The 57,386-nt window shown below is 71.1% G+C and carries 50 protein-coding genes and 1 tRNA gene (1 of these 51 only partly in view); 34 read left to right on the plus strand and 17 right to left on the minus strand.

What is annotated here, in order from left to right; genetic code table 11:
• From pcaD to ACIOD2_RS24990, 18 genes are all read left to right on the plus strand, one after another.
• On the plus strand, positions 1-349 hold the final stretch of the coding sequence (pcaD, locus tag ACIOD2_RS24905; RefSeq protein WP_400542351.1) for a 3-oxoadipate enol-lactonase. The gene continues 428 nt to the left of window position 1, outside the view; only the last 349 of its 777 coding nucleotides appear in the window; the start codon falls outside the window, past its left edge; the stop codon is at positions 347-349.
• A gap of 11 nt (positions 350-360) precedes the next feature.
• The gene (gene pcaC / locus ACIOD2_RS24910; RefSeq protein ID WP_400543241.1) at positions 361-765 is read left to right on the plus strand and encodes a 4-carboxymuconolactone decarboxylase; all 405 of its coding nucleotides are present in this window, start codon (positions 361-363) and stop codon (positions 763-765) included.
• Positions 766-775: 10 nt separating this feature from the next.
• Positions 776-1,606: an IclR family transcriptional regulator C-terminal domain-containing protein gene (locus ACIOD2_RS24915; protein ID WP_400542354.1), complete on the plus strand. Its 831-nt coding sequence runs from the start codon at positions 776-778 to the stop codon at positions 1,604-1,606.
• Positions 1,599-2,204 carry an NTP transferase domain-containing protein gene (locus tag ACIOD2_RS24920; protein ID WP_400542357.1) on the plus strand — a complete coding sequence of 202 codons (606 nt, stop codon included), beginning with the start codon at positions 1,599-1,601 and terminating at the stop codon, positions 2,202-2,204. Before ACIOD2_RS24915 ends, ACIOD2_RS24920 begins: the two co-directional genes overlap by 8 nt.
• Positions 2,205-2,692: 488 nt before the next feature.
• The gene (locus ACIOD2_RS24925) at positions 2,693-3,571 is read left to right on the plus strand and encodes an AAA family ATPase (protein WP_400542360.1); all 879 of its coding nucleotides are present in this window, start codon (positions 2,693-2,695) and stop codon (positions 3,569-3,571) included.
• Between the two features lie 46 nt (positions 3,572-3,617).
• Positions 3,618-5,384: a hypothetical protein gene (locus ACIOD2_RS24930; RefSeq protein WP_400542363.1), complete on the plus strand. Its 1,767-nt coding sequence runs from the start codon at positions 3,618-3,620 to the stop codon at positions 5,382-5,384.
• A gap of 301 nt (positions 5,385-5,685) precedes the next feature.
• A tRNA-Arg gene (locus ACIOD2_RS24935) sits at positions 5,686-5,759 on the plus strand.
• Between the two features lie 23 nt (positions 5,760-5,782).
• Positions 5,783-6,895 (plus strand): VWA domain-containing protein, encoded by a 1,113-nt coding sequence (locus ACIOD2_RS24940; protein WP_400542366.1) that lies wholly within the window; start codon positions 5,783-5,785, stop codon positions 6,893-6,895.
• The gene (locus tag ACIOD2_RS24945; RefSeq protein WP_400542369.1) at positions 6,888-8,000 is read left to right on the plus strand and encodes an XdhC family protein; all 1,113 of its coding nucleotides are present in this window, start codon (positions 6,888-6,890) and stop codon (positions 7,998-8,000) included. The genes ACIOD2_RS24940 and ACIOD2_RS24945 overlap by 8 nt, the downstream gene beginning before the upstream one ends.
• Before the next feature lie 188 nt (positions 8,001-8,188).
• Positions 8,189-8,713: a (2Fe-2S)-binding protein gene (locus tag ACIOD2_RS24950; RefSeq protein ID WP_392763514.1), complete on the plus strand. Its 525-nt coding sequence runs from the start codon at positions 8,189-8,191 to the stop codon at positions 8,711-8,713.
• Positions 8,713-11,151, plus strand: coding sequence for a xanthine dehydrogenase family protein molybdopterin-binding subunit (locus ACIOD2_RS24955; RefSeq protein ID WP_400542372.1), 2,439 nt, complete (start codon positions 8,713-8,715; stop codon positions 11,149-11,151). The genes ACIOD2_RS24950 and ACIOD2_RS24955 overlap by 1 nt, the downstream gene beginning before the upstream one ends.
• The gene (locus ACIOD2_RS24960) at positions 11,148-12,002 is read left to right on the plus strand and encodes an FAD binding domain-containing protein (RefSeq protein WP_400542375.1); all 855 of its coding nucleotides are present in this window, start codon (positions 11,148-11,150) and stop codon (positions 12,000-12,002) included. The genes ACIOD2_RS24955 and ACIOD2_RS24960 overlap by 4 nt, the downstream gene beginning before the upstream one ends.
• A 115-nt stretch (positions 12,003-12,117) precedes the next feature.
• Entirely contained in the window at positions 12,118-13,131 is a 1,014-nt protein-coding gene (locus ACIOD2_RS24965; protein ID WP_400542378.1) for an SRPBCC family protein, read from the plus strand.
• A 751-nt stretch (positions 13,132-13,882) separates the two neighbouring features.
• Complete coding sequence (locus tag ACIOD2_RS24970) at positions 13,883-15,106, plus strand: diguanylate cyclase (RefSeq protein ID WP_400543244.1); 1,224 nt, start codon at positions 13,883-13,885, stop codon at positions 15,104-15,106.
• A gap of 44 nt (positions 15,107-15,150) precedes the next feature.
• Positions 15,151-16,218: an NAD(P)-binding domain-containing protein gene (locus tag ACIOD2_RS24975; protein WP_400542381.1), complete on the plus strand. Its 1,068-nt coding sequence runs from the start codon at positions 15,151-15,153 to the stop codon at positions 16,216-16,218.
• A gap of 473 nt (positions 16,219-16,691) precedes the next feature.
• On the plus strand, positions 16,692-18,290 hold the full coding sequence (locus ACIOD2_RS24980; protein WP_400542384.1) for a discoidin domain-containing protein: 1,599 nt from the start codon (positions 16,692-16,694) through the stop codon (positions 18,288-18,290).
• Between the two features lie 13 nt (positions 18,291-18,303).
• On the plus strand, positions 18,304-19,533 hold the full coding sequence (locus ACIOD2_RS24985; protein ID WP_400542387.1) for an MFS transporter: 1,230 nt from the start codon (positions 18,304-18,306) through the stop codon (positions 19,531-19,533).
• Positions 19,530-20,471: a hypothetical protein gene (locus tag ACIOD2_RS24990; RefSeq protein ID WP_400542390.1), complete on the plus strand. Its 942-nt coding sequence runs from the start codon at positions 19,530-19,532 to the stop codon at positions 20,469-20,471. The genes ACIOD2_RS24985 and ACIOD2_RS24990 overlap by 4 nt, the downstream gene beginning before the upstream one ends.
• Here ACIOD2_RS24990 and ACIOD2_RS24995 read toward each other — a convergent pair.
• Positions 20,461-21,033 carry a TetR/AcrR family transcriptional regulator gene (locus ACIOD2_RS24995; RefSeq protein ID WP_400542393.1) on the minus strand — a complete coding sequence of 191 codons (573 nt, stop codon included), beginning with the start codon at positions 21,031-21,033 and terminating at the stop codon, positions 20,461-20,463. The genes ACIOD2_RS24990 and ACIOD2_RS24995 overlap by 11 nt on opposite strands.
• 76 nt (positions 21,034-21,109) lie before the next feature.
• Here ACIOD2_RS24995 and ACIOD2_RS25000 point away from each other — a divergent pair, with 76 nt between their 5' ends.
• On the plus strand, positions 21,110-22,492 hold the full coding sequence (locus tag ACIOD2_RS25000; protein ID WP_400542396.1) for a cytochrome P450: 1,383 nt from the start codon (positions 21,110-21,112) through the stop codon (positions 22,490-22,492).
• Between the two features lie 13 nt (positions 22,493-22,505).
• Here the strand turns inward: ACIOD2_RS25000 and iolD are convergent, their stop codons facing one another.
• From iolD to ACIOD2_RS25040, 8 genes are read right to left on the minus strand one after another with little or no spacing between them, the layout of a single operon-like run.
• On the minus strand, positions 22,506-24,341 hold the full coding sequence (gene iolD, locus ACIOD2_RS25005) for a 3D-(3,5/4)-trihydroxycyclohexane-1,2-dione acylhydrolase (decyclizing) (protein WP_400542399.1): 1,836 nt from the start codon (positions 24,339-24,341) through the stop codon (positions 22,506-22,508).
• Complete coding sequence (gene iolB, locus ACIOD2_RS25010) at positions 24,338-25,228, minus strand: 5-deoxy-glucuronate isomerase (protein WP_400542402.1); 891 nt, start codon at positions 25,226-25,228, stop codon at positions 24,338-24,340. Before iolB ends, iolD begins: the two co-directional genes overlap by 4 nt.
• A complete protein-coding gene (locus ACIOD2_RS25015; protein WP_400542405.1) occupies positions 25,225-26,121 on the minus strand; it encodes an aldolase in 897 nt (298 codons plus the stop codon). The genes iolB and ACIOD2_RS25015 overlap by 4 nt, the downstream gene beginning before the upstream one ends.
• Positions 26,118-27,047, minus strand: coding sequence for a 5-dehydro-2-deoxygluconokinase (gene iolC / locus ACIOD2_RS25020; RefSeq protein ID WP_400542408.1), 930 nt, complete (start codon positions 27,045-27,047; stop codon positions 26,118-26,120). The genes ACIOD2_RS25015 and iolC overlap by 4 nt, the downstream gene beginning before the upstream one ends.
• The gene (locus tag ACIOD2_RS25025; RefSeq protein WP_400542411.1) at positions 27,044-27,829 is read right to left on the minus strand and encodes an ATP-binding cassette domain-containing protein; all 786 of its coding nucleotides are present in this window, start codon (positions 27,827-27,829) and stop codon (positions 27,044-27,046) included. Before ACIOD2_RS25025 ends, iolC begins: the two co-directional genes overlap by 4 nt.
• Positions 27,826-28,869: an ABC transporter permease gene (locus ACIOD2_RS25030; RefSeq protein WP_323331694.1), complete on the minus strand. Its 1,044-nt coding sequence runs from the start codon at positions 28,867-28,869 to the stop codon at positions 27,826-27,828. Before ACIOD2_RS25030 ends, ACIOD2_RS25025 begins: the two co-directional genes overlap by 4 nt.
• A 10-nt stretch (positions 28,870-28,879) precedes the next feature.
• Positions 28,880-29,884, minus strand: coding sequence for a sugar ABC transporter substrate-binding protein (locus ACIOD2_RS25035; RefSeq protein WP_400542415.1), 1,005 nt, complete (start codon positions 29,882-29,884; stop codon positions 28,880-28,882).
• Between the two features lie 20 nt (positions 29,885-29,904).
• Complete coding sequence (locus tag ACIOD2_RS25040; protein ID WP_400542418.1) at positions 29,905-30,783, minus strand: TIM barrel protein; 879 nt, start codon at positions 30,781-30,783, stop codon at positions 29,905-29,907.
• A 114-nt stretch (positions 30,784-30,897) separates the two neighbouring features.
• Between ACIOD2_RS25040 and ACIOD2_RS25045 the strand changes: the two genes are divergently transcribed.
• From ACIOD2_RS25045 to ACIOD2_RS25055, 3 genes are read left to right on the plus strand one after another with little or no spacing between them, the layout of a single operon-like run.
• Positions 30,898-31,893, plus strand: a complete 996-nt coding sequence (locus tag ACIOD2_RS25045; RefSeq protein WP_400542421.1) for a LacI family DNA-binding transcriptional regulator — start codon at positions 30,898-30,900, stop codon at positions 31,891-31,893.
• A gap of 8 nt (positions 31,894-31,901) precedes the next feature.
• Positions 31,902-33,389, plus strand: a complete 1,488-nt coding sequence (locus ACIOD2_RS25050) for a CoA-acylating methylmalonate-semialdehyde dehydrogenase (RefSeq protein ID WP_400542424.1) — start codon at positions 31,902-31,904, stop codon at positions 33,387-33,389.
• A 28-nt stretch (positions 33,390-33,417) separates the two neighbouring features.
• Positions 33,418-34,419, plus strand: a complete 1,002-nt coding sequence (locus tag ACIOD2_RS25055; protein WP_400542427.1) for a Gfo/Idh/MocA family oxidoreductase — start codon at positions 33,418-33,420, stop codon at positions 34,417-34,419.
• Between the two features lie 136 nt (positions 34,420-34,555).
• Here ACIOD2_RS25055 and ACIOD2_RS25060 read toward each other — a convergent pair whose 3' ends face one another.
• Positions 34,556-35,137 carry a TetR/AcrR family transcriptional regulator gene (locus tag ACIOD2_RS25060; RefSeq protein ID WP_400542430.1) on the minus strand — a complete coding sequence of 194 codons (582 nt, stop codon included), beginning with the start codon at positions 35,135-35,137 and terminating at the stop codon, positions 34,556-34,558.
• A gap of 62 nt (positions 35,138-35,199) precedes the next feature.
• Here ACIOD2_RS25060 and ACIOD2_RS25065 point away from each other — a divergent pair, with 62 nt between their 5' ends.
• Positions 35,200-35,691: an SRPBCC family protein gene (locus tag ACIOD2_RS25065; protein WP_400542433.1), complete on the plus strand. Its 492-nt coding sequence runs from the start codon at positions 35,200-35,202 to the stop codon at positions 35,689-35,691.
• Between the two features lie 16 nt (positions 35,692-35,707).
• On the opposite strand, the gene ACIOD2_RS25070 is transcribed toward ACIOD2_RS25065, so the two are convergent.
• Positions 35,708-37,162 (minus strand): alpha/beta hydrolase, encoded by a 1,455-nt coding sequence (locus ACIOD2_RS25070; protein ID WP_400543247.1) that lies wholly within the window; start codon positions 37,160-37,162, stop codon positions 35,708-35,710.
• A 366-nt stretch (positions 37,163-37,528) separates the two neighbouring features.
• Between ACIOD2_RS25070 and ACIOD2_RS25075 the strand changes: the two genes are divergently transcribed.
• Entirely contained in the window at positions 37,529-39,112 is a 1,584-nt protein-coding gene (locus ACIOD2_RS25075) for an RICIN domain-containing protein (RefSeq protein WP_400542436.1), read from the plus strand.
• Between the two features lie 64 nt (positions 39,113-39,176).
• On the opposite strand, the gene ACIOD2_RS25080 is transcribed toward ACIOD2_RS25075, so the two are convergent.
• Positions 39,177-39,473, minus strand: a complete 297-nt coding sequence (locus ACIOD2_RS25080; RefSeq protein WP_400542439.1) for a hypothetical protein — start codon at positions 39,471-39,473, stop codon at positions 39,177-39,179.
• Positions 39,474-39,507: 34 nt separating this feature from the next.
• On the minus strand, positions 39,508-41,349 hold the full coding sequence (gene asnB, locus ACIOD2_RS25085; RefSeq protein WP_400542442.1) for an asparagine synthase (glutamine-hydrolyzing): 1,842 nt from the start codon (positions 41,347-41,349) through the stop codon (positions 39,508-39,510).
• A 404-nt stretch (positions 41,350-41,753) separates the two neighbouring features.
• Here asnB and kdpF point away from each other — a divergent pair, with 404 nt between their 5' ends.
• From kdpF to ACIOD2_RS25125, 8 genes are read left to right on the plus strand one after another with little or no spacing between them, the layout of a single operon-like run.
• Complete coding sequence (kdpF, locus tag ACIOD2_RS25090; RefSeq protein ID WP_247062298.1) at positions 41,754-41,855, plus strand: K(+)-transporting ATPase subunit F; 102 nt, start codon at positions 41,754-41,756, stop codon at positions 41,853-41,855.
• 37 nt (positions 41,856-41,892) lie between these two features.
• Positions 41,893-43,554, plus strand: a complete 1,662-nt coding sequence (kdpA, locus tag ACIOD2_RS25095; RefSeq protein WP_400542447.1) for a potassium-transporting ATPase subunit KdpA — start codon at positions 41,893-41,895, stop codon at positions 43,552-43,554.
• Positions 43,551-45,596 (plus strand): potassium-transporting ATPase subunit KdpB, encoded by a 2,046-nt coding sequence (gene kdpB, locus ACIOD2_RS25100; RefSeq protein WP_400542449.1) that lies wholly within the window; start codon positions 43,551-43,553, stop codon positions 45,594-45,596. Before kdpA ends, kdpB begins: the two co-directional genes overlap by 4 nt.
• 5 nt (positions 45,597-45,601) lie before the next feature.
• Positions 45,602-46,213: a potassium-transporting ATPase subunit C gene (locus ACIOD2_RS25105; protein ID WP_400542452.1), complete on the plus strand. Its 612-nt coding sequence runs from the start codon at positions 45,602-45,604 to the stop codon at positions 46,211-46,213.
• 4 nt (positions 46,214-46,217) lie between these two features.
• Positions 46,218-48,752, plus strand: a complete 2,535-nt coding sequence (locus ACIOD2_RS25110; RefSeq protein ID WP_400542455.1) for a DUF4118 domain-containing protein — start codon at positions 46,218-46,220, stop codon at positions 48,750-48,752.
• On the plus strand, positions 48,749-49,444 hold the full coding sequence (locus tag ACIOD2_RS25115) for a response regulator (RefSeq protein WP_400542458.1): 696 nt from the start codon (positions 48,749-48,751) through the stop codon (positions 49,442-49,444). Before ACIOD2_RS25110 ends, ACIOD2_RS25115 begins: the two co-directional genes overlap by 4 nt.
• 21 nt (positions 49,445-49,465) lie before the next feature.
• A complete protein-coding gene (locus ACIOD2_RS25120; protein WP_400542461.1) occupies positions 49,466-49,696 on the plus strand; it encodes a hypothetical protein in 231 nt (76 codons plus the stop codon).
• Positions 49,693-49,860, plus strand: a complete 168-nt coding sequence (locus ACIOD2_RS25125) for a hypothetical protein (protein WP_400542464.1) — start codon at positions 49,693-49,695, stop codon at positions 49,858-49,860. The genes ACIOD2_RS25120 and ACIOD2_RS25125 overlap by 4 nt, the downstream gene beginning before the upstream one ends.
• A gap of 46 nt (positions 49,861-49,906) precedes the next feature.
• Here the strand turns inward: ACIOD2_RS25125 and ACIOD2_RS25130 are convergent, their stop codons facing one another.
• Positions 49,907-50,524, minus strand: a complete 618-nt coding sequence (locus tag ACIOD2_RS25130) for a hypothetical protein (protein ID WP_400542467.1) — start codon at positions 50,522-50,524, stop codon at positions 49,907-49,909.
• Positions 50,525-50,707: 183 nt separating this feature from the next.
• Here ACIOD2_RS25130 and ACIOD2_RS25135 point away from each other — a divergent pair, with 183 nt between their 5' ends.
• Together ACIOD2_RS25135 and smc are read left to right on the plus strand one after the other, a co-directional pair.
• Positions 50,708-50,995, plus strand: a complete 288-nt coding sequence (locus ACIOD2_RS25135; RefSeq protein ID WP_400542470.1) for an acylphosphatase — start codon at positions 50,708-50,710, stop codon at positions 50,993-50,995.
• A 168-nt stretch (positions 50,996-51,163) separates the two neighbouring features.
• Entirely contained in the window at positions 51,164-54,766 is a 3,603-nt protein-coding gene (smc, locus tag ACIOD2_RS25140) for a chromosome segregation protein SMC (RefSeq protein WP_400542473.1), read from the plus strand.
• 161 nt (positions 54,767-54,927) lie between these two features.
• On the opposite strand, the gene ACIOD2_RS25145 is transcribed toward smc, so the two are convergent.
• From ACIOD2_RS25145 to ACIOD2_RS25155, 3 genes are all read right to left on the minus strand, one after another.
• Positions 54,928-55,155, minus strand: coding sequence for a hypothetical protein (locus ACIOD2_RS25145; protein ID WP_400542475.1), 228 nt, complete (start codon positions 55,153-55,155; stop codon positions 54,928-54,930).
• Positions 55,156-55,226: 71 nt separating this feature from the next.
• Positions 55,227-55,727 carry a DUF3455 domain-containing protein gene (locus tag ACIOD2_RS25150; RefSeq protein ID WP_400542478.1) on the minus strand — a complete coding sequence of 167 codons (501 nt, stop codon included), beginning with the start codon at positions 55,725-55,727 and terminating at the stop codon, positions 55,227-55,229.
• 84 nt (positions 55,728-55,811) lie between these two features.
• Entirely contained in the window at positions 55,812-57,380 is a 1,569-nt protein-coding gene (locus ACIOD2_RS25155) for a sodium:solute symporter (protein WP_400542481.1), read from the minus strand.
• Positions 57,381-57,386 lie beyond the last annotated feature (6 nt).

Genomic DNA, 57,386 nt, shown 5'->3' on the forward strand with positions numbered 1-57,386 from the left:
CCCGGGTGTCGGCCGGTGGGTGACCCCCGCGTACCTCGCGCGGCACCCCGACCGGGCCGCGTTCCTGCGTTCGATGATCTCCGAGGTCCCGGCCGAGGGGTACGCGTCCTGCTGCGGCGCGATCGAGCGGATGGACCTGCTCGACGTGCTGCCGAAGATCACCGCCCCCACCCTGGTCATCGCCGGTGCCGACGACCCGGCGACGCCGCCGGAGGAGCACTCCCGCCCGATCGCCGACGGCATCCCCGGCGCGCGGCTGGAGATCGTGGCGGACGCCGCGCACCTGGGCAACTACGAGCAGCCCGAGGAGTTCACCAGGCTGATCCTCGGGCACCTGGAGGCACTGTGACCGACAACCGCGTGACCACGCCCCGCCACGAGCAAGGCATGAAGGTGCGCCGCGAGGTGCTGGGCGACGAGCACGTCGACCGCGCGGTCGCGGGCACGACCGAGTTCAGCCGCCCGTTCCAGGACTACATCACCGAGGGCGCGTGGGGCTCGGTCTGGTCCCGCGACGGCCTGGACCGGCGGACCCGCAGCTGCGTCACGCTGGCGGCGCTCACGGCGTTGCAGGCGCACAACGAGCTGCCGATGCACGTGCGGGCGGCGGTCCGTCACGGCCTCACGGCGGCGGAGATCGGCGAAGTCCTGCTGCACACGGCCGTCTACGCGGGCGCGCCGGCGGCGAACGCGGCGTTCGCGATCGCCCAGCGCACCCTGGCCGAGCTCGGCGAGCCGAGCGCCCTGCCCGCCGACGCCGGATAAGGTTGCCGGAATGGACGCGGGTCAGCCCTTCGAAGCCGAGCTGGACAGCGAGCCGGCCCACCGCGGTGCCCACCACGTGCAGTCGCTGGAGCGCGGGCTGGCCGTCATCAAGGCGTTCCACGCGGGCGCGGCCGAGCTGACCCTGAGCGACGTCGCCCGCGCCACCGGCCTCACGCGCGCCGCGGCGCGGCGCTTCCTGCTCACGCTGGCCGACCTCGGCTACGTCCGCACGGACGGCAAGTACTTCTCGCTCACCGCCCGCGTCCTCGAGCTGGGTTACTCGTACCTGTCGAGCATGACGCTGCCCGAGGTGGCGCAGCCCCACCTCGAGCACCTGTCGGCCGACGTGCACGAGTCCAGTTCGGTCTCGGTGCTGGAGGGGACCGACATCGTCTACGTGGCGCGCGTGGCGGTCTCGCGCATCATGACGGTGAGCATCAACGTGGGAACCCGTTTCCCGGCGTACGCGACGTCGATGGGGCACGTCCTCCTGGCCGGCCTCGGCCAGGCGGAGCTGGAGGCGTACTTCGCGGTCGCGAGGCTGGATCGCCTGACGGATCGCACGGTCACCGCACCCGACCGCCTGCGCGCCGAGCTGGCGAAGGTCCGGGAGCAGGGCTGGGCCATGGTCGACCAGGAACTCGAGGAGGGCCTCCGCTCGGTGGCGGCCCCGATCCACGACCGCCGCGGCAAGGTGGCCGCCGCGGTGAACCTGTCCACGCACGCGAGCCGCACCACGGCCGAGTCGGTGGAGCGGGACCTCGTCCCCCCGCTGCTCGCCGCGGCGCGCACGATCGAGGCGGACCTGGCGGTCGGCGCCCCGGGCCGCGCCCATGGCTGAGCCGGTCGCCGGTCTGCTGCTGGCCGCCGGAGCGGGCCGCCGCTTCGGCGGCCCGAAGGCCCTCGTCGACCTCGACGGTGAACCCCTGGTCCGCCGCGCCCTGCGGACCTTGGAGGCGGCAGGCTGCACCCCGATCCGAGTGGTCCTGGGCGCGTCGGCCGACGAGGTCCGCGCGCTCCTGCCCGACCCCACCCTGGCCGTGGTGGCCGACGACTGGGCCACGGGCATGGGCGCCTCCCTGCGAGCGGGCCTGGCCGCGCTCACCAAGCTGGACGGGCCGGCCGCGGCCTTGGTCCACCTGGTCGACCTCCCCTGGGTAGGCCCCGAAATCCTCACCCGGATAGCGGCCCACGCAAGCCCGGACGCGGTCGCCCGAGCGGCATACGACGGAGTCCCGGGCCACCCTGTCCTGCTGGGCCGCGACTGGTGGCCGGAGATAGCGCAGACAGCCCAGGGCGACCGCGGCGCCCGAGACTGGCTGGCCACCCGCGAAGACCTGAAGCTGATCGAGTGCGCAGACCTGGGCAGCGGCCGCGACGTGGACCGCCCCGCAGACCTGCCAGGCACCCCCACCCCACCCCGCGAGACCCGCCGCTGAAACCTGGCGCCGGTCCCGTACGCGTGCTCGGCCGCGACCCGCGCCGCGCCCGCCTCGGGATCATGTCCCAGGGCAGCGGCGCCTACCCGAGTTTCCGCGCCGACGAGATGCTCAGCTTTCATGACGAAAGATGCGCCTCCGAAGCCTAGAGCGGCACTTTCCCGAGGAAAGATGCGCCTCCGAAGCTCTGGAGCGGCGCTTTCGCTAGGAAAGATGCGGGGTTGTGGAGGGATTTCGGGGGATGTGGACAAGCAGGAGAGGCGATCCGGGGTGGCGCCCGGTTCGTTGGGACCTCGCCCCCCGGGACCTGCCGAGCGCACGGCCCTCGCCGATGCCTGGCCGGCTCGTCCCGCGGATCCCGGACCAGCTCGTCGGCCGCGCTCGCAGCGGCGAACCCGGCCGCCGATCACCGCGCGCAACCCCGCCGACCTGGCCAGCCGTCGTCACCGTGGGCCGCGGCCTGCTCCGTTGCCCCCTACGATCGAGCTGTGACCGACTCGCTCGCCTCGCCCGAAGAGCTCGCCGCCGCGCTCGACAAGACCGGGTACCTCGCCGACGACGGCCTGGCCACCGCCGGGTTCCTCGCCCTGCGGATGGGGCGGCCGCTCTTCTGCGAAGGCGAACCCGGCACCGGCAAGACCTCGCTCGCCCTCGCGCTGGCCGCCGCCCTCGACCGGCCGCTCGTGCGGCTCCAGTGCCACGAAGGCATCGATGCCGCCCAGGCGCTCTACGAGTGGGACTTCCCGCGGCAGCTCCTGCACCTGCGGGCCCTCGAAGCGGCGAACGACGGTGTCGTCGACGTCGAGACCGCCGAACGCTCCCTCTACACCGAGCGGTTCCTGCTGGCCCGGCCGCTGCTGCAGGCCCTCATCAGCGCTCCGTGCGTGCTGCTGATCGACGAGATCGACCGCGCCGACGACGAGTTCGAAGCCTTCCTCCTGCAGCTGCTCGACGAGTACGCCGTGACCATCCCCGAGTACGGCGAAGTCCGCGCGGCGACGCCGCCGCTGGTGGTGCTGACCTCCAACCGGACCCGCGAGGTGCACGACGCGCTCAAACGGCGCTGTCTCTACCACTGGCTGGAACATCCGGACCTGGTGCGAGAGGTCACGATCCTGCGCCGTAGGATCCCTCGAATAGGTGACGTTCTGGCTCGGCAGGTCGCTGAAGCGGTGCATCGGCTTCGGGAAATGGACCTACTGAAACCACCTGGTGTAGCGGAGTCACTCGACTGGGCGAATGCCCTGATGACACTGCAGCGTGACGAGCTGGACGCGGCATCGGCGGCGCGCACGCTCGGTGCGGTTCTTAAATACAGCGAAGACCTCGACCGGGTCAGGGCCAAACTCGACGCCCTGTTCGCCTGACCGGCCGGTTCCGGGGGATGACCGAAGGCGTGGGAGGACCTGCGGCATGAGCTTGGCGGAGACGACCGAGGCGAGACCACTGGCCGAGCCGGAGCCGGATCGGCCCCAGCCGGCCGATCCGATCGTGACCCGGCGGGGGTGGCGGGCCAAGCTCGCCGCCGTCGCGGCGATCCTCGGAGGCACCGCGCTGATCGCGGTGCACGCCTCGTTCTACGGCCACTGGCTGATCGACGACTCGGCCATCACGTTCGCCTACTCGCGCAACGTCGCCGACGGCTTCGGCCCGGTGCTGCAGCCCGGCGCCTCGCCGGTCGAGGGGTACTCCAACCCGACCTGGATGATCCTGCTCGCCCTCGGCAAGCTCGTCGGGCTGTTCGACCACGGCACGATCTTCGGCGTCAACGACCAGATCCTGTTCCCGAAGGGCCTCGCCCTGGCCTGCTGCCTCGGCGTCCTGGTCCTGTTCTACTTCGGAGCGAAGACGCTCAGCCGCCGCCCGGCCCTGATCACCTTCGTGGCCGGCGCCGCGCTCGCCGCGATCCCGTCGTTCGTGATCTGGTGCTTCTCCGGCCTGGAGAACTCGTTCTACGCGCTGACCGTCGCCGCGGTCGCGGTGCTGTGCCTGCGCGCCGTCCAGAGCGGCAAGCTCCTGAACCACCAGGTCGCCGCCGGTGCCGGGCTGATCGCCGTGACCGCCGCCCTGACCCGGCCCGACGGGATCATCTACGCCGGTGTCTACCCGATCGTCGTCGCGCTGTTCCTCAAGCGGGAGCTGCTGGCCCGCAGCATCCGCGCCGTCGTCGTCTCGGTGGCCGCCTTCGTCGTGCCCTACGGCGCCTACGTGGTCTTCCGCTGGTTCGAGTTCGGCCGGCTGGTGCCCAACACCGCCGTCGCGAAGGGGCAGGAACCGCCCACTCTCGACGACCTCGCCCGGCCCGGCCAGATCGTCGACTACGTGGGCTGGCTGATCGTCGCGGTCGCCGTCGCGTGCCTGGTGATGCTGCTGGTCCGGCCGTCGCGGCTGTGCACCGGCCTGATCGCCCTGCTGGCGCCGTTCGGGCTGAGCGTGGTCGCCTTCATCGTGCTCGAGTCCGACTGGATGGGGCAGCTGCGGTTCGCCACGCCGGTGTGGACGCTCGGTGCGTTCGGCGGCGCGATCGTGGTGGTCGAGGCCCTGGCCGCGGCCCGCCCGCGCGGCCGGATCGTGCTGGCTTGCCTGCTTGTGATCGCCCTGGTCAGCTCGGTGAGCTCGTTCTACACACAGGGCACGAGCTACCGTGCCAACACGAAGACCGCGATGTGCATCGTCGCCGAGCGCGACGCCCAGGCCATCAACGGCTTCGCGGACATCCTGAAGCTGCCCGACACGGCCCAGGTCGGCCTCATCGACCTCGGCGCGACGTCGCTGGGCAGCCGCATCCGGGTGCTCGACCTGGCCGGCCTCGGCGACAAGCCGATCGCCGACTACCTGCACGACAACAACCTGGCCGGGCTGCGCGACTACGTCTTCGGCACCGCGAAGCCGGAGATGATCACCTTCATCGGCTCGTGGATCACGACGCTGCAGTTCGACAAGGACCCGAGGTTCGACAGCCAGTACGAGACGATCTTCGTGAACCGCCCGATCGGCGACATGACCGCCGACTCGCGCAACTGGGTGAGCTACCACGTCCGCCGCGACCTGGCCGACCCGGCGAAGCTCGCGGAACTCCAGGCGTACGCGCAGAAGACGTTGCCGCCGGTCCTGGAGCGCAACAAGACCGAAGGCAACCGCGGCTGCGCCCCCATCACGCCCGGCATCAAGGCCTCCTGACCCGCCGCACACGACACGCCCGCTCCGCAGTCCACAAAGGACTCGCGGGGCGGGCGTTCGTCGTGCTCGGTAAATGCGTTGCCGCGCCGGGACGGGTCCGGCATTCTTTACCCAGCACCGAGAAACCCGAGAGGAGGAGATCGTGACCGAAGCCCGGATGTACCACTGCGGCATGATCTCCCGTGCCGTTCGCTGAATTCTTTCCGAAGGCTCTTCGCGCCCGCCCCGCCGCTACCGGGGCCGGCCGCGGCGAAGAGCGCGGTCTGCGTCTGCCCGGGGAGGGGCGTGCGCAGGCCGCCCCGTCCCGGTAGCTCAGCAGGACAGAGCGCGGCGCTACGAACGCCGAGGTCCGAGGTTCGACCCCTCGCCGGGACACCGAACTAGCGCACAATGGGGACATGACCACGGTCTCCGATCCGGTCGCCGGTTACGCCGGGTTCGCCGCCGCGCTGCGGGAAGCCGGTGTCGCCTGCGACGCGCACCGCGTGCAGGCCTACCTGGGCGCCGTCGCCGAGGTCGACGTCGCCGAGCCCACCCAGCTGTACTGGGCGGGGCGGCTCACCCTGTGCTCCAGCCCGGACGACCTCCCGTGTTACGAAGAGGCGTTCAGCCAGTGGTTCTCCCTCGAACCGCCGGGCCCGCGGCGGACGATGTCGCCCGTGCCGAAGCAGGCGCGGATCGCGCCGCTGGTGGAGACCGCCGGCGGGGACGCCGAGGGCGGCGACGGTCCTGACCAGCTGAAAGTCGCCGCGAGCGCCCAGGAGGTGCTTCGCCACCGGGATCTCGCCGCGCTGACCACCGCCGAGCGGGAGCACCTGCGCGAGCTGCTGGCCACCCTCCGTCCCGTGCCGCCCCGGCGGCCCGCGGCCCGGCGGACGCCGTCGCGCCGCGGGCGGCTCGATCCGGCCCGCACGCTGCGCGCGATGCTCGCCAGCGGCGGTGAACCCGTCCGGCTCGCCTACACCCGCCGAGGCTCGCGGCCGCGCCGGGTCGTGCTGCTGATCGACGTCTCCGGCTCGATGAGCCCCTACGCCGACGCGCTGCTGCGGTTCGCGCACGTCCTCACGCGGTCCGCGCCGCAGTCCGTCGAGGTGTTCACCCTCGGCACCCGGCTGACCCGGGTTTCGCGCCAGCTGCGCCAGCGCGACCCGGAGCGCGCGATGCTCGCGGCGGGCTCGGCGGTGCCGGACTTCGCCGGCGGCACGCGCCTCGGCGAGACGATGCGGGCCTTCCTCGACCGCTGGGGGCAGCGCGGCGTGGCCCGGCGCGCGGTCGTCACGGTGTTCTCCGACGGCTGGGAGCGCGGCGACACCAGCCTGCTCGGTGAGCAGCTCGCCAGGCTGCGCCGGCTCGCGCACGCCGTATTCTGGGTGAATCCGCACGCCGGCCGCGCGGGGTACGCTCCGGTCCAGTCGGGCATCGTGGCCGCACTGCCCCACATCGACCGGCTGCTGGCCGGGCACACCCTGGCCACCTTGGAACGACTGCTCGGGGAGATTTCCGATGCGTGACGTACTGGACGACGTGTTCCGCCGCTGGTCGGCGGGGGAGACCGTGGGGCTGGGCACCGTGGTCGCCACCTTCTCGTCCGCCCCGCGGGCGCCCGGCGCCGCGATGGTCGTCGCCCCGGACGGCACCGTCGCGGGCAGCGTCTCCGGCGGCTGCGTCGAAGGCGCGGTCTACGAGCTGGCGCAGGAGGTGGTCGCCGAGCGCAAGCCGGTGCTGCAGCGCTACGGCGTCACCGACGACGACGCGTTCGCCGTCGGCCTGACCTGCGGCGGGATCATCGACATCTACGTCGAGCACGTCGACCGCGAGTCGATGCCGGAGCTCGGTGACGTCGTCGCCTCGGTCCGCAGCGGTGAGCCGGTCGCGGTCGTCACGGTCGTCGAGCACGAGCACACCGGCCTGGTCGGCGAGCACATGATCGTCTGGCCGGACCGGGTCGAGGGTTCGCTGGGGTCGTCGCGGATGGACGACGCGGTGGCCGACGACGCGCGCGGCCTGCTGGCCAGCGGCCGCACCGGCACCCTGCACTACGGCCCGGACGGGCAGCGCCGCGGCGAGGGGATGGCGGTGTTCGTCAACTCCTTCGAGCCGCCGCCCCGCCTGCTGGTCTTCGGCGCGATCGACTTCGCCGCCGCGATGGCGCGCATGGGCGCCTACCTCGGTTACCAGGTCACGGTGTGCGACGCGCGGCCGGTGTTCGCCACCAGCAGCCGGTTCCCGGACGCGCACGAGGTCGTCGTCGACTGGCCGCACCGGTACCTGACCGCCGAGGCCGAGGCGGGCCGCGTCGACCAGCGCACGGCGATCGCGGTGCTCACCCACGACCCGAAGTTCGACGTCCCGCTCCTGGAGGTCGCTTTGCGCCTCGACGTCGGGTACGTCGGCGCGATGGGCTCCCGCAAGACGCACGACGACCGGTTCTCGCGGCTGCGCGAGGCCGGCATCACCGAGCCCGAGCTGGAGCGGCTGTCGTCGCCGATCGGTCTCGACCTGGGTGCCCGCACGCCGGAGGAGACCGCGGTGTCCATCGCCGCGGAGATCATCGCGCTGCGGTGGGGTGGCGGCGGCAAGCGCCTCGCGGAGCTGTCCGGCCGGATCCACGGCTGAAAAAGTTCACCCGGGCAGCCTTTCCGCGGATGCGGTGATTCCACTGTGGATTCTCCCGCAGCTGCGGGAACGGCCGCCGAACGTGTGACATCAGGACTTGTCCGCGCCATGAAGGCGTAGCACGCTCGGGCTTGTGAGCCCGATCACGGTCGGGCCTGGCCGCTCCCGAACCGGCTTTTGGAGGCCTGATGCGCATCACCGTCACTGTCGACGGGACGAAGTACACCGACGAAGTCGAACCGCGCACCCTGCTCGTGCACTACCTGCGAGAGCGGATCGGCAAGGTCGGCACGGTCGTCGGCTGCGACACGAGCAACTGCGGTGCGTGCACCGTCCACCTGGACGGGCACAGCGTGAAGTCCTGTTCCGTCCTGGCCGTGCAGGCCGACGGCAGCGAGGTCACCACCGTCGAAGGCCTCGCGCGCGACGGCAAGCTGCACCCGGTCCAGCAGGCCTTCCACGAAAACCACGCGCTGCAGTGCGGGTTCTGCACCCCCGGCATGATCATGCAGTCGATCGACCTGCTGGCCGACAACCCGGACCCGGACGAACAGGCCGTCCGCGAAGGCCTGGAAGGCAACCTCTGCCGCTGCACCGGCTACCAGAACATCGTCCGCGCGGTCCGCGACGCAGCTCAGCACATGAGCCCCGGCGCCGGGCCCGACGCGGAGCGGATCACCGAGACCAAGCACGTCGGCGTGGGTGGTGACTGATGACCGCGACGATCGAACCGGAAGTCGGAAAGTCACGGCGCCGCAAGGAGGACGAGCGGCTCATCACCGGCCGCACCCGCTGGACCGACAACATCACGCTGCCCGGGATGCTGCACATGGCCATCCTGCGCAGCCCGTTCGCGCACGCCAAGATCGTCTCGATCGACACGTCGGCGGCCAAGAACGCCTCCGGCGTCGTCGCCGTCTTCACCGCGAAGGACCTCGACCCGGACAGCTCGATCGGCATGCCCTGCGCGTGGCCGATCACGCCGGACATGAAGGCACCGCGCCGGCCGGTGCTCGCCGCCGACCAGGTCAACTTCGCCGGTGAAGGCGTCGCGGTCGTCGTCGCGCGGACCTCGGCCGAGGCGCACGACGCGCTCGAGGAGATCGACGTCGAGTACGACGAGCTCCCGGTCATCCTCGACATGGAAGCCGCGATCGCCGACGGCGCGCCGCTGGTCCACGAGGACCAGGGCAGCAACACGAGCGCCGTCTGGAAGTTCGACTCCGCCGAGGCCGGCACGGGCGGCAACGTCGAGGACGCGATCAGCTCGTCCGAGATCGTCGTCAAGCGCCGCTTCCGCCAGCAGCGCCTGATCCCGGCCTTCATGGAGCCGCGCGCCTGCGTCGTCGACCCGACCGGCACCCAGATCACCATGTGGTCGGCCACGCAGATCCCGCACATCCTGCGGGTGATGTCGGCGCTGACGCTCGGCATCCCGGAGCACAAGCTGCGCGTGATCGCCCCGGACGTCGGCGGCGGTTTCGGCGGCAAGATCGGCGTGCTGCCGGAAGAGATGATGTCGCTGCTGGTCGCGCAGAAGCTCGGCAAGCCGGTCAAGTGGAACGAGTCGCGCTCGGAGACGATGCTCGCCGCGCACCACGGCCGCGACCAGATCCAGGACATCACCATCTCGGCGAACGCCGACGGGACGGTCACCGGGCTCAAGGTCGAGCTGCTCGCCAACCTCGGCGCGTACAACGGCCTGGTCGGCACCGGCGTGCCGATCCTCGGCGCGTTCATGTTCAACGCGATCTACAAGATCCCGGCCTACCACTTCGCGTGCACCAACGTGTACACCACGACGACGCTGACCGACGCCTACCGCGGCGCCGGCCGTCCGGAAGCGACGTTCGCGATCGAACGGATCATGGACGAGCTCGCCGACGAGCTCGGCCTGGATCCCTTGGAACTGCGCGAAAAGAACTGGATCAAGCACGAGGAGTTCCCGTTCACCACGGTGTGCGGGCTGACGTACGACTCCGGCAACTACGAGGCCGCGACGGAGAAGGCCAAGCAGCTCTTCGACTACGACGGCCTGCGCGCCGAGCAGGAGAAGCGCCGCAGGACGGGCGACAAGGTGCAGCTCGGCATCGGCATCTCGACGTTCACCGAGATGTGCGGGCTCGCGCCGTCGCGGGTGCTGGGCTCGCTGGACTACGGCGCCGGCGGCTGGGAGCACGCGGCGATCCGGATGCTGCCCACCGGCAAGGTCGAGGTCATCACCGGCGCGTCCGCGCACGGCCAGGGCCACGAGACGGCGTGGAGCCAGATCGTCGCCGACCAGCTGGGCATCGCGTTCGAGGACATCGAGGTCATCCACGGCGACACCCAGTCGTCGCACAAGGGCATGGACACCTACGGCTCGCGCTCGCTGGTGGTCGGCGGAATCGCGATCGTCAAGGCCGCGGAGAAGGTCGTGGCCAAGGCCAAGCCGATCGCCGCGCATCTGCTCGAATGCGCCGAGGACGACCTGGAGTTCGCGGGCGGCAAGTTCACCGTCAAGGGCACCGACACGTCGACGACCATGGGCGACGTCGCGCTCGCGGTGTTCGCGGCGCACAACCTGCCCGACGGCGTCGAGCCGTCGCTCGACTCGGACGCGACGTTCGACCCGGAGAACTTCTCCTACCCGCACGGCACGCACCTGTGCGCGGCCGAAGTGGACACCGAGACGGGCCGGGTCAAGCTGCGCTCGTACGTCTGCGTCGACGACATCGGCGTCGCGGTGAACCCGCTGATCGTCGAGGGGCAGGTGCACGGCGGGCTCGCGCAGGGCATCGCGCAGGCGTTGTTCGAGGGCACGGTGCACGACGAGAGCGGCACGCTGACCACGGGCACGTTCGCCGACTACCTGCTGCCGTCGGCGGCGGACCTGCCGTCGTTCACCACCGACCGCACGGAGACGCCGTCGACGACGAACCCGCTGGGCGCCAAGGGGGTCGGCGAAGCGGGCACCATCGCGTCCACCCCGGCGGTGGTCAACGCGGTGATCGACGCGGTGCGCGCCTTCGGCGTGAACGACATCGAGATGCCGTTGACGCCGATGCGGGTGTGGCACGCCATCCAGCACGGCACCACCGACGCCGGCGGCCCCGGCAACGAGGCCGGCGGCGGGCTCGGCTCGATCGACGCCACCGGAGGTGCCCTGTGATCCCGTCCTCGTTCGACTACGTCCGCCCGTCCACAGTGGACGAAGCGATCCAGGCGCTGGCGTCGGCGGGTGAGGACGCCAAGGTGCTGGCCGGCGGGCAGAGCCTGCTGCCGGTGCTGCGGATGCGCCTGGCCACACCGACCACGCTGATCGACCTCGGGCGCGTCCCGGAGCTGCGCGGCGTGCGCGAAGACGGCGACACGCTGGTGATCGGCGCGATGACCACGCACTACGACGTGCAGCGCGACCCGCTGGTCGCGTCGCACGCGGAGTTGCTGAAGGCGGCGACGGACACGGTCGCCGACCCGCAGATCCGCCACCGCGGCACGCTGGGCGGCGCGATCGCGCACGCCGACCCGGCGGGCGACCTGCTGGCGCCGGTGCTGGCGCTGGAGGCGTCGCTGGTGCTGGCCGGGCCGTCCGGCCGCCGGACGGTGCCGGCCGCGGACTTCTTCCGCGACCTGTTCACCACCGCGCTGGCCCCGGACGAGCTGCTGGTCGAGGTCCGCGTGCCCAAGCACACGGGGTGGCGGGCGCACTACGAGAAGTTCAACCGGGTCGCCCAGGCCTGGTCGATGGTCGCCGTCGCGGTCACTGTTCGTACCGAAGCCGGCGTCATCGAAGAAGCCAGGGTCGCGCTGACGAACATGGGCTCGACCCCGGTCCGCGCATCCGGCGTCGAAGCGGCGCTCGTCGGAGTACAGGCCTCGGCCGACGCGATCGGCGCGGCGGCTTCGCACGCGGCGGAGGGCACGAATCCACCGGTCGACGGCAACGCCGACGTCGAATACCGCCGTCACCTGGCTCGCGTCCTGACCGGCCGGGCCATCGCGGCGGCGTCCGGCGCCTGAATCCCGCCTGAATCCGCAGTCCCGTGACCTGGCCGTTCCGGCGCCGGGTCACGGGCCGCGGGTGCGGCTAGGGTGGGCACCGGACACCCAGGTCTGGCAGAAAGGAGGTCGGCCCGTGCGGCTCGACCACGAATTCACCGTCCCGGCTCCGATCGGCGAGGTCTGGCAGGCGGTCGTCGACCCCGAGCGTGTCGCCCCGTGCATGCCCGGCGCGTCGCTGACCAAAGTCGAGGGTGACCGCTTCAGCGGCACGGTGAAGGTCAAGCTGGGTCCGATCTCGTTGCTGTACAAGGGAAACGGCGAGTTCCTGGAGAAGGACGACGCCGCGCACAAGGTCACCATCAAGGCCTCGGGCAAGGACTCCCGCGGAGCGGGCACGGCCGCCGCGACGGTGACCCTGACCCTGACCGAGGCCGAAGGTGGAACCCACGGCACGGTCGCGACGGACCTGTCCATCACGGGCAAGCCCGCCCAGTTCGGCCGAGGCTTGATCAGCGAGGTGGGCGGCAAGATCCTCGACACGTTCGCGGGTTGCCTGTCCGGCAAGCTGGCACCGTCGGACGCTTCGAAGCCCGCTGCCGCTGCCGCGGCCGCGCCGGCTGCGGCCCCGGCCCCGGCCCCGGCGGCGAAGCCTTCTGCGGCTGCGGTCCCCGGTACGGAAAAGGCTCCGGCGACGCCCGCTTCGGCTGCTACCCCGGCTGCGGCGACGGCCTCGGCTGCCGGATCGGCTCCGGCCCCGGCCGCGGAGAAGACGGCTGGCTCGGCGGCGAAGCCCGCCCCGGCCTCGACCCCGGAGGCTGCCGGCTCGGCGGCGAAGCCTGCCTCGCCCCCGGCCGCGGAGAAGGCCTCGGCGGCCAAGGCTGCGACGTCTGCCGCGGCCACGTCCACGCCGGTCGCGAAGGCGGAGCCGGCGGTCAAGCCGGCCCCGACCACCGCGGAGATCAACACCGAGCCGAAGCCCGCGGTCGAGCGGCCGGCGCTGCACAGCGTCCCGGCGGTCCCGGAAACCGAGGCGATCGACCTCCTCGACTACGCGGGGGCCTCGGTGCTGAAGCGGCTGGCCCCGGTGGTGCTCGGAATCGCCGCGATCGTCGGCTTGGTGGCGATCATCCGCGCGCTGCGCAAGTGACCTCGATCAGCCGGTCCCGCTGAGGCGACCGACCAACTGCGCTCTCCGCCTACGTTCGGTAAGAGCGCACTCGCGCCGTGGCGATCCCAACTCAAGTTTCACTCCGGTAGCGGCCCGAGAGGACGAGAGTGGGGGTTCCAGCTCCCCGATCCCGCTCCGCTGGGAGCCTCCTCAGCTGTCAGTGGGCGGGACAGGTGTCGTTGGAGAGTCCGGTTCACTACTTCCTCCACCGGTGGTTGTACCGCCGGCTGCCGGAGGTTGTGGGCAGGTGTGAGCGGCGGGCTCGGCCTCTCGGTGATCAGTGACGGGGAAAGAGTTCGTGGGAGGTTGTCGGCTGCCGCTCCAGTGGTCGCGCCCCGCGGCAGTGGAAGGCTCGGGTGGGTTCCCGGTCCGAGTTGCCACTCTGGTGATTGCCGCCTTCCGGTCTGAAGCGGTCGGCAGGGTGTGGGTGGGATGCAGGCTGCGGTGGCCGCGCCAGGATTTCCACGTTGGTGATCCTTCGGAGCCGGGCTGAGCTGGGTGGATCTACCCTCAGCGGGTCTTCGGGGCAGTACCTTCGCGGCAATTCGCCCGGACTGGCGACGCCGGTCGCTTGAGCGGCTACGCTGGGCTACCTGGTCGGCTGAACTTCGCGCAAGGGGTACGTCACGATGCCGGTCCGTCACCTCCGTGGTCGCGGCGCTTGAGAGCCCAGGCCGCCGTGCGACGGGAAGTCCTCTCCTCCTGGTCGGGCTGGCCTGCGCGCTGGGTCATGTGGACCGGGGCGAAGGGCCGCTGGATCACCTACGCCCTGTGTTGTGAACTGGCCGCCGTCGCGGCCACCGGGGTCGCGCTGGCCACTGGCTTCGGTGGGCCGGTGCGGCCGATCTGGTTCGCCGTGCTGGTCGCGCTCGGTGTCGCCCAGGCCGAGATGTCCCGCCGTATCGAGCGGTTGCGCCGGTGGATGAGCGGGCAGACGCACATCAACGTCACCTCCGTCTGGTACCTCGCCGGTGTCGTTCTGCTTCCTCCTGCCTGGGTGGCTCTGCTGGCCGTGGTGCTCTACACGCACCTGTGGGTGCGGGTCTGGCGCCAGGTGCGGACCCGGCCCGCGCACCGCTTCGTCGCGAGCACCGCCTGGGCGATGCTCTCCTGCTTCGCCGCTTCGTCCGTTCTCACGCTTACGGGGTTGCACGGGACGCCTGTGCAGACGCCGCGCGGGTTGGTCGCGCTCTGCCTGGCCGCGGTGGTGTTCGAGCTGGTGAACGCCGGCCTCGTCGCCGCCGGGATCTACCTCTACACGAGCCAGCGGTCGGCCGCGGACCTCGTCGGCACCTGGGAGGACAACGCGTTCGAGGTGGCGACGCTCTGCCTCGGCGGGCTTGCCGCCCTGGCGCTGGTCGAGCAGCCGGTACTGGTGGTGTTCGTCATCGCGCCGTTGCTCCTGCTGCACCGCTACCTGTTGCTCAAGCAGCAATTGCAGGTCGCCGCCGTCACCGACGAGAAGACCGGGCTGCTCAACACCGCGGGCTGGCACGAGTCCGCCGTCCGCGAGCACTCTCGCGCACTGCGGCGTGGGGCCGTCGGCGGGTTCGCGGTGCTGATGATCGACCTCGACCACTTCAAGCGGATCAACGACACCTACGGCCACCTCACCGGCGACGACGTGCTCGCCGCGGTCGCGGTGGCGATCTCCGGCGCGGTGCGTCAGGGCGACACGGTCGGCCGGTTCGGTGGTGAGGAGTTCGTGGTGCTGCTGCCGGGTATCGGCCGCGCCGACGTGCTGGGCATCGCCGAACGGGTGCGGGTCGCGGTGGGAGAGCTGAACGTCGTGATCTCGACGGGCGGCGGGACCGTCCGGGTCGGTGGCCTTTCGGTGTCGATCGGGGTCGCGCGGTTCCCGGACGCGGGACCGGCCCTCGACGACGTGTTGCGGTCGGCGGATGCCGCGCTGTACCGGGCCAAGGACGCGGGTCGCAACCGGGTCGCCGTGTGACGTAGCGCGCGAAATACGCGGGCCGGCCAGCCGTTGAAAACGACATGAGCAGCGCGGACCACGAGACGGACGTGGTGGTGGTCGGGGCCGGCCAAGCGGGACTGTCGGCGGCCTACCACCTGCGCCGCGCCGGTTTCGCGAACGGCTCCGGGTTCGTCGTACTCGACCACGGCAAGCGCGCCGGCGGTGCCTGGCAGTACCGGTGGCCGTCGCTGGTGCTCGGCAAGGTGCACGGCATCTACGACCTGCCCGGCATGGCCTTCGGCACCCCGGACGTCACGCGCCCCGCCTCCGAAGTCGTCTCGGAGTACTTCGCGCGCTTCGAGCGCGTGTACGACTTGCCTGTGCTGCGCCCCGTCGACGTCCAGTCGGTGACGCGCGCCGGGGACCGGCTCGTGGTGTCGAGCCCGGCCGAGTCGTGGGCGGCGCGCGCGGTGATCAGCGCCACCGGCACCTGGGACCGGCCGTTTTGGCCGCACTACCCAGGCCAGGAGACATTCGCGGGCCAGCAGGTACACACGGCGGACTACACCGGGCCGGAGGCGTTCCGCGGCAAGCGGGTCGTGGTCGTCGGCGGTGGGGCGTCGGCGGTGCAACTGCTGATGGAGTTCGCTCCGCTCGCCCGCGCGACGGCTTGGGTGACGCGACGCCCTCCGGTGTGGCGCGACGAGCCCTTCAGTGAGGACTGGGGACGCAACGCCGTCGCCAAGGTCGAAGAACGGGTGCGCGCCGGGCTGCCGCCGGAGAGCGTGGTGAGCGTGACCGATCTGGCCGTGACACCGGAGGTCCGGGCCGCTCGCGCCGCGGGCATCCTCGAGCGCAGGCCGATGTTCTCCCGGATCGTGCCTTCGGGAGTGGAATGGGCGGACGGCTCGCGCTTCGACGCGGACGTCATCCTCTGGGCGACGGGCTTCCGCGCGGCGATCGATCACCTCAAGCCGCTGCACGTGCGCGAACCGGGTGGCGGGATCCGCGTGGACGGGACGCGGGTCGTGCTCGAACCGCGGCTGCACCTGGTGGGGTACGGGCCTTCGTCCAGCACAGTCGGGGCGAACCGCGCGGGGCGGGCCGCCGTCGCGGAGATCCGGAAGCAGCTGCGCCCGCGCTCTTGAGGCCATGGGTCTTCGTTGCGGGGTAACGGGAAACTCGTCGGGTGACGTCATGCTCCTTACGTTACCGAACACGCGTGCGAAGATCATCGCTGAATCGGGTGAACCTCAAGGACGGAATCGAAGTCAGGATTCTGTTGTGCTGCAAGGGAAATCCGACTGAGGCGTTGCGAGAAGCCCCCGAATTCCAGGCTACCGGTGGGGACCGACAAAATCGGCGGGCCGATGGAGGCGGGAGCAGGGCGGAAACGGTGTCAATCCCAGGCGCCGGGGCAGTGTCCCGGTCAGCGACACGTTGGCTGACCTGCGGGAACGACTCTGAACTCACCCTCTTGACCGATTCAAGAGCCGGACAACCCTTGTCAGCCGAAACCCCGTCTCGATACAGTCTCTTTAGTTAAGAAAGTTTCTTAACTGTTTCAAGAAAGTTCACCTACGCCGCAGCCCAGCCACCGTCCGGCCCCAAGGAGCGCGACGTGTCACCCTTCCGCCTTCGTCCCTTTGCCCGGCTGGCGCCGCCGATCGCCGTCGTCGTCCTGCTGCCCTCCGCGATCGCTGCCGCCACGACTCCGGCCGATGTCCTCCTCTCCCAAGGGAAACCGGTGGCGACGTCCACCGTCGAAAGCTCGTCGCTCAACGGCGGCAAGGCCGTCGACGGCAGTGCGCAGACCCGGTGGGCCAGCGCGGTCAGCGCCGATCCGCAGTGGCTGCGGGTCGACCTCGGGCAACCCTCCAGCATCCACCAGGTCAAGCTCACCTGGGAAGCCGCCTACGCCAAGAAGTACCGGATCGAGGTCTCCGACGACGGCACGCAGTTCACCACCGTCACGACCGTCGACAACGGTGACGGCAAGACCGACGACCTCACCGGACTCCAGGTGCACGGCCGTTTTCTGCGCTTCGTCGGCGTCACGCGCGCCACGAAGTACGGCTACTCGCTCTGGGAACTGCAGGCCTACGGCACGCCCGACTCCGCCGGCGACACCCAGGCGCCGAGCGTCCCGGCCGGGCTCGCGACCACGGCCACCACGGCCACCAGCGCCGGGCTGACCTGGACCGCCGCGACCGACAACGTCGGTGTCACCGGGTACGACGTCCTGCGCGACGGCAAAGTCGTCGCCACCAGCGCCACGCCGTCCTACACCGACACCGGGCTCGCGCCGGACACCAGTTACTCCTACAGCGTCCGGGCCCGGGACGCCGCGGGCAACGTCTCGGCCGCGAGCGCGCCCGTCACCGTCAAGACCAAAGCGGGCAGCACCAACGGTTTCGTCCTCGCCGCCGCCGGGGACATCGCCGAGCGCTGCACCGCGAGCGACTCGAGCTGTGTCCACGTCAAGACCGCGAAACTCGTCGAGCAGATGAACCCCGCCGCGGTGATCACCATGGGGGACAACCAGTACGACGACGCCCACCTCTCCGACTTCAAGGCCTACTACGACAAGACCTGGGGCCGGTTCAAGAGCATCACCCACCCCATCCCGGGCAACCACGAGTCGTACGACGACCCCAAGTTCAAGGGGTACGAGGACTACTTCGGCGCCATCGCGAAGCCCCAGGGAAAGCGTTACTACAGCTGGGAAATGGGCAACTGGCACTTCATCGCCCTCGATTCCAACGACTTCGTCACCCACGACGAGTTCGCCGAGCCGCCGCAGATCACCTGGTTGAAGCAGGACCTGGCCGCCAACAAGAAGGGCTGCGTCGCCGCGTACTACCACCACCCGCGGTGGAGCTCCGGGGACCACGGGGACAACAAGGACAGCGTCGAGCTGTGGAACATCATGACCGCCAACAAGGTCGATCTCGTCCTCAACGGTCACGACCACGACTACGAGCGGTTCGTCCCGCAGAACGCCGACGGCAAGGCCGACGCCAACGGTCCGGTCGAGATCGTCGGCGGTTCGGGCGGCGCCGACCTCTACGACCTGAGCCCGGCGCACGCGACGACCGCCACGCTGCTGAAGACCTTCGGCGTCCTGAAGCTGTCCATGACGGACACGTCGTTCCAGACGCAGCTGATCGGCGTCGACGGCAAGGTCCTCGACAGCAGCCCGACCTACACCTGCCACTAGAAGGGGACCGGGCATGTACATCGCGGCAAGCCGTACCTCGGACCTGGCGGCTGGGACAGACCGGAAACCCGCACTAAAACGGGTGTCCACCAACGTCGTGGCGCTGGGCATGGTCAGCCTGGTCACCGACGTCTCGTCGGAGATGGTGACCGCCGTCCTCCCGCTCTACCTGGTGCTCGGCCTCGGCCTGAACCCGCTGCAGTTCGGGCTGCTCGACGGCCTCTACGCGGGCGCCACCGCCCTCGTGCGGGTCCTCGGCGGGCACCTCGCCGACCGGTGGCGGCGGCTCAAGGCGGTCGCCGGGTTCGGGTACGGCCTGTCCGCGGTGTGCAAGCTCGGCCTGGTGGCGGCCGGTTCTTCGGTCGCCGCGATCGGTGTCGTCCTCGCCGCCGACCGCACCGGCAAGGGGGTGCGCACGGCCCCGCGCGACGCGCTGATCTCGCTGAGCAGCGAGCCCGGCACACTCGGCCGGTCGTTCGGGGTGCATCGCGCGCTCGACACCGTCGGCGCGTTCCTCGGCCCGCTCGTCGCGATGGCCGTGCTCGCGCTGAGTCTCGGCAGCTATACGAGCGTGTTCTTCACCAGCTTCTGCATCGCCGCGATCGCCGTGCTGCTGCTGGCCCTGTTCGTCCGCGACCGGCCCGGCACGGTGGATCGCGCCGCCGTGTCGCTGCGGGCTGCGTTGAATCTCCTTCGTGCGCAGGACTTCCGGCGCATCACGCTCTGGGCTGCGCTGCTAGGCCTGGTGACCGTCGGCGACTCGTTCGTCTACCTGATGCTGCAACGGCGCTGGGAGATCGCGGCGACGTACTTCCCGCTCCTGCCGCTGGGCACCGCCGGGGTGTACCTGCTGCTGGCCGTCCCGCTCGGCAGGCTGGCCGACCGGATCGGGCGGTGGCCGGTGTTCCTCGGCGGGCACGCCGCGCTGTGCCTGGCCCTCGTCCTGCTCTGCGGGCCCGTCGCGCCGGTGCTCGCCGTCGCCGCGCTCGGTCTGCACGGCCTGTTCTACGCGGCCACCGACGGCGTCCTGATGGCCGCGGCCGGGCCGCTCATCCCGCGTGATCTCCGGGCGACCGGGATGGCCGTCGTGCAGACCGGGCAGGCCGGGGCGCGGATGGTCTCGTCCGTCCTCTTCGGACTCGCCTGGACGCTCTGGGACCTGCGCCCGGCGGTGCTGGTCGCCGTGGGCTGCCTGGTGGCCGTCGTCCTCGCCGCCGCGTTCGCGAAGCCGGTGCGGCCGTGAAGAAAGTCGTCTTCGCCCTGGTCGGCACCGCGCTCCTGATCGCCGCGGCCGTCACCTACACCGTCAACGCCCGCCCCGACGCCGCCGAGGCGGGACCGGCCGCGCAGCTCACCCTCGCTCCCGGCCAGCTCCTGTTCCGGCAGACGTCTACTGGCCGCGTCGCCGCCGTCCCGCTCGCCGATTCTGGCGTGAAACCGCAGGTCAGTGGCCTGAAGTGCGACCGGTTCGCGGTGGCGCGGCAGACCGCCGTGTGCCTGGCCGTCCGGCCCGGCACGCTCCCGCCGGTGACCGACGTCCTGGTCCTCGACGACCACCTCGCCGTCCGGCACTCCGAAGCCGTGCCCGGCACACCGACCCGCGCGCGGGTGTCCCCGGACGGCAAACGCGTCGACTGGACGGTCTTCGTCACCGGCGACTCCTACGCCGCGACCGGCTTCTCGACCCGCGCCGGTGTCTACGAGGTCGACACCGGACGGCTGGTCAAGACGATCGAGGAGCTGCCCGTTTTCCTTGACGGCCAGCGCTACTTCGCCGCCGACGTCAACTACTGGGGCATCACCTTCGCCGGTGACGGCAACCGCTTCTACGCGACGCTCGGCAGCAAGGGTAAGACGTATCTCGTCGAAGCCGACTACGCGCGCTACCGCGGCAAGACCCTGCGCGAGAACGTCGAATGCCCGTCGCTGTCCCCAGACGGCACCCGCGTCGCGTTCAAGAAGAAGGTCGGCGACGGCGTCTGGCGGCTGTCCGTGCTCGACCTCAAGACGCTGAAGGAGACCGCACTCGCCGAGCCGCGCAGTGTCGACGACCAGGCCCTCTGGCAGGGCGACCGGGTGCTCTACGGGCTGGACAACGCCGTGTGGGCGGTCCCGGCGGACGGCTCGGGCCAGCCGGAAAAGCTGGTCGTGGACGCCGCGTCGCCGGCCGTCACGGGGTGACGTCCACCGCCGCGAACAGCGTCCGCACACACAGGTCGCGCAGCTCCTCCTGGGTGACTTTCGGCTGGTCGAGCCAGTCGAGGATCATCGCCGCGACGAACGCCAGCCAGCCGCGGACGGCCAGCCGGGTCGTGTCCGTGACCGTGGTCAGCAGGCTGACGGCGTCCAGGATGCGCGACGCGTTCGCGGCCATCCCGGCTTCGCGGATCTGCCGGATCTCGACGTCGTCGCCGCCCATCGCGCGGTGCACGATCCGGTAGCCGTCCGGGTGCGTGCGCGCGAACTCGAGGTAGACGTCGAGCCCGGCCCGCAGCTGCTCGGCCACCGGCAGCGCCGGGTCGGGCTCGCTCATCGCCAGCAGCTGGTCGCGCTGGCCGCGGACGATCTCGGCGAAGAAGTCCTTCTTGGTCGGGAAGTAGTGGTACAGCAGGCCGCGGGAGACCTGCGCGATTTCGGCGACCTCCCCGATCCAGACCTCGTCGTACGGCCGCTTCGCGAACAACCCGGCCCCGATCGCCAGGAGCTGCTCGCGCCGCTGTTCGGTGCTCAGCCTCGTCCGCATCCCCCGATCTTACTTGACACGGGTTCAGTAGCGGGGGATCGTGGCCTTATTGGATTCGGATTCAATAGGGGGCCTCGTGGACACCACCGGCATTCCGCACCGGCCGGGCCGCCTGCCGGTGATCGGCGACCTGATCGGCGCGAACCCGCGCACGCCGCTGCAGGACACCCTGCGCATCGGCCGGAAGATCGGGCCGGTCTTCACCCGCAAGGTCTTCGGCTTCGAGATCGTCTTCGTCGGCGGCGTTGACCTGGTCACCGAGCTGAACGACGAGACGAAGTTCGGCAAGCACGTCGGCATGGGCATCGAAAACCTGCGCGCGGTCGCCGGTGACGGCCTGTTCACGGCGCACACCCACGAGCCGAACTGGCGGCTGGCGCACGACATCCTGCAGCCGGCCTTCTCCGCCGAGGCGATGCGCCGCTACCACCCGGTGATGCTGGACGTCGCCCGCGAGCTCGTCGCGCGCTGGGACACCGCGACCGGGCCCGTCGACGTCGCCGCCGACATGACCCGGCTGACCCTGGAGACGATCGGGCTCGCCGGCTTCGGCTACCGGTTCGGATCGTTCGAACGCGCCGAACCGCACCCGTTCGTCACGGCGATGCTGCGTTCGCTGCGGTTCGCGCAGCTGCAGAACGTCAAGCTGCCGTTCGTCCGGCGCGCGTTCGCCGGGACGGCCGAGCAGAACAAGGCCGACATCGCCGTGATGACCGACCTGGTCGACGAGGTCATCGAAGGGCGTCGCACCAGCGGTGAGGAGAGCCGGGACCTGCTCGGCTTGATGCTCACCGAGGGCCACCCGATGACCGGCGAACGGCTGGACCCGGTCAACATCCGCAACCAGGCCATCACGTTCGTCGTCGCCGGTCACGAGACGACGTCCGGCGCGCTGTCGTTCGCGTTGTACTACCTGACGCGGCATCCGGAACTCCTGGAGAAGGCCCGCGCCGAGGTCGACACCGTCTGGGGTGACCGCGAGCCCGCCTTCGGAGACGTCGCGAAGCTGCGTTACGTGCGACGCGTCCTCGACGAGGCGATGCGGCTCTGGCCGACGGCGCCGGGCTACTCGCGCGAAGCCCGCGAAGACGTCGTCCTCGGCGGGAAGTACCGGCTGCGCAAGGGTGACTGGGTGATCGTGCCGCTGCCCCTGGTCCACCGCGACCCGGCGGCCTGGGGCCCGGACCCCGAGGCGTTCGACCCCGACCGCTTCGAGCCCGCGGCGGTGAAGAAGCGGCCGGCGCAGGCGTACAAGCCCTTCGGGACGGGCGAGCGCGCCTGCATCGGCCGCCAGTTCGCGCTGCACGAAGCCGTGCTGGCGCTCGGCATGGTGTTGCAGCGCTACGACTTCGAGGCCGACCCGTCGTACGAGCTCAAGATCGTGGAGTCCTTGACGCTCAAGCCGAGCGGGTTCACCCTGCGGCCCCGGGTTCGGGATCGAGCGACTGCGACGGCGTGAGCTTCGTCCCGGCTCAGGACCGCAGGTAGCGCACCTGCGTGCCCTTGGACCGCTCGAACTCGTCGCGCCCGGCGAGGTGCTCGGGCACGCCGACCTCCCACCACGCGCCCGCTTCGGTCCACGCCGACGGCTGGGTCTTGACGACCACGACCGCGGGGCGCTTCTCGGCCACCGCGGCTTCACGCGCCTTCGCGTACTCCGCGCGGACGTCGTCCACTGTGGACGCCGTGAACACCAGGCAGCCCAACGACTCGGCGTGGCGGGCGAAGTCAACGCGTGGTGGTGAAGCGTGCGAAGTCGTGCAGTCGGCGTAGAAGTTGTTGAACGGCTTCCCGCCCTGACCCTCCTGGAGCCGCGCGATCACCGCGTAACCGTCGTTGTCGCAGACCACCGCGACGAACGGGTGCCCGGCGAACGCCGCCGAGAACAGCTCCGAGTTCAGCATCAGGTACGAGCCGTCGCCCAGCAGCGTCGTCACGAGACCGTCGTGCGCGATCGCCGCGCCCCACGCGCCCGACAGCTCGTAGCCCATGCACGAGAAGCCGTACTCGACGTCCATGCTCACCGAGCCGGACCCACGCCAGCCGCCGATCAGCTCGCCCGGCATCCCGCCGGACGCCGTCATGACGTAGTCGTTTGCCTCCGAGAGGTCGTTGACCACGCCGACGACCTGCGCGTACGAGGGGATTTCCGCGGTCGCCGACCGCAGTGAGTCGATGTGCGCGTCCCACTTCGCGCGCTCGGTCGCCGCTCGTGACGTCCACGCCGGGTCGACCCGCCAGCTCTCCAGCTGCGCGCCGAGGTCGGCCAGGCCCGCGTCCGCGTCGCCGACCACGGAAAGGGCGCCGTGCTTGACCGCGTCGAACCTCGCCGCGTTCAGCGTGACCAGCCGGACGTCGGGGGAGAAGACCGTCCAGGACGCCGTGGTGAAGTCCTGCAGCCGGGTGCCGACGGCCAGGACGACGTCCGCTTCCGCCGCGACGACGTTCGCCGACGTCGAGCCGGTGATGCCGAGCGGGCCGGCGTTGAGGTCGTGCGTGTGCGGCACGAGCGTGCGGCCCGCGGTGGTCTCGGTGACGGGAATGCCGTGCCGCTCGGCGAAGTCCAGCGCGCGGCGTCCGGCGCCGGAGTAGCGGACGCCACCGCCGAGCACCAGCAGCGGCCGCTTGGACGCGCGCAGCACGCCCGCCGCCTCGGTGACCGCCCGGCGGTCCGGCCGCGGCCGCAGCGGCCGGTGCGTCACCGGCTCGAACAGGGCCTCCGGGAAGTCGTACGTCTCCGCCTGGACGTCCTGCGGCAGTGCCAGGACCACCGGGCCGGCGTCGGCCGGGTCCGTGAGCACCCGCGCGACCTGCGGCAACGCCGAGAGCAGCTGCTCGGGCCGGGTGATCCGGTCGAAGTAGCGGCTGACCGCGCGGAAGGCGTCGTTGGCGGTTGCCGTGCCGTCGCCGAAGGGCTCGATCTGCTGCAGCACCGGGTCCGGCGCGCGGCTGGTGAACGTGTCACCCGGCAGCAGCAGCACCGGCAGCCGGTTCGCGTGCGCGACCCCGGCGGCGGTGACCATGTTCAGCGCGCCCGGCCCGATCGACGACGTCACGACGCCGACCTGCCGCCGGTGTGTCGCCTTCGCGTAGCCGACCGCGGCCAGCGCCATGCCCTGCTCGGTGTGCCCGCGCCAGACCGGGATGTCGCCGCGGTGCTCCTCCAGCGCGGTGCCGAGCCCGAGGACGTTGCCGTGCCCGAAGATCGCGAAGACGCCGGGGAAGAGCGGCACCTCGCGGCCGTCGAGGGTTTCCGAACGCTGGGCGAGGATCCAGCGGACCAGCGCCTGAGCCGTTGTCAGCTTCACTGGACACGCCCCTCGTGGTCGGTCACCGGGCAGCGCGGGTCGAGGTCCTGGGACTTCCACGTGTCGCGGATCCAGGTGTGCGCCGGGTCGTCGCAGAACGCCATCGACCGCTCCTCGGCGGGCCCGGCCAGGACGTTCAGGTAGTACATCGGGTAGCCGGGCGCCGCGACGCACGGGCCGTGGTAACCGCGCGGGATCAGGAAGACGTCGCCGTCGCGCACCGCGACGTCCTCGTCCAGCTCGCCGTCCGCGGTGTACGTCCGGTGCAGTCCGAAGCCCTCGCGCGACGGTGTCACGCCGTCCTGGCCGGCGATCCGGAAGTAGTAGATCTCCTCGTTGACGACCTCGCACTCGGACGCCTCGTCGTGCTTGTGCGGCGGGTACGACGACCAGTTGCCGCCCGGCGTGATCAGCTCGCACGCGTTGAGCTTGTCGGCGTGGTCCCACACCCCGGGCACGCCGAAGTTGGTCACCTGCCGGGTCGCCTGCCCGCCGCCGCGAACCTCGACCGGGACGTCTTCGGCGGGGCCGTACTTCGGTTCGAGCCGTCGGGTGCAGCGGGCCATCGGCAGGGCCACCACCGCGCCGGTGGACGACGTCAGCTCGACCTCGGCGTCGCGCGGGACGTACGCGAAGTCCGTGACGCGGGTGAACACCGAATCACGGCCTTCCAGCTCGAACTCCTCGTCGTCGACGCGGACGGTGAGCGAGCCGGACAGCGGGAGCACGAACGCCTCGAACTCGCCGGTCTCGATCGTGCGCGGGAGCCGCCGGCCGATCTTGAGCACCTGCAGCCCGGTGTACGCCCAGCCCGCCGCCTCCGGCGTCAGCACGATCGGGTCGGAGTCTTCGGAAAGTGTCCCGTGTGGACGGTGCAGCGTGCTCACTTCGCGGCCTCCAGAACCTTCGCGGCCGCATCGACGGCCGAGCCGACGTCGCCGTCGGGCGGGTAGAGCAGGGTGCGGCCGACGACCAGGCCGCGCACGACGTCGTGGCGCAGCGTCCGGCCCCACGACACCAGGTCGCCGGCGGGATCACCCGAGGGCACCCCGCCGAGGATGACGACCGGGAGCGTCGTCGCGCCGAGGACGTCGGGGGAGTCGGTCGAGGGCAGCTTCAGCCAGGTGTGCGCCGACGTCGTGCCGATGCCGGACGCCACCGTGACGGCCCGGGCCAGCGACGCGGGATCCTTCTGCAGCACCAGTTTCCCGCCTTCGCGGGTGTAGGGCAGCGGCTCGACCATCGCCATCAGCCCGTACGCGGCCAGCTCGGTGACGGCGGTCGCGCAGGACTGCAGGGTCGGGATCGTGCCCGGGTCGGAGTCGACCAGGCGCAGCAGCATCTTGCCGCCGTCGAGCCCGCAGTCGATCAGGCTCGCGGCGTCGTAACCGGTGAACCGGTCGTCGATCTCCCAGTCCGCGCCGGCCAGGCCGCCGCGGTTCATCGAGCCGATCACGACCTTGTCGTGCAACGCACCGAGCAGCAGCAGTTCCTCGACGATGTCCGGGGTGCCGAGCAGCCCGTCGACCGCCGGGTTGGCCAGCGCGACGAGCAGCCTGTCCAGCAGCGTCCGGCGGTCGGCCATGGCGAGGGGGTCCTCGCCGACCCCCAGCGCCCCTCGCGCCGGGTGGTCGGCCGCGACCAGGAACAGCGTCCCGGAGTCGGACAGCAGCTTGGAACGGCGTTTGCGTGTCGCGTAGGCCTGGCGGACCGCGCCCGGGTTGGTGGCCCGGGTGTGCAGCAGCTCGCGCCAGCGGTCGTCGGTCAGCAAGGACGTCACAGCAGCTCCTCGATCTCGGCGGCGGTCGGCATCGCGTCGGCGCAGGCCAGCCGGGACGCGACCAGCGCGCCCGCGGCGTTCGCGTACTCCGCGATCCGCACCGGGTCCCAGCCGGACAGCAGCCCGTGGATCAGGGCGCCGCCGAAGCCGTCACCGGCGCCGAGGCCGCAGACGACCTCGACCCGCTGCGGCGGCACCGTCCAGCGGCCGTCCGGCGTGGCGACGAGCACGCCGTCCGCGCCCTTCTTGATCACCGCGAGCCGCAGCCCGCGCTCCAGCATCCGGTCGGCCGCCGTGTCCGGGTCCGCGGTGCCGACGGCGACCTCGGCCTCGGTCCGGTTGCCGACCGCGACCGTGACGTGGTCCAGCATCCCGCCGATCTCCTCGCGGGCCTGCTCGACCGACGTCCAGAACATCGGCCGGTAGTCCAGGTCCAGCACGGTGTGCTCGCGGCGTCCCCGGGTGGCGAGGATCTTCCGCTGGGTCGCCCGCGCCGGTTCGGCGGAGACGCCCGTGCCGGTGACCCACAGCAGCGGCACCGACTCGACGACGTCCCACGGCACGTCCGCCTCGGTGAGCGTGAGGTCGGGCGCGACGGGGGAGCGGTAGAACAGCAGCGGCGGGTCCGCGGGCGGGTTCAGCTCGCAGAACACCACCGGCGTCTGCAGGTCCGGTGAAGTGCCCACATAGGACGGTGAGACGCCGAAGCCGCCGAGGGCCTGCCGGACGTAGTCGCCGAAGCCGTCCGGGCCGACCTTGGTCAGCACGGCGGCCGACCGCCCGAGCCGCGCGGCGGCGACCGCGACGTTGGTCGCGGTCCCGCCGAGCGACTTGGCGAAGGTGCTGACCTCGGCCAGGGGGACGCCGCTCTGCTCGGGGTAGAGGTCGACACCCACCCGGCCGATCGTCAGCGCTTCGAGGGTCATGGCGTCTTTTCCACCTGCCGCAGTTCGTGTTCCAGGGCTTCGAGTTCCGCGCCGCCCGCCATCTGCCGGGTCAGCTCGTTGATGTCGATGTCCTTCTTCTCGTACGAGCCGAGCGGCGCACCCCGCTTGAGCAGCAGGAACCGGTCGGCGACCGGGAAGGCGTGGTGCGGGTTGTGCGTGATCAGCACGACCCCGAGCCCGCGGTCGCGGGCCTGGGCGACGTACTTGAGCACGACGCCGGCCTGCTTGACGCCCAGTGCCGCCGTCGGCTCGTCGAGGATCAGCACCTTCGCGCCGAAGTAGACCGCCCGGGCGATCGCCACGCACTGGCGTTCACCACCCGACAGGGTCCCGACCGGCTGCTCGACGTCCCGCAGGTCGATGCCCATGTCGGACAGCGCCTGCTTGGTCGTCTCGCGGCCCTTCTTGCGGTCGAGCGCCTTGAACGGGCCGAACCCGACCGTCGGCTCGGAGCCGAGGAAGAAGTTCCGCCAGACGCTCATCAGCGGCACCACCGCGAGGTCCTGGTACACGGTCGCGATGCCGTGGTCCAGCGCCTCGCGCGGCGAAGCGAACTTCACCGGCGTGTCCTCGACCAGGAACTCGCCGCGGTCGTGCTGGTGCACCCCGGCCAGGATCTTGATCAGCGTGGACTTCCCGGCGCCGTTGTCGCCGAGCACGCAGGTCACCTCACCCGCGTTGACCACAGTGGACACGTCGCGCAGCGCGATGACGCTGCCGTAGGTCTTGCCGATGTCGCGTACTTCCAGCAGAGGACTCATCGCCGCACCCTTTCCGCGCGCCGCCGGAAGGCGTTGTTGACCAGGACCGCGGCCAGCAGCATGATCCCGAGGAACAGCATGAACCAGTCGCTGTTCCACTGGGCGAACACGATGCCCTGGCGTGCCATGCCGAAGATCAGCGCGCCGATCGCCGCGCCCACCGCCGAGCCGAAGCCGCCGGTGAGCAGGCAGCCGCCGATCACCGCGGCGATGATGTACTGGAACTCCAGCCCGATGCCCTGGTTCGCCTGCACACTGGCGAAGCGCAGGATGTTGATCGAGCCGACCAGCCACGCGCCGACGGCGGTGCCCATGAACAGCAGGATCTTCGTGCGCACCACCGGCACGCCGACCGAGCGGGCCGACACCTGCGACCCGCCGACCGCGAAGATCCAGTTGCCGAACCGGGTCCGCAGCAGCAGCCACGCGGCGATCGCCGTCACGACGATCCACCACACGATCGACGACTGGAACTCGGTGCCGCCGATGTCGAACGTCGAGGCGAACAGGCCGCCGGCGGACTCGTACCCGCTGGTCGAGCGCATCCCCGACACCTGGACGGTGTCGGTGACCAGCCGCGTCACGCCGAGGTTCAGCCCCTGCAGGGCCAGGAACGACCCCAGCGTGACGATGAAGCTGGGCAGGCCGGTCTTCATGACCAGCCACCCGTTGAACGCGCCGACGCCGAGCGCGAACACCAGCGAGACCAGCAGCGCGAGCCAGACGTTCCAGCCCGCCTGCGTCGCCAGGATCGCGGTGACCAGCGACGTCGACGCCGTCATCACGCCCGCCGAGAGGTCGAACTCGCCGCCGACCATGAGCAGCGCGACCACCACGGCCATGATGCCCAGCGTCGACGAGTCGTCGAGCCAGGTCGCCACGCCGAGCGGGCTGAGGAACTGGCCGGTGACGACCGAGAAGAAGACGAACACCAGTACAGCGCCCAGCAGCGCCCCGATCTCCGGGCGGACCACCAGGCGGTCCGTCAGGCTCTTCTTGGCTATGCGTTCATCCGGTTGTGCCTGGATCGCTGCGGTCATCTCAGTCCCCTTATCGGGTGCCGCGCTGCGCGTACGGGGCCACGGTGTCGATGTTGGTCTTGTCGACGAAGCCCGGTCCGGTCTGCACCGGGTGGCCGCCCCCGATGGTGTTGCCGTTCTCCTTGTACAGCTTGAGGAACACGATGGGCAGGTAACCCTGCTCGTACTGCTGCTGGTCGACGGCGAACAGGATGGTGCCCGCCTTGATGGCGGCCACGACGTCGGCGTTCAGGTCGAACGTCGCCACCTGCGCCTTCGAGCTGGCCTCCTTCGCCGCGTCCACCGCGCGGGCGGCGACCTGCGAGTTCAGCGCCAGCACCGCGTCGATCGACGGGTCGGCCTGCAGCGCGCCGCGGATCCGCGCCTGCGCGTCGGTCGGGTTGGAGATGTCGACCTGCAGCGTCGAGACGTTGCCGAAGGCCTGCTTCGCGCCGTCACAGCGCTGGTTCTGGCCGATGTTGCCGGCCTCGTGGATCACGCACAGCAGCTTCGTCTTGCCCGCCGCCTTGAGCCGCTGCCCGGCGCCCTGACCCGCGAGGCCCTCGCTCTGCCCGACGTGCGCGATCGCGCCGAACGACGCGCTCTGGTCCTCGCCGGAGTTGATCGTGACGACCGGGATGCCGGCCTTGACCGCGTTCTGGATCGAGGTCTGCAGCGCCTGCGGGTTCGCCATCGAGACGACCAGGCCGCCGACCTTCTGCGCGACGGCGTTGTCGATCAGCTTGGCCTGGTTGCCGGGGTCGCCGTCGGAGTAGTAGTCGACCCCGACGTTGAGGTCCTTGCCCGCCTGCTCGGCGCCGTTCTTGACGACGTTCCAGAACGCGTCACCGGCGCTGCCGTGGGTGACCACGGCGATCTTGAGCGGGCCGCTCGAACTCGGCGGCGCGGCGGCCGAGGAATTGGCGGTGGAGCTGCTGCTCGAGTTGTCGGCGCTCGGCCCGCTGCAGGCGGCGAGCACCAGTCCGGTGGCGGCCACGGCCGCCACCACGGCGAAGCTTCTCTTGAACGAAAACACAGTCACTCCTTTGGGACCAGTTAGAGGGATTGCACGATCTTCGCGAGTTCGGCCAGGCTCCGCTCGGTGTCGCGGCGAGGCAGGTCGTCGGGGCTCGCCGCGCCGAGGGCGGTGTCCTGTTCGAGGACGTACCAGCCGTCGTAGCCCGCCGCCTGGACGGAGCGCACCATCGACGCCACGTCCACGTCCCCCTCGCCGAGCGGCACGTACAGGCCCCGCCCGACCGCCTCGGTGTAGCCGAGGCTCCCCGCGCGCACCTCGGCGGCGAGGTCTTCGCGGACGTCCTTCAGATGCACGTGCTCCACCCGTTCGGGGAAACGCTTCGCCAGCTCGACCGGATCGGTCCCGCCGATCATCAGGTGCCCGGTGTCCAGGCACAACCCCAGATCGGAGTCGGCGAGGAAGCGCTCGACCTCGGCCTGCTGCTCCACGTGGGTCCCGACGTGCGGGTGCAGCACCGTGCGCAGGCCGTGGCCGCGGGCGATGTCGCGGATCTTGCCGGCCGTTTCGACGAGCGTCGCCCATTCGGCGCCGGTGAGCTGCGGGCGGGCGTCGTACCCGTCGAGCCCGGTCGCGGCGGCGAGCACGAGGACGTCGCCCCCGCACGCGGCGAACAACGCGGCGGACTCTTCGGCTTCGGCGAGGGCCTTTTCCTGGTCGGTGTGCAGCACGACGGCGAGGAAGCCGCCGACGAGGGTCAGGTCGTACTTCCCGAGCAGCTCCCGCAGCTGTGCCGGGTCGCGGGGGAGGTACCCCGGCGGGCCCAGTTCGGTGGCCTGGACGCCGAGTTCCGCCATCTCGGCCAGCACGGTCGGCGCGTCCAGCATCCGGCCCCAGCCAGGGACTTCGCAGACACCCCAGGAGATCGGGGCGGCGGCTACTCGGATCGTCGCTGACACAGAGGGCCTCCGTTGGTCCGTTGGAGCGCTCTATTGATTAGAGCGCTCTAATCTTGTAGCGTCCGTCACAGCAAGTCAAGGCCCGAGTTTTGCGAGATCAGGGGAGGTGCGGTCATGCGCCCGACGATGGAGGACGTCGCCGCGCGCGCGGGAGTTTCCCGCGCACTGGTCTCCCTCGTGATGAGGAATTCACCGAAGGTCTCCGACACGCGCCGGGCCGCCGTGCTGCGCGCGGCCGAGGAGCTCGGGTACCAGCCGCACCTCATGGCGCGGTCGCTGGCGAGCCGGACGTCCACGGTGCTCGGCGTGATGGTGAACGACCTGCGCAACGCCTTCTTCGCCGACATCGTCGAAGAGCTGGACACCGCCGCGCAGGCGGCGGGCTTCGACCTGATCCTCAACACCGGCGGCCGCAGCCCCACGCGCGAGTGGAACGCCCTGCACAACCTCCTTTCCTTCCGGCCGGCGGGCATCGTCCTGCTCTCGCCGGTCGTGCCGGCCTCGGCGATCCAGGTCGCGGCCAAGCAGTGCCCGGTCGTGCTGGTCTCGCGCACCGCCCGCGCGTCCACAGTGGACACGGTGAACGACGACGGCGAGGCGGGCTCGGCGCTGGCCGTCGACCACCTGGTCGGCCTCGGGCACCGGCGCATCGCCCACCTCGACGGCGGCGGCGCGGCCGGGGCGGCGCAGCGGCGGCGCGGCTTCGAGACCGCCATGCGGAGCCACGGGCTCGAACCGATCGTGGTGCGCAGCGAGCACACCGACGTCGGCGGCGAGAACGCCGTGCGGGAGCTGCTGGCCACGTACTCGTGCCCGGACCTGCCCACGGGGCTGGTCTCCGGCAACGACTTCAACGCCGTGGGCGCGATCTCGGCGCTCGAGGAAGCCGGGTTGCGCGTGCCGGAGGACGTCTCCGTCGTCGGCTACGACAACACGTCGCTCGCCGCGTTGCGGCACCTCTCGCTGACCACGGTCGACCAGTCGCGCAAGGACATGGCCCGGCTGGCCTTCGAAGCCCTGATCGAGCGCGTGCGCGGGGAGCGCACCGAACCGGTCCGGCACCTGCTGCACCCGTCACTGGTGGTCCGCGCGACCACTGCCCGAGCTTAGGAGCGATCGTGTCCGAACCCGTCCCGCACTGGATCGACGGCGCCCGCACCGCCGGGGTGACGTCCCGTCGGGGCGACGTCTTCCAGCCCGCGACCGGCGAGGTGTCCCGGCAGGTCGTCCTGGCCGGTCCGGCCGACGTGGACGCCGCGGTGGCGTCGGCGGTCAAGGCGTCGCTCGACTGGTCCGACAGCTCGCTGTCGGCCCGCACCCGCATCCTGTTCAAGTTCCGCGAACTGGTCGACGCGCACCGCGGCGAACTCGCCGCGCTGATCACCGCGGAGCACGGCAAGGTGCTGTCGGACGCCGCCGGTGAGGTGCAGCGCGGCCTCGAGGTCGTCGAGTTCGCCTGCGGCATCGCCCAGGTCCTCAAGGGCGAGCGCTCCGACCAGGTCTCCCGCGGCATCGACGCGTACTCGCTGCGCCAGCCGCTCGGGGTCGTCGCCGGCATCACGCCGTTCAACTTCCCGGTGATGGTGCCGATGTGGATGTTCCCGATCGCCATCGCGTGCGGCAACACGTTCGTGCTCAAGCCGTCCGACCGCGACCCGTCGGCGTCGGTCCGGCTCGCCGAGCTGTTCGCCGAGGCCGGGCTGCCGCCGGGCGTGCTCAACGTCGTCCAGGGGGACGCCGAGGCGGTCAACGCGCTGCTCGTGCACCCCGACATCGCCGGGGTGTCGTTCGTCGGGTCGACGCCGATCGCCCGCCACGTCTACGAAACCGGCACGGCCGCGGGCAAGCGCGTCCAGGCCCTCGGCGGCGCGAAGAACCACATGGTCGTGCTCCCGGACGCCGACCTCGACGGTGCGGCCGACGCGGCGGTGTCCGCGGGCTACGGCAGCGCGGGGGAGCGGTGCATGGCGATCTCGGTCGTCGTGGCGGTCGGCGACCGCGGTGACGAATTGGTCGAGGCGATCGCGTCACGGACCCGCGAGCTGAAGACGGGCCCGGGCACGGACTCGGCGTCACAGATGGGGCCGGTGGTCACCGGCGCCGCGCGCGACCGGATCCTGTCCTATGTGGACGAGGGGGAGAAGGCGGGCGCGTCCCTGGTCGTCGACGGCCGCACGTTCGACGGGCCCGGCGACGGGTTCTGGGTCGGGCCGACGCTGTTCGACCACGTCACGACCGACATGTCCGTCTACACCGACGAGATCTTCGGCCCGGTGCTGGTGGTCGTCCGCGCGGACAGCTTCGAGGAGGCGCTCGCGCTGGTGAACGCCAACCCGTACGGCAACGGCACGGCGATCTTCACCACCGACGGCCTGGCCGCGCGCGAGTTCGAGCGCCGGGTGCAGGTGGGCATGGTCGGCATCAACGTCCCGATCCCGGTCCCGATGGCCTACTACTCCTTCGGCGGCTGGAAGGACTCGCTGTTCGGCGACACCCACGTCCACGGCGCCGAGGGCGTCCGGTTCTACACGCGGGCGAAAGCCGTCACGTCACGCTGGCCGCGTCAGGCGCAAGGCGTCGACCTGGGCTTCCCCACGCACGGCTGATCTTCAGGACACAGGAGGGTTTACGACGATGAGGTTGGGACTGGCGGGCACCGGGCGGATCGGCACCGCGCACGCGGAGACGCTCAAGGGGTTCGACGAGGTCGAGTCGGTCGTGGTGGCCGACGTCGACACCGCGCGCGCCCAGGCCGCGGGGGCGAAGCTGGGAGTGGAGGTCGCGGCGAGCATCGAGGGGCTGTTCGCCGCGGGCCTCGACGGCCTGGTCGTCACCGCGGCCACCGACGCCCATCCGGGGCTGATCATCGCGGCGGTCGACGCGGGCCTGCCGGTGTTCTGCGAGAAGCCGGTCGCGGCCGACATCCCCGGCACCCTGGCGGTGATCGACCGGATCGGCGCGTCGGACGTTCCGGTCCAGATCGGGTTCCAGCGCCGGTTCGACGCGGGGTACGCGGCAGCCCGGGCGGCCGTCGCGTCGGGGGAGCTGGGCTGGTTGCACACCCTTCGCGCGACGACGTTTGACCCGGCGCCCCCGCCGGCGGAGTACGTCGCCCACTCGGGCGGGCTGTTCCGCGACTGCGGGGTCCACGACTTCGACATCATCCGCTGGGTGAGCGGCCGCGAGGTCGCGGAGGTTTACGCGATCGGTGCCAACCGCGGTGAGCAGTTCTTCGCGGACGCGGGCGACGTCGACACGGCGGCGGCGACCCTCACCCTGGACGACGGCACGTTGGCGACGGTGTCGCTGACCCGCTACAACGGCGCGGGTTACGACGTCCGCCTGGAGGCGCTGGGCTCGGCCGCGAACGTCGTGGTCGGCATGGACGACCGCGCGCCGCTCCGGTCGGTCGAACCGGGCGTCCCGCTGCTGCCGGGCCCGCCGTACCCGGGTTTCATGGAGCGCTTCCGCCCGGCGTACACCACGGAACTGCGAGCGTTCCTCGACGTCGTGGCCGATCGCGCCCCTTCGCCGTGCGTCGCGGCTGACGCGCTCGAAGCGTTCTACATCGCCGAAGCCTGCGAGGTCTCGCGGCGGGAGCGCCGCCCGGTGAAGCTGACAGAGGTCCGCCGCTGACTCCGTGACGGAGAGGTCGACACGCGTGATTGCGAAGCCGACACGCGTGATCAGGGGGACGACACGCCGCGAGCTGGTCGTGTCGTCGCGCCAATCACGCGTGTCGACCCGCCAATCACGCGTGTCGACCTTCTGATCACGGGCGGAGGAGTTTGCGGACTGTGCGTTCGACCAGGTCGGCGGCCTTCGGTGGCGGGGTGCGGCCGGTCGAGAGGTAGCGGTGGACGACCGCGCGCGGGATCTCGACCAGGGCCAGCACCACGTCCTCGTCGGTGCAGCCGGTGAGCGGGGGCAGCGCGAGTGTCGCGCGTTTCAGGACCTTGCGGAGTTCCTCCTCCGCGGCGGTCACCTCGGTGACGGCCTCGGGTGACCAGTCGGCGGGGCCGAAGGCCTGCTTGCCCGCGTCGAGAACCCGCGCGCCGTCGGGGTGCTTGCGGCACCAGCGGACGACGCTCGTCGCGGCCTCGACCGCCGCGTCCACCGAGGCCGCGTCGCCCAGCGTTTCGACGAACAGGTCCTGGAAGTCGCGCAGGGTGCGGAGCCAGAGCGCGGCCAGGAGGGCCGGGCGGTCCGGGAAGCGGTGGTAGATCGAGCCGTTCGGCGCGCCGGTGGCCTTGGCCGTCGCGGCCATCGTGACCGCGCGGGCGCCGCCTTCGGCGAACAACGCCGTGGCGGCGTCGAGGAACTGCGCTGGGGTGTGCGTCGCGGGCCTGCCCATGGTTCTGGAGACTATCCTCTGATAAGTTCTGGAGGACAGTCTCCAGAACGGAGGTTCGCGCCATGGTCCGCAACGTCCACACCCGGCGGTTCCCGCACCCCGTGCCGCCCGAGCTGCTGGCCACCCTCGGCACCCCCGGCGACCGGCTGTGGCCGGTCGCCGACTGGCCGCCCACCCGCCTCGACGGCCCGCCGGTCCCCGGCACGACGGCGGGCCACGGTCCCGTCCGCTACGTGCTCGAGGAAGCCGAGCCTGATCGCCTGCGGTTCCGTTTCACCGCCCCGGCCGGCATGCACGGCTTCCACGAGTTCACGATTTCGGGTGACTCGCTGACCCACGTCCTGGCCGGGACGCTCCACGGCTGGGCCCGGCTGAGCTGGCCCCTGGTGTTCCGCCCCCTGCACGACGCGCTGCTGGAACAACTCCTGGACCGCGCCGAGCTGGCGGTGACCGGCCGGGTCGACCGGCCGGTTCGCTGGTCGCCGTACGTCCGGTTCCTCCGCGCACTGGCCGGCCTGCGTGCCAGGCGGTTGAGCCCGGCCGATCACCGCTGATCGGCCGGGCCCTCGGTCAGTGCGTTTCCGCCGCGCAGAAGGTGTCGCGCGCCGGGCGCTCGCCCGTCACCAGGAAGTCGGTCACCGCGGTGTTGGCGCACTGGTTCCCCGCGACCACGTAGACGCCGTGGCCGCCCTCGTCGGCGGTCACCATCCGGGCCCGGTCCCCGAAGGCCGCGCGCAGCTTGCGGGCGTTCACCAGCGGGGTGCCCGGGTCACGCTGGTTCTGCACCAGGAGCACGTTCGACGGGCCGTTGCCGGTGATCCGCACCTTCGGCTCGGTGGCCGGGGTCGTCCAGTACGCGCACGGCGAGATGTTCGCCGTGGCGGCGCCGAGCATCGGGTAGCGGATCCGGTCGATCGCCACGTTGGCCTGGTAGGTCGCCACCGACCGCGGCCAGCGCGAGTCGGTGCAGACCACGGCGAGCCGGGCCGCCAGCATGTTCTCGGTGACCTCGCCCGTGAGCTTCGGCGTCTCACCCTTGTCCAGCGCCTGCCACGCCGCGGCGAGGTCCGGGAACTGCGCGTCGCCGTAGGAGTAGCTGAACGCCAGCCCGCGGAAGGCCGAGCCGTCGATCCCCGCGACCGGCGCCTTCTCCAGGCGGTCGGCCAGCTCGAAGAACTTGGCGGTCACCTGGGCGGGAGTGGTGCCCAGCCCGTACTCCGGGTGCGCCACCACGAACTTCGCGAAGTCCGGGAACCGGTCCTTCAGGCCCTGGGAGAAGGCGCGCATCGCGTCGATGTCGTAGCCGCCGGGCCCGAGGTTGCTGTCGAGCACGATCTTGTCGCCGCGCCGCGGGAACATCGTCGTGTAGACCGCGCCGAGGTACGTGCCGTAGGACGCGCCCAGGTAGGAGAGTGCGGGCTCGCCCAGCGCCTCCCGGATGCGGTCCATGTCCCGCGCGGTGTTCGCCGTGGTCACGTGCGGCAGCATCCAGCCGGTGCCGGACGTCGCGCACTGCTGGGCCACGGCCTTCGAGTCCTGCGCCTGCTTGACGACGTCGGCGGGGTTCTCGGGGTAGGGTAGGTTGCCGGTCGCCTGCTGCTCCGGCGTCAGATCGCAGGTCACGGGCGAGCTGTGCCCGATGCCGCGCGGGTCGAAACCGATGACGTCGTACTGGTCCCGCACGCTCTGCGGCAGCGGCGCCGGCAGGCTCGGGATGGCCAGCAGCTGCGGGTAGTCCAGCCCTTCGACGCCGGGGCCGCCGGGGTTCGTGAACAGCACGCCGCGCCGCTTTTCGGGGTGCTTGCTCGGCAGGCGCGAGACGGCGATGTCGATCTTGCGGCCGCCGGGGTCGCGGTAGTCCAAGGGAACCGGCAGCGTGGTGCACTCCAGATCGGGCGTGGGGAACGCGCCGGCCGGACAGGGCCCCCACTTCAGCCCGCTTGCCGCCGGCGCGGCGGAGGCGGCGGGCACCACCGCGGTCGCCGTGCCCGCGACGACGGCGGCCGCCAGCAGCATCTTCTTCATCGGTGTCGTGGACATGCCCCGATTCCAGTGCACCGGACGCGGTCCGGGCAGTGTGCCGGCGTCACGAGCACCGGTGACGTGGTGTCACTGGCGCCCGGCGGAGGGCACCCCGTATGGCCTGGTTCACCAACAATCCCCGGAATGGCCGAATCGCCGGGTCCCGCCGGGCGTCCGGGCAGGTCAGGGCCGGAAAGGGCGGTTCGTGAGGTTGATGTCCCGATGTCCGGGACCGCTAGTCTCGGCGCAGCGGCCGGGGAGGGCCGCACGACGAGGGGGACCGGGAACGCCCGAAGGGCTTCCCCGCCGACGCCGTGTGCCGACGCCCGGTCTGTCCGGTGGTTCCACTCGACCCAGGGGTAGTTCAGCATGCGAAGACACAGAGTCCTGCTCGCCGCGGTGCTCGCCGCCGCCGGTGCGCTCCTCGTCCCGGCGTCCGCTTCGGCACTGGCGGGCGGTCAGCCGGTCCAGGACGGCGCCGACCGGTTCGCCGCCAAGATCACGACGGACACGGCGTCCTGCACCGCCGCGCTCGTCGCTCCACAGTGGATAGTCACGGCCGCCGCGTGCCTGCCCGGCGCCGGCGCCCAGCCCGCCCCGCCCGCGAAGCCCGCCACGGTGGTCGTCGGGCGGGCCGACCTCCGCACGAACGCCGGCCAGGTCCTGCGGGTCACCTCGGTGGTCGCCCGCGCCGACCGGGACGTCGCGCTGGCCAAGCTCTCCTACCCGGTGCCCGGCGTCGCGCCGCTGCCGGTGGGGACCACGGCCCCGGCGGCCGCGGAAACCCTGCGGCTGGACGGCTTCGGCCGCACCACCACCGAATGGGTCCCCGACCGCCTGGCGACCGCGCCGTTCACGACCGGTACCGCCACGTCGACGACGATCCCGCTGACCAGCCCGACCGGCGACGACGCGTGCCTCGGCGACGCCGGCGGCCCGCTGCTGCGTTCGCTGAACGGCCGGGTCGAGCTCGCGGGCGTCGCGACCGGGTCGTGGCAGCACCACTGCCTGGCCGTCACCGGGACGCGGCAGGGTTCCGTCGCGGCCCGCACGGACGACATCGCCGGCTGGATCGCCGACCAGGTCGCGCCCCGGACCGTCCGGTTTGCCAACCACTTCTCCCACCGCTGCCTGGCCGTGCTGGGCGCGAACAACGTCAACGACGCGCCCGCGTTCCAGCACGACTGCCCGGCCGCCTACGACGACCAGGCGTGGGAGCTCGAGCCGCAGCCCGCGGGTGGCGTGCTGCTGCGCAACCACTTCACGAAGCGCTGCCTGATCGTGCACAGCGCGAACAACGTCAACGGTGCGCCGCTGATCCAGTTCGACTGCCTGCCTCAGTTCGCCGACCAGCTGTGGGACGTCGTCCCGGTCGACGGCGGCGTCCAGCTGCGCAACCGCGTGACCGGCCGGTGCGCGGTGGTGTTCGGGTCGGACGACCGCAACGGCTCCCCGGCCGCGCAGTTCGACTGCCTGCCCCAGTTCGCGGACCAGGTCTGGGAGGTCTCCGGCCGGCCGGACACGGTCCAGGCGGTCAACAAGTTCTCGCAGCGCTGCCTGGCCGTGCAGGGTTCGAACAACGTCAACGACGCACCGGCGTTCCAGTACGACTGCACGGCGAGCTTCGCGGACCAGGCCTGGGAGCTCGACCCGCAGCCCGCGGGCGGTTTCCTGCTGCGCGACCACGCCACCAAGCGGTGCCTGGTCGCGCACGCGTCGGACAACACCAACGGCGCGGCGCTCACGCAGTACGACTGCCTGCCGCAGTTCGCCGACCAGCGGTGGGACGTGGTCAGCGTGACCGGCGGTGTCCAGCTGCGCAACCTGGGCACGAACCGGTGCGCGGTGGTGTTCGGGTCGAACAACACCAACGGCTCGCCCGCCGCGCAGTTCGACTGCTTGCCGCAGTTCCCGGACCAGGTCTGGGACCTCGTCCCGGTTCCGTCGACCTGACCGGCCCGGGCGGGGACGCGGGTTCGGCCCGGGTCCCCGCCGCGGGGCGGGCAGGACCACCGGCTCAGCCGCGGATCAGCCTCGGCAGGATCTCCGTGCGCACGTACTCCAGCGCGTCCCGCTCCGGCAGGATGTGCGGCCCCTGCACCCACGTCACGCCGTGACGCACCGCAGCCGCCGTCAGGCGTTCACGCAGCGGGCCCACCACCCCCGCGCCCAGCACCAGCGCGTCCACCAAGCCCAGCCGAGACAGCGCCGCTTGCTCCGAAGCGACGCCGTCCGCGGCGAGACCCGCCGCGGACAGCGCCGCCGTCACCCTCGAGACCGTGGCCGGGTTGCGGCCGAACAGCAGCACCTTCATGCCACCCAGCCTGGTACCTCAAGAGGACTTGAGGTCAAGCGAGTTCGAGCGTGGGGTGGTACATGTCGATCCAGTGGTACAGGTCGAGCAGCCGGTCCAGGCCGATCCGGGCGGCCGGGTCCATGGTCGCCGGGTCCACTTCGGACACCCGGTGCGCCCACGCCTTGTCGACCAGCCCGAACACCGAGTGGTTCGGCTCCGCGAGGACCTCCTTGACCTGCTGCTGCAACGCCGCCGCGTAACCCGGGTCCTGCGTCGAGGGGTACGGGCTCTTCACGCGGTCCCGCACCGAGTCCGGCAGCACGTGCTTGGTCGCGTGCCGCAGCAGGCTCTTCTCCCGGCCGTCGAACGTCTTCAGCGACCACGGCGTGTTGTAGACGTACTCGACCAGCCGGTGGTCGCAGAACGGGACGCGGACCTCCAGGCCCACCGCCATCGACGCGCGGTCCTTGCGGTCGAGCAGCATCCGCACGAACCGGGTCAGGTGCAGGTTGCAGATCGTCCGCATCCGCGCCTCGCGCTCGGACTCGCCGTCGAGGTGCTCGACCCCGGCCACGGCCGTCGCGTACTGGTCGGCGACGTAGGCCTCGAGGTTCAGCTTGCGGACCAGTTCCGGCGTGTACAGCGACGCCCGCTCGTCCATCATCGACGACCGGAACGCCAGCCACGGGAACGTGTCCGCGTTGACGGCCTTCTCGTCGTGGAACCAGCGGTAACCGCCGAACACCTCGTCGGCCGACTCGCCGGACAGGGCCACCGTCGACTCGCCGCGGATCGCCTTGAACAGCAGGTACAGCGACGTGTCCATGTCGCCGAGCCCGGCCGGGATGTCACGGGCCTTCAGCACCGCGCGCCGCACCGCCGGGTCGCTCAGCTCCGACGGGTTGAGCATGACGTCCTGGTGCGCGGAGCCGACCAGGTCCGCGACGTCGCGGATGAACGGCGAGTCCGCGGTGTCGCGCATCTCGTCCGGCTTGAAGTTCTCCTCCTGGCCGAAGAAGTCGACGGAGAACGTGCGCAGCTGCTCACCCTGCTCGGCCAGCCGCGCGGCGGCGAGGCCGGTGACGGCACTCGAGTCGAGCCCGCCGGACAGCAGCACGCAGCGCGGGACGTCGGCGACCATCTGGCGGTGCACGATGTCGGTCATCAGCTCGCGGACGCGCTCGACCGTGGTCTCCTGGTCGTCCGTGTGCTGCTTCGCGTCGAGCTTCCAGTACGTGCGGGTCCGGATGCCCTCGCGCGACACGGTGACGATGGTGCCGGGCTGGACCTCTTCCATGTCCTTCCACAGCGACCAGCCGGGGCGCTTGGTGAACGCCAGCAGCTCCCGCATGCCGTCGGTGTCGACGACCTTCTTCGCGAGCGGGTTCGCCAGGATCGCCTTCGGCTCGGAGCCGAACAGGACGCCGTCGGCCGTCGGGTAGTAGTAGAACGGCTTGATGCCCATCCGGTCGCGGATCATCACGAGCCGGTCGTCGCGCTCGTCCCAGATCGCGAAGGCGTACATGCCGTTGAGGTGGTCGACGACCGCGTCGCCCCACTGCAGGTAGCCGTGCAGGACGACTTCGGTGTCGCTGTCGGTCTCCCACTTGTGGCCCAGCTTCGTGAGCTCGTCCTTGAGCTCGGTGAAGTTGTAGGTCTCACCGCTGTAGACCATCGCGACGTCGCCGTTCGGCGTGTGCACGGACATCGGCTGCCGGCCACCGGGCAGATCGATGATGGCCAGCCGCCGGTGACCCAGGGCGACGTGTGTGCGCACCCAGGTGCCCACGTCGTCCGGGCCGCGGCAGGCCATGGTCTCCGTCATGGCGTCGACCACGTCCTGACGGCGGGTGAGGTCGGCGTCGTAGGAAACCCAGCCGGCGATACCGCACATATGGACCCCTCCAAGCATTTACTTAGCTAGTACAACTATCGGTAACACAGGTGTAACACGGCGCGAAGATCTTGTCTGCCCGAATTGCACGTTCCGCACTCATTCGGTCACGCGTTGTGCTGTTGGTCACTTACCGCCCGTGGCGGTACCCAGGTGAGGGGCAAACGCTTGCGTGACCGGCGCCACCCGCCATAAAGACGGCGTAAATGCGCATCAGGACGGCGTTAACGCGCCGTCAGCCGACCTCCGCAACGGCCTCTCGCAGCCGCACAGTTGCGTCGTCCCTGGTCACCGAAAGCGGTGACCTGTCCTGAGAGGTGCCTAGTGGCCGACTTGCTCTACGCCGTTCTGATGATCGGCATCTTCGTGGTTATCGCGCTGGCCCTGCGTGGCTTGGAGAAGCTGTGAGTGGCGCGGGCACCGTGGCCAACGTCGTCGGCGGACTGCTGGCGCTGGGCCTTCTCGTTTACCTGTTCGTCGCCTTGATCAGGCCGGAGAAATTCTGATGCGCCCCGACGTACTCATCCCCGCGGAGGGGCAAGAATGACTGACACGACGGCCGGGCTCATACAGCTTGGCCTCCTCCTCGTCGCCCTCGCCGTGGTCTACAAGCCGCTCGGCGACTACATGGCGCGCGTCTTCTCCACCGAGAAGCACCTGAAGCTCGAGAAGGGGCTTTACAAGCTCTTCCGGGTCAACCCGGACTCCGAGCAGCGGTGGCCGACCTACGCCGCCGGCGTGCTCGGCTTCTCGTTCGTCTCGGTCGTCCTGCTCTACCTGCTGCAGCGGCTGCAGCCGATCCTGCCGTGGGGCCTGGGCCGCGGCTCGGTGAGCCCCGGCGTCGCGTTCAACACGGCGATCTCGTTCGTCACCAACACGAACTGGCAGTCCTACGTCCCCGAGACGACGATGGGCCACTTCGTGCAGATGGCCGGGCTCACCGTGCAGAACTTCCTGTCCGCGGGGGTCGGCCTGGCCGTGGCCATCGCGCTGACCCGCGGGTTCATCCGCTCGCGGACCGACCGGCTCGGCAACTTCTGGGTGGACCTCACGCGCGGCACCGTCCGCGTCCTGCTGCCGATGGCCTTCGTGTTCGCGCTCGTGCTGATCGCCCTCGGCGTCGTGCAGAGCCTCAAGGCGGGCGTCGCCGTCACCAACCCCGACGGCAGCCAGAGCACCATCGCGCTGGCCCCGGCGGCGAGCCAGGAGGCGATCAAGGAACTCGGCACCAACGGCGGCGGCATCCTCAACGCCAACTCGGCTCACCCGTTCGAGAACCCCAACGCCTGGACGAACCTGATCGAGCTGTTCCTGATCCTGGTGATCCCGGTCAGCCTGACCCGCACGTTCGGCAAACTCGTCGGCAAGCCCAAGCAGGGTTACGTCCTGCTCGGCGTGATGAGCCTGCTCTGGGCCGCGTCGCTGGCGATCATCTGGTTCTCCGAGGCCAAGGCGAGCAACCCGGCCGCGCTGGCCGCGGGGGCGAGCATGGAGGGCAAGGAGCAGCGGTTCGGCATCTCGGGCACGTCGATCTTCGCCGACACCACCACAGGCACGTCCACGGGCGCGATCAACGGCGCCCATGACAGTCTCTCGGGGCTCGGCGGCGGTGGTCCGCTGCTGAACATGCTCTACGGCGAGATCTCGCCGGGCGGCGTCGGCACCGGGCTCTACGGCATCCTCGTGATGGCCATCATCGCGATGTTCCTGGCCGGCCTGATGGTCGGGCGGACGCCGGAGTACCTGGGCAAGAAGCTCGGCAAGCGCGAGGTCACCTGCGCGGCGATCTCGATGCTGGCCATGCCGACGGTCGTGCTGCTCGGCGCGGGCATCGCCCTGATGCTGCCGGACACGGCGGGTGCGCTCGGCAACAGCGGCGCGCACGGCCTGTCCGAGATCCTCTACGGCTACGCCTCGACCGGCAACAACAACGGCAGCGCGTTCGGCGGCCTGACCGCGACGAGCGACTGGTTCCAGTCGTCGTTCGGCGTCGCCATGGCGTTCGGCCGCTTCATCCCGATCGTCGCCGTGCTCTGCCTGGCCGGTTCCCTGGCCGCGCAGAAGAAGGTCCCCGAGACCGCGGGGACGCTGCCCACCACCGGGCCGCTGTTCGCCACCATGCTCACCGGCACGGTGGTGCTCGTCGCGGCCCTCACGTTCATCCCGGCGCTCGCGCTCGGGCCCATCGCGGAGGCACTCGCATGACCGTCACCGAAGAACGACCTCAGGTGACCCACCAGGAGCACACCGGCCGGGTCGGCGCGGGCGTGTTCAGCCCCCGCCAGCTCTGGACGTCCCTCCCGGACGCCTTCCGGAAGCTCAACCCCAAGCACCAGCTCGCCAACCCGGTGATGTTCGTGGTGTGGGTCGGCTCGGCGCTGACCACCGTCTTCGCGGTCACCGACCCGAGCGTGTTCACCATCCTGATCGCGATCTGGCTGTGGTTCACGGTCCTGTTCGCGAACCTCGCCGAGGCCGTCGCCGAAGGGCGCGGCAAGGCGCAGGCGGAATCCCTGCGCCGGTCGAAGAAGGAGACCGTCGCCCGCCGGCTCACCGCGAACGGCGAGGAGCAGGTTCCGGGTGTCGAGCTGAAGATCGGCGACCTCGTGGTCGTCGAGGCCGGCCAGGTGATCCCGGGTGACGGCGACGTCGTCGAGGGCATCGCGACCGTCGACGAGTCGGCCATCACCGGTGAGTCCGCGCCGGTCATCCGCGAGTCGGGTGGTGACCGCAGCGCCGTCACCGGCGGCACGACCGTGCTGAGCGACCGGATCGTCGTGAAGATCACGACCAAGCCGGGCGAGTCCTTCGTGGACCGCATGATCGCGTTGGTGGAAGGCGCTTCCCGGCAGAAGACGCCGAACGAGATCGCGCTGACCATCCTGCTGGCCACGCTGACCATCATCTTCCTGCTCGCCGTCGTGGCGCTGCAGCCGATGGCCGGCTACTCCGGCAGCGAGCAGTCGGTGATCGTGCTGACCGCGTTGCTGGTCTGCCTGATCCCGACGACGATCGGCGCGCTGCTGAGCGCCATCGGCATCGCGGGCATGGACCGGCTGGTGCAGCGCAACGTCCTCGCGACGTCCGGCCGCGCGGTCGAGGCCGCGGGCGACGTCTCGACGCTGCTGCTGGACAAGACCGGCACGATCACCTTCGGCAACCGCCGGGCCACCGAGCTGATCCCCGTGGGAACGTCCACTCCGGACCAGCTCGCGCGGGCCGCCCGGCTGGCCAGCCTCGCCGACGAGACGCCGGAAGGGCGCAGCGTCGTCGAGCTGACCGAGTCCCACGCGGGTGACGACGTGCACGGCGAGTTCGTCCCGTTCACCGCGCAGACCCGGATGAGCGGGCTCGACGTCGGCGACCGGCGGATCCGCAAGGGTGCGGCGAGTGCCGTGCGCGCGTGGGTGCGCGACAACGGCGGGCAGTTCCCGGACGAGACCGAGCGGGTGGTCGACGAGATCAGCGCCCAGGGCGGCACGCCGCTGGTGGTTGCCGAGGACACCGTGGTGCACGGCGTGATCCGGCTGTCCGACGTCGTCAAGCCCGGCATGAAGGAGCGCTTCAAGGAACTGCGGGCGATGGGCATCAAGACGGTGATGATCACCGGCGACAACCCGCTCACCGCCAAGGCCATCGCCGCGGACGCGGGCGTCGACGACTACCTCGCCGAGGCCAAGCCCGAAGACAAGATGGCGCTCATCAAGAAGGAGCAGGAGGGCGGGCGCTTGGTCGCGATGACCGGCGACGGCACCAACGACGCCCCCGCGCTCGCGCAGTCCGACGTCGGTGTCGCGATGAACACCGGCACGTCGGCCGCGAAGGAGGCCGGCAACATGGTCGACCTCGACAGCGACCCGACGAAGCTGATCGAGATCGTCGAGATCGGCAAGCAGCTGCTGATCACCCGCGGCGCGCTGACGACGTTCAGCGTGGCGAACGACCTCGCGAAGTACTTCGCGATCCTGCCGGCGATGTTCACCGGCATCTTCGCCCAGCTCGGCGCGCTCAACATCATGCACCTGGCCACGCCGAGGTCGGCGATCCTCTCCGCGGTCATCTTCAACGCGCTGATCATCGTCGTGCTGATCCCGCTGGCCCTGCGCGGCGTGCGGTACAAGCCGTCGTCGGCCTCCGCGCTGCTGCGCCGCAACCTGCTCGTCTACGGCCTCGGCGGCATCGTCAGCCCCTTCCTCGGGATCTGGCTGATCGACCTGCTCGTGCGCCTCATCCCTGGAATCGGGTGAATGTCGTGAACACTCTCGTCAAGCAGACCTGGGCCGGGCTGCGCGTGCTGGTCGTGATGACCGTCCTGCTCGGCGTGCTCTACCCCCTGGGGGTGTGGGCGATCGCCCGCATCCCGGGGCTGGAGGGCCACGCCGAAGGCTCGGTCGTCACGCAGAACGGCCAGGCCGTCGGGTCGTCGCTGATCGGCGTCGACCCGGTGCCCGCCGACCCGGCGAAGGACCCGTGGTTCCACAACCGCCCCTCGGCGCTGTCGAAGGACGCGCTCGGCCCCGGCGACCCGTCGACGTCCGGCGCGTCCAACAAGGGCCCGTACAACGAGGACCTGGTGAAGACCATCGGCGAACGCAAGGACGCCATCGCGAAGCGCGAAGGGGTGTCGCCCGATCAGGTACCGCCGGACGCGGTGACGGCGTCGGGCTCCGGGCTCGACCCGTCGATCAGCGTGGCCTACGCCGACCTCCAGATCGCCCGCGTCGCCCGGGTGACGGGGTTGCCGGCGGACCGGGTGAAGCAGCTCGTCGAGGCGAACACGTCGGGCGCCGGGATCGGGATCCCCGGGGTGAATGTGCTCCAGCTCAACTTGGCCGTGCAAGGTGCGGCCGGAGGGGCACACTGACAGCGTGACCACCGCAAAGAAGCCGCGCCGGGGGGAGCTGAGGATCTACCTCGGCGCGGCTCCGGGCGTCGGCAAGACCTTCGCCATGCTCGGCGAGGCGCGGCGCCGGCTCGACCGCGGCACCGACGTCGTCGCCGGGCTGGTGGAGACGCACGGCCGCGAGAAGACCGCGGTGCTGCTCGAAGGCCTGGAAACCGTGCCGCGACGGCACGTCGTGCACCGCGGCCGGGCCTTCGAGGAGATGGACGTCGACGCCATCCTGGCCCGCGCCCCGGAGGTCGCCGTCGTCGACGAGCTCGCGCACACCAACGTGCCGGGCTCGCGCAACGCCAAGCGCTGGCAGGACGTCGAGGAGCTGCTGGAAGCCGGCATCGACGTCCTGTCCACGGTCAACGTGCAGCACCTGCAGAGCCTCAACGACGTCGTCGAGCGGATCACCGGCGTCACCCAGCACGAGACCGTGCCCGACGAGGTCGTCCGCCGCGCCGAGCAGCTCGAGCTCGTCGACATCACGCCCGAAGCGCTGCGGCGGCGGCTCGCGCACGGCAACGTCTACCCGGCCGAGCGGATCGACGCCGCGCTCGGCAACTACTTCCGCCCCGGCAACCTCACCGCGCTGCGCGAGCTGGCCCTGCTGTGGGTGGCCGACCAGGTCGACGTCGCGTTGCAGCGCTACCGCGCCGAGCAGAAGATCACCGACACCTGGGAAGCGCGCGAACGCGTCGTCGTCTCCATCACCGGCGGGCCGGAGAGCGAGACGCTCATCCGCCGCGCCAGCCGGATCGCCGGCCGGGCCGGGGCCGAGCTGCAGGTCGTCCACATCCTGCGCGGTGACGGCCTGTCCGGGCTCGGCCCGACCGCGATCGCCCGCTGCCGCACGCTGGCCGAGGAGGTCGGCGCGACCTTCCACACCGTCGTCGGCGACGACGTCCCGACCGCGCTGCTGGACTTCGCCCGCGGCGTCAACGCGACGCAGCTGGTGATCGGCACCTCGCGGCGCTCCCGCGTGGCGCGGCTGTTCGACGAGGGCATCGGCGCCACCGTGGTCCGCCAGTCCGGGCCGATCGACGTCCACATGGTCACCCATTCCGAGGCGGGCGGCCGGTTGCGGGCCCGCCTCGGCGCGAGCCCGCTGGGGTTCTCGCGGCTGGTCGCCGGCTGGGTCCTGAGCGTCGTGCTGCCGGTGCTGGTGACCGTCATCGGCCTGTTCGTGCCCACCGGCCTCGACTTCGCCACCGACGTCATCTCCTACGTGCTGGCCACGGTCGTGGTCGCCCTGGTCGGCGGCCTCGGCCCGGCGCTGATCGCGGCCGTGCTCGGGGCCGGGCTGCTCAACTTCTTCTTCACGCCGCCGCTCTACACGCTGAACGTGCACACGCCGCAGAACCTCGTGACGCTCATCGCGATGGTCGTCGTCGCGGTGCTCGTCGCGCTGGTCGTCGACCAGGCCGCGCGGCGGGCCACGCAGGCGGCGCGGGCGCGGACGGAAGCCGCGCTGCTCGCGTCCTACGCGCGGACGGTCCTGACCCACGCGAACCCGATCGAGCGGCTGCTGGAAAAGGTCCGCGAGAACTTCGCGCTGACGTCCGTGACACTGCTGGAAAAGCGGGAAGGCGAGTGGCACCGCGTCGCGACCGCCGGCGAGCAGCCGTGCGCCGACCCGGACGAGGCCGACGTCGACATCGCCGTCACCGCCGACGTCCACCTCACGTTGCGCGGGCGCGCCCTGCCGGCGGCCGACCGGCGGGTGCTGGAAGCCGTTGCCGGGCAGGCCTTGCTTTCGTTGCGCCAGCAACGCAGTGCCGACGCCGCGCTGAAGGCCGAGCGCAAGGCCGAGGCCACCGAGCTGCGGACGACGCTGCTTTCGGCCGTCGGGCACGATCTCCGGACGCCGCTGACGTCGATCAAGGCGTCCATCGGCAGCCTGCGCGCCCCGGATCTGCAGCTGTCCGAAGAGGACACCGCGGAGCTGATGGAGGCCATCGAGCTGTCGGCGGACCGGCTGGCCGGCCTGATCGACAACCTGCTCGACTCCTCGCGGCTGGCCACCGGCGCGGTGCGGCCGCACCTGCGCCCGGTCGGCTACGACGAGGTCGTCGCGCACGCACTGTCCAATGTGGATGCCTCCGACGCGGTGGTCGTCGCGGTCGACGACCAGCTGCCGTCCGTGCTTGCCGACCCCGGCCTGCTGGAGCGGGTGGTGGCGAACGTGCTGGACAACGCGCTGCGCCACGGCGGGGGCAAGGTGTCGGCCCGGGCCAGCGCCCACTCCGGCCACGTCGAGCTGCGGATCGTCGACCACGGCAAGGGGTTGCGCAAGGGCACCGCGGACTCGGCGTTCGCGCCGTTCCAGCGCCTCGGCGGCGACCGGGACGCGACACCCGGGGTCGGGCTCGGGCTGTCGGTCGCGAAGGGGTTCACCGAGGCGATGGGCGGCACGATCCGCGCCGAGGACACCCCCGGCGGCGGCCTCACGGTCGTCGTGTCCCTGCCCGCCGAGAGCGTCAGCTACCACGAAGTCGAAGAGGGGGTGCGATGAGCGACACCGGGGCCACCGTGCTGGTGGTGGACGACGAGCCGCAGATCGTGCGGGCGCTGCGGATCAACCTCAACGCCCGCGGCTACAAGGTGATCACCGCGCACGACGGCACGGCCGCGCTCAAGGCCGTCGCCGAGACCAAGCCCGACGTCGTCGTGCTCGACCTCGGCCTGCCCGACCTCGACGGCACCGAGGTGATCGCCGGCCTGCGCGGCTGGACGACGGTCCCGATCATCGTCCTGTCCGCCCGCGGCGACTCGGCCGACAAGGTCCAGGCCCTCGACGCGGGCGCCGACGACTACGTCACCAAGCCGTTCGGCATGGACGAGCTGCTGGCGCGGTTGCGTGCGGCCGTCCGCCGTTCCGCGGTGGCCGGCGCCGACGACGTGGACGCGGTGGTGGACACGGAGTCGTTCAGCATCGACCTGGCGGCGAAGAAGGTCCGCCGCGACGGCCGCGAAGTCCACCTGACCAAGACCGAATGGGGCGTACTGGAGCTGCTGGTCCGCAACCGCGGCCGGCTGGTCGCGCAGAAGCAGCTGCTGCACGAGGTGTGGGGGCCGTCGTACGAGACGGAGTCCCACTACCTGCGGGTCTACCTGGCCCAGCTGCGGCGCAAGCTGGAGCCGGAGCCCTCGCGGCCGCGGCACCTGCTCACCGAGCCGGGCATGGGCTACCGCTTCGAAGCCTGAGAACCGGGGTAACCCACCCGAGTGACGACGAGGTGGGTTCTGGGTGGGGAACGCCTGCCCCCGAAGTTCGTGCTGACCTTCGGGGTCATGTGGACGCTGATCGCGGCCGGCTGGATCTGGCTCGCGTTCGACGGCGAGGTGGGCAGCTGGAAGGGCTGGCTCCAGCTCGGGACGAGCGCGCTGTACGTGCTGTTCGCGGTCTACTACTGGGCGCTGTACGTGCACCTGCGCCGGACGAAGGAGCGCGTATGACGAGGCTTCGCGTGCTGCTCGCGATCGTCTGCGGCTACCTCGCCGGGGTGGGAGTCTCGTTCGCCTTCGGCCTCGACGACCCCTGGGCGTACGGCCTCCTCGGCATCGGGCTCGGCCTGGGAGGCGCCGCGGGCGGGGCGCTACGCCGAACCCCGAAGCCCTGAAACGACGAAGGCCACCGCCGCGGCGGTGGCCTTCGAGGTAATTCGCTTACTGGGCGCGTCCGGCGGCGCGACCGGACTCGGTCGTGGTGGCCGTCGGCGAACCACCGGTGCTCTGCCCGCCGGCGGGCGGCGGGCTCGAGTCCGGCGTCGTCGGCGTGGTGGGTGTCGTCGGCGTGGTGGACGGCGTCGGGGTCGTCGTCTTCGTCGGCGGGGTCGTCGTGGTCTTCGGCGGCGGGTTGTCGCCCGTGTCGTTGCGCGGCGGCGGCGTGTACGGCGGCGGCGGGGCCTGGGTGACGACCGTGGTGGTCGTCTTGCCGTCCGGGCTGACCGAAACCACCGTCGTCGGGGCGCTCGAAGAAGGCGTGTCCGTCGGCGACGGCGGGCCGCCGAGGGTGGACGGGCCGCCCGGGGTCGGGGTGCCCGGCACCGTCTGGACGCCCGCGGGCGAGGTGCCCTGGCCGCCGGGGGCGCCGGTGCCGCCCGCGGTGGTCGCGGGGGCCGGGCCGGCGAGCTCGGCGACGGCGGCGAACGCCGTCGCGACGACCAGCCCGGCCACCCCGAGTACGACGTACCCGGCGCGGTTCGGTTTGCTGCTCTTCGGCGGCGCGGTGGTGTCGACCCTCGTGATGCGTGAGCTCGAATCTGACCCGTCGGGGCGGGGCATACAGGCTCCTAGTAGATCGGGAAGCGGCTCGGAGGTCGTCAAACGATCACTGCTTGCCCCGGGCGGGGGAACCCGGGAGGGCGACCTCGGCGGGGAGATTATCACCGTCCGTGCCGCATTCGCCCAGGTAGGGAGCCTGCGTGATCACTGTGCGCAGTCAGTCTGTCCGGAAAGGATGAACGCGTGAGTGAGCAAGAAACGAACACCCGGTTGACGGCGTGGGTCCGCGGGCGCGTGCAGGGCGTCGGTTTCCGCTGGTGGACGCGCAGCCGGGCACTCGAACTCGGCTTGGTCGGCAGCGCGCGCAACATGCCCGACGGTCGTGTTGAGGTCATAGCGGAGGGTGATCAAAACCACTGTGAGCGGCTGTTGGTCGCCCTTCGCTCCGGAGAATCACCCGGAAGTGTGGAGACCGTCGTCGAGCGCTGGTCCGACCCGAAAGGGGGACTCAGTGGGTTCGTCGAGCGGTAGCCCGGCCTTGGTACTTCCGGGGCGGGTGTGGCGCACGAGGTTGCTGAGCACTCGAACGCTGTGCTAAGGCGCGCCGGTGAGGGGGCGCGTCCGGCGGTCCCCGGACGCCCCCAGGTAACCTGGGACGATTGAAACGCCAGTACCGGCAGCCAGAGGGGTCAGCACCCAGTGCACCTGAAAAGCTTGACGCTGAAGGGCTTCAAGTCCTTCGCCTCGGCGACCACGCTGCGCTTCGAGCCGGGGATCACCTGCGTGGTCGGCCCGAACGGCTCCGGCAAGTCGAACGTGCTGGACGCACTGCGCTGGGTGATGGGCACCCAGGGCGCCAAGGACCTGCGCGGCGGCAAGATGGAGGACGTCATCTTCGCCGGCACCGCGGGCCGCGCCCCGCTCGGCCGCGCCGAGGTCACCCTCACCATCGACAACGCCGACGGCGCGCTCCCGATCGAGTACGGCGAGGTGTCGATCACCCGCCGGATGTTCCGCGACGGCGCCAGTGAGTACGAGATCAACGGCGACCGCTGCCGCCTGATGGACGTCCAGGAGCTGCTGTCGGACTCCGGCATCGGCCGCGAGATGCACGTCATCGTCGGGCAGGGCCAGCTCTCGGCCATCCTCGAGTCCAAGCCCGAAGAGCGCCGCGCCTTCATCGAAGAGGCCGCCGGCGTCCTCAAGCACCGCAAGCGCAAGGAACAGACCCTGCGCAAGCTGGCCAACATGCAGGGCAACCTCGACCGCCTCGGCGACCTCACCACCGAGCTGCGCCGCCAGCTCAAGCCGCTGGGCAAGCAGGCCGAGATCGCCCGCAAGGCCCAGTTCGTCCAGTCCGAGCTGCGCGACGCCCGGCTGCGCCTGTTCGCCGACGACCTCGTCACCCAGCGCGGCTCGATCGAGCGGGAAGAGGCCGACGAGAAGGTCGCCCGCCAGCGCCGCGCCGAGGTCGAGCAGACCCTCGAGATCGTCTCCGCCGAGGAGACCGAGCTGGAGTCGTCGCTGGCCGAGGACGCGCCGCTGCTGCAGAGCGCCCAGGAGACCTGGTACAAGCTCTCGGCGCTGGCCGAGCGGCTGCGCGGCACCGTCCGCCTGGCGATCGAGCGCCAGCGCCACCTGTCGGCCGACGTCACCACGGCCACCGGCGGCCGCGACCCCGAAGAGCTGCTCGAAGAGGCCGAGCGCGTCGCCGAGCAGGAAGAAGAGCTCAACGAGGCCGTCATGGAGGCCCGGGAGCTGCTCGCCCAGACCGTGCTGCGCCGCGAGGACCTCGAACAGCGGGTCCAGGCCGCCGAGCGCGCGCACTGGGCCGCCGTCCGCGCCATCGCCGACCGGCGTGAGGGCATGGCCAAGCTGACCGGCCAGGTCGAGGCGCTGCGCAGCAAGAACGGCGCCACCTCCGACGAGATCGACCGGCTCAGCGTCTCCCTCGAGGAGTCCGCGGAGCGGGCCGAGATCGCCGTCGAAGAGCTCGAAGTGGCCAAGGCGGAGGGCGGCGTCGAGGAGTCCGACGACTCCGGGCTGATGGCCCACCACGACCGCGCGGTCGAGGCCAACAACGCGGCCAAGGCGCGCGTCGAAGAGCTGGTCAAGGCCGAACGCACCGCCGAGCGCGAGATCGCGTCGGAGAGGGCCCGCGTCGAGGCGCTGTCGATGGGGCTCAAGCGCAAGGACGGCGCGGGCGCGCTGCTCGGCGCGTCCCACGAGCTGCCCGGCCTGCTCGGCTCGGTCGCCGCGCTGCTGACCGTCGAGCCCGGTCACGAGGTCGCGCTGGCCGCGGCGCTCGGCCCGGTGGCCGACGCGGTCGCCGTCACCGGCGGCCACGACGCCCTGCGCGCCCTCAGGTACCTGAAGGACACGGACTCCGGCCGCGCGGGCATCGTGCTGGGCGCGCCTGAGTCCACTGTGGACACCTACTCCTGGCCCGCGCTGCCGGAAGGCGCGCGCTGGGCCCGTGAGGTCGTCACCGCGCCGGCGCAGCTGCGGCCCGCCGTCGAGCAGGCCCTGGACAAGCTCGCGCTGGTCCGTGACCTCGAATCGGCCCGGCAGCTGGTCGCCACGCACCCGGAGGTCCGCGCGGTCACCGCCGAGGGTGACGTCTTCGGCGCCCGCTGGGCGATCGGCGGGTCCGGCGCCCGCGAGAGCGTGATCGAGGTCCAGGCCGCCGTCGACGAGGCCGGCGTGCGGCTGCGCACGGCCGAACGCCAGCTGGAGCAGTACGCGGCCGAGCTGGAAGGCGCCCGCGCCGAGCAGCAGGCCCGCCGCGAAGAGGTCTCCCAGGCCAAGGACGCCCTCGGTGACGCCAAGGTGCGCAAGGCCCGCTCGTCGGAGCGGCTCAACCGGTTGCAGCAGGCCGCGCGGGCCGCGCAGGCCGAGGTCGAGCGGTTCTCCGGGCAGCGCGCGAAGGTCGAGCAGAGCCGCGTGCAGGCGCTGGCCCAGCTCGCCGAGCTGGAGGAACGCCTCGCCGCCGTCGCCGAGCAGCCGGTCGAGGACGACCCGGACACCGCCGAGCGCGACCTGGCCGTGGAAGAGCTGGCCGTCGTCCGGCAGGAGGAGATGGAGGCGCGGCTCGCGCAGCGCACCGCCGAGGAGCGGGCGCGCGGCATCGCGGGCCGGGCCGAAGGTCTCCGCCGCGCCGCACACGCCGAGCAGCAGGCCCGCGAACGCGCCGAGCGCGCCGCCGCGGCCCGCAAGCGCGGCGCCGAGATCGCCAACGCCGTCGTCAGCGGCGGTGAGATCGCGCTCGAGCGCATCGAGCACTCGGTCCAGCGCGCGGCCACCGAACGCGACCAGGTCCAGTCCCGCCGCCAGAGCCGGGAAGCCGCGCTGACCGGCGTCCGCGCCAAGGTCCGCGAGCTCACCGGCGAGCTGGAGAAGCTGACCGACGCCGTGCACCGCGACGAGGTCCAGCGCGCCGAGCAGCGGCTGCGGCTGGAGACCCTGGAAGCCAAGATCGCCGAGGACTTCGGCATCGGGCTCGCCGACCTCGTGCAGGAGTACGGCCCGGACGTCCCGGTGCCGCCGAGCGCGGGCGAGATGGCCGAGTACGAGGCGGCCAAGGAACGCGGCGAGGACGTCACCCCGCCGCCGCCGATGCCGTTCGACCGCGACACCCAGGCCCGCCGCGCCAAGCGCGCCGAGAAGGACCTTTCCCTGCTGGGCAAGGTGAACCCGCTCGCCCTGGAGGAGTTCGCGGCGCTGGAGGAGCGGTACAAGTTCCTCTCCACGCAGCTCGAGGACCTCAAGGACACCCGCAAGGACCTCGAGGCCGTGATCAAGCAGGTCGATGAGAAGATCCTCGAGGTCTTCGCCGGCGCGTACGCGGACGTCGCCCGCGAGTTCGAGACGGTGTTCAGCGTGCTGTTCCCCGGCGGCGAGGGCCGGATGGTCCTCACCCAGCCGGACGACCTGCTCGCCACCGGCGTCGACGTCGAGGCGCGCCCGCCGGGCAAGAAGGTCAAGCGGCTGTCGCTGCTGTCGGGTGGCGAAAAGTCGCTGGTCGCGGTGGGCATGCTGGTCGCGATCTTCCGCGCCCGGCCCTCACCCTTCTACGTCATGGACGAGGTCGAGGCCGCGCTGGACGACACGAACATGCGCCGGCTGATCGGGCTGCTGGAGCAGCTGCGCGACTCCTCGCAGCTGATCATCATCACCCACCAGAAGCCGACCATGGAGATCGCCGACGCCCTCTACGGCGTCAGCATGCAGGGCGACGGCATCACGAAGGTGATCTCGCAGCGCCTCCGCACGGCCGACGACGAGCCGGTCGCGGTCGGCTAGGTGGCCGGGTTCGTTTCGGGGTGATCCCAGCTCGGCGCGGGTGTCGCGCCAGGCGCGACCGGTAGGCCGACCCGTTGTCCGGCGCCGTGGTACGGGTGAACAGACAGGCCGGCACCGGGTCACCTCAGCCAGGGGCAACGTCCCTGGACATCACAGCCGGCTCAGCGCATGTCCTCTTCGCGCGGCGCGGGCCGGTCTTCGCCGCGGGCGCGCGGCTCGTAGGTGCTGAGGTCGCTGCCCATCCACTCGGCGTCGCCGATCCGGGGTCGGCGGCCGCGCGGCGAGAGCATCCCGCGCCGGACGCCGCGCTTGCGGTCGAAGCGGTCCATGACCAGGCCGATGACGAGCAGCACGGCGAGGATCACGCCGATGCCGATGAAGAACCCCATGAGAAACCCCCTGTCCCCGCCCGCAGTTTAGGGCGGCGCGAGGACAGGGGGCAGCGGTTTTCTCCCGCCGGTCAGCCGGCCACCCAGAAGGCGTAGTCGGCCGTGTAGTGGACCGCGGTCTGGGCGCCTTCCGTGCACGCCCCGGCCGGGGCGAGGCCGCCGCGGGTGTTCAGGCGCTGGACGTAGGTGACCTTGCCGAACACCCCGGTGCCGCTGTTGAGGTTCGCCTTGAGGAGCAGCTCCGGGATCGCGCCGTCACGCGGCGAGGTCGCCGCCGCGGCCGCGCCGACCGTGCTTCCGTCCACAATGGATGTCCATACCGGACCCTTGCTGTGGATCGCCACCGGCTGACCGTGTTTCGACAGCACGGCCGCGGGCTGGATCAGCGCCCAGGCGCCGTTGGTGCAGCCGTAGATCTGGACGCCGTCGCCGGAGTACGTGGCGAGCGGCCGGTTGCCCGCCGGGACCTGGACCGCCGCCGGGGCCTTCGGGGTCGCCGTGGCGGCCGAAGCCGTCGCCGCACCGCCGAGCGCCAGCGAGCCGACCGCGAGCGCAACCAAAATCCGTTTCATGTTCCCACCTTTGTTTCCTCCCGCCGCTTTCCGGCGGGCTCCCGATGACCAACACGGGCGCCCGCCGGAACCGGTTCAGAAGAATCAGGCGGAAGTGACTTCTTGCTTGTCTTCGCCCACGGCGTTCGCCTCGGCCGCCTTCGGGTCGGGCGTGCGGTGCCGCAGCGAGAGCAACCCGCCCACGACCAGCGTGATCACCACGCCCAGCAGCGTGTACCAGGGGTAGGCGAGCGCGACCTTGTCCCCGGCCGCCTTGCTGAAGTCGATCCCGATCAGGCCGCCGGTCTTGGCGCTGAACTTCAGGCCGAGGATCACGAACGCCATCACCACGACCGTCGCGACGAACGCGATGATCGCGTCCACCTGGCGGGCCTTCTTGATCAGCAGGCCGAGCAGGAACGCCCCGAGCAGCGCGCCGTAGGTGTACCCGGTGATGGCCAGGCCCAGCTCGATCACGGAGTTCTTCGTGGTGGAGAACAGCGACGCGAACACCGCGAACACCACGGCCCAGATCAGCGTCCACATGCGACCGTGCTGCAGCAGCTTCGAGTCCTCGGGCGACTTCTTGGTGAAGCGCTGGTAGATGTCGGCCACGGTCGACGTCGAGAGCGCGTTGAGCGCCGAGGCGAGTGCGCCCATGGTCGAGGCGAGCACCCCGGCGATGAGCAGGCCCGACACGCCGACCGGCAGGTCGTCGATGATGAACTTCGAGAACACGTCGTCCGGGCTCTGCAGGCCGAGCTCCGCGACCGACTTGCGGCCGTTGAACACCCAGAGCATCGCCCCGACCAGCAGGAACAGCGCGAACTGGATGGTGACGATGATGCCGCTGCCGATGAGCGCCTTCTGGCCGTCGCGCAGGCTGCGCGTGGCCATCAGCCGCTGGGCGATCAGCTGGTCCGCGCCGTGCGAGGCCATCGACAGCGCGGCGCCGCCGAGCACCGCCGTCACGAAGGCGTACGGGCTGGTCAGCAGGTTCTTCGTGAAGTCGACGAGCATGAACTTGCCGTCCGCCGAAGCCTGGGTCGCCCAGTCGCCCGGCAGCTTGTTCAGCAGCACGATCGCCGCCACCGCCGCGCCGCCCAGGTAGAGCGTCAGCTGGATGACGTCGACCCAGACGACCGCCTTGATCCCGCCGATGTAGGCGTAGATCAGCGTCAGCGCGGTCAGGATCACCACGATCACCCAGTAGTCCAGGTGGATGTTGTAGTGGCCGAGGATCACCTTGATCGGGATCGCGCCGGCGAACAGCCGCACGCCCTCGGCGAGCAGCCGCGTCACCACGAACGTCACCGACGCCGTACCCTGCAGCCCCGAGCCGAACCGCTTGCCCAGGAAGGCGTACGCGCTCACGAGGTTGCCGCGGAAGTACCGCGGCAGCAGCACGAACGCGGCGATGACCCGGCCGATGATGTAGCCGAAGGCCAGCTGCAGGAACAGGAACGCGTTGCCGAACACCAGGCCCGGCGTGCTGATCACGGTCAGCGTCGACGTCTCGGTCGCCACCACGGACAGCATCACCGCGCCCCACGGCAGGCTGCGCTCGCCGACGAAGTAGTCGGCGGCCGACCGTTGTTTCCGCCCGACCAGCACGCCTATCAGCGGCATCGCCGCCAGGTAGACCACGATGATGGCCAGATCGACACCCCGCATGGACTT

Origin of the sequence: Amycolatopsis sp. NPDC088138, from assembly GCF_044741685.1 — a bacterium.
Taxonomy (GTDB): domain Bacteria; phylum Actinomycetota; class Actinomycetes; order Mycobacteriales; family Pseudonocardiaceae; genus Amycolatopsis.

What these genes read in the sequence shown, in the direction of transcription:
- ACIOD2_RS24915 (WP_400542354.1), top strand. Translation starts at nt 776, where the DNA reads ATGGACGCGGGTCAGCCCTTCGAAGCCGAGCTGGACAGCGAGCCGGCC.
- ACIOD2_RS24920 (WP_400542357.1), top strand. Translation starts at nt 1,599, where the DNA reads ATGGCTGAGCCGGTCGCCGGTCTGCTGCTGGCCGCCGGAGCGGGCCGC.
- ACIOD2_RS24930 (WP_400542363.1), top strand. Translation starts at nt 3,618, where the DNA reads ATGAGCTTGGCGGAGACGACCGAGGCGAGACCACTGGCCGAGCCGGAG.
- ACIOD2_RS24940 (WP_400542366.1), top strand. Translation starts at nt 5,783, where the DNA reads ATGACCACGGTCTCCGATCCGGTCGCCGGTTACGCCGGGTTCGCCGCC.
- ACIOD2_RS24945 (WP_400542369.1), top strand. Translation starts at nt 6,888, where the DNA reads ATGCGTGACGTACTGGACGACGTGTTCCGCCGCTGGTCGGCGGGGGAG.
- ACIOD2_RS24950 (WP_392763514.1), top strand. Translation starts at nt 8,189, where the DNA reads ATGCGCATCACCGTCACTGTCGACGGGACGAAGTACACCGACGAAGTC.
- ACIOD2_RS24955 (WP_400542372.1), top strand. Translation starts at nt 8,713, where the DNA reads ATGACCGCGACGATCGAACCGGAAGTCGGAAAGTCACGGCGCCGCAAG.
- ACIOD2_RS24970 (WP_400543244.1), top strand. Translation starts at nt 13,883, where the DNA reads ATGTGGACCGGGGCGAAGGGCCGCTGGATCACCTACGCCCTGTGTTGT.
- ACIOD2_RS24975 (WP_400542381.1), top strand. Translation starts at nt 15,151, where the DNA reads ATGAGCAGCGCGGACCACGAGACGGACGTGGTGGTGGTCGGGGCCGGC.
- ACIOD2_RS24985 (WP_400542387.1), top strand. Translation starts at nt 18,304, where the DNA reads ATGTACATCGCGGCAAGCCGTACCTCGGACCTGGCGGCTGGGACAGAC.
- ACIOD2_RS24995 (WP_400542393.1), bottom strand. Translation starts at nt 21,033, where the DNA reads ATGCGGACGAGGCTGAGCACCGAACAGCGGCGCGAGCAGCTCCTGGCG.
- iolC (WP_400542408.1), bottom strand. Translation starts at nt 27,047, where the DNA reads ATGACCCTCGAAGCGCTGACGATCGGCCGGGTGGGTGTCGACCTCTAC.
- ACIOD2_RS25025 (WP_400542411.1), bottom strand. Translation starts at nt 27,829, where the DNA reads ATGAGTCCTCTGCTGGAAGTACGCGACATCGGCAAGACCTACGGCAGC.
- ACIOD2_RS25030 (WP_323331694.1), bottom strand. Translation starts at nt 28,869, where the DNA reads ATGACCGCAGCGATCCAGGCACAACCGGATGAACGCATAGCCAAGAAG.
- ACIOD2_RS25045 (WP_400542421.1), top strand. Translation starts at nt 30,898, where the DNA reads ATGCGCCCGACGATGGAGGACGTCGCCGCGCGCGCGGGAGTTTCCCGC.
- ACIOD2_RS25055 (WP_400542427.1), top strand. Translation starts at nt 33,418, where the DNA reads ATGAGGTTGGGACTGGCGGGCACCGGGCGGATCGGCACCGCGCACGCG.
- ACIOD2_RS25060 (WP_400542430.1), bottom strand. Translation starts at nt 35,137, where the DNA reads ATGGGCAGGCCCGCGACGCACACCCCAGCGCAGTTCCTCGACGCCGCC.
- ACIOD2_RS25065 (WP_400542433.1), top strand. Translation starts at nt 35,200, where the DNA reads ATGGTCCGCAACGTCCACACCCGGCGGTTCCCGCACCCCGTGCCGCCC.
- ACIOD2_RS25070 (WP_400543247.1), bottom strand. Translation starts at nt 37,162, where the DNA reads ATGAAGAAGATGCTGCTGGCGGCCGCCGTCGTCGCGGGCACGGCGACC.
- ACIOD2_RS25075 (WP_400542436.1), top strand. Translation starts at nt 37,529, where the DNA reads ATGCGAAGACACAGAGTCCTGCTCGCCGCGGTGCTCGCCGCCGCCGGT.
- ACIOD2_RS25080 (WP_400542439.1), bottom strand. Translation starts at nt 39,473, where the DNA reads ATGAAGGTGCTGCTGTTCGGCCGCAACCCGGCCACGGTCTCGAGGGTG.
- asnB (WP_400542442.1), bottom strand. Translation starts at nt 41,349, where the DNA reads ATGTGCGGTATCGCCGGCTGGGTTTCCTACGACGCCGACCTCACCCGC.
- kdpA (WP_400542447.1), top strand. Translation starts at nt 41,893, where the DNA reads ATGACTGACACGACGGCCGGGCTCATACAGCTTGGCCTCCTCCTCGTC.
- kdpB (WP_400542449.1), top strand. Translation starts at nt 43,551, where the DNA reads ATGACCGTCACCGAAGAACGACCTCAGGTGACCCACCAGGAGCACACC.
- ACIOD2_RS25115 (WP_400542458.1), top strand. Translation starts at nt 48,749, where the DNA reads ATGAGCGACACCGGGGCCACCGTGCTGGTGGTGGACGACGAGCCGCAG.
- ACIOD2_RS25125 (WP_400542464.1), top strand. Translation starts at nt 49,693, where the DNA reads ATGACGAGGCTTCGCGTGCTGCTCGCGATCGTCTGCGGCTACCTCGCC.
- ACIOD2_RS25130 (WP_400542467.1), bottom strand. Translation starts at nt 50,524, where the DNA reads ATGCCCCGCCCCGACGGGTCAGATTCGAGCTCACGCATCACGAGGGTC.
- ACIOD2_RS25145 (WP_400542475.1), bottom strand. Translation starts at nt 55,155, where the DNA reads ATGGGGTTCTTCATCGGCATCGGCGTGATCCTCGCCGTGCTGCTCGTC.
- ACIOD2_RS25150 (WP_400542478.1), bottom strand. Translation starts at nt 55,727, where the DNA reads ATGAAACGGATTTTGGTTGCGCTCGCGGTCGGCTCGCTGGCGCTCGGC.
- ACIOD2_RS25155 (WP_400542481.1), bottom strand. Translation starts at nt 57,380, where the DNA reads ATGCGGGGTGTCGATCTGGCCATCATCGTGGTCTACCTGGCGGCGATG.